The following is a 57,671-nucleotide window of genomic DNA, read 5'->3' as shown; positions in this document are numbered from 1 at the left end:
CATCGCTTGTCGAATTTGCAAAAGATATTGACCGACAGCCCGTACTTCTCGGTCGGTCGATGGAAAAATACTCTGGAGCTGCAGAACGACTTGGATTTGTTGACCTTCCAGATGATGTTGGAATGTATGGTCATCGAAAGTCTGTTGATCGGACATTTAAACGCATCATGAAAGAAGGCAAAGAGAATTATCTCCCAATCGTAACCGGTCATCAAGGTGAGCCTCGAGCAATGCTTACACGAATGGGACGTGGTGAAACGCCATTTGAGCTTGAAAATGGTGATAAGGTTATTTTCTCTGCACGAGTGATTCCTGAACCAACGAATGAAGGTCAGCGCTATCAATCTGAACGCCTTCTAAAGATGCAGGGTGCGCGAATTTATGATGAAATCCACGTCTCAGGTCATCTACGCGAGGAAGGACATTATCAGATGCTTGATGCGCTTCAGCCACAGCATATCATCCCAGCTCATCAAAATCTTGAGGGGCTGTCGCCATATGTTGACCTCGCTGAGTCACAGGGATATGCACTCGGTCGCGACCTCCATGTGACGCGTAACGGCAATATTGTTCAGCTGGTGGGGTAAAATGAGTTCGGACGCGACGGAGAAACGGGTGCTCGAGGCTGTGCGTGCACGCCGGACGCTCGTCAACGATGCCTTGGACACGGATGTCCCGATGCAGTCACCCGAACGACTCTATGAAGCAACGCGGTATTTGCTTGAGGCTGGCGGGAAGCGTCTTCGTCCGACTGTGGCATTACTGACTGCCGAATCGCTTGCTGATGTTGACCCACTGACAGCCGATTATCGGTCATTCCCTGCACTTGATGGGAGTGAAGTTGATGTCATGTCCGCAGCAACGAGTATCGAGGTCATTCAATCATTTACATTGATCCATGATGATATTATGGATGATGATGACCTCCGTCGCGGTGTTCCCGCAGTCCATCGCGAGTATGACACCGAGACGGCAATTCTTGCTGGCGATACGCTTTATGCAAAGGCATTTGAGTTGCTCTCAAATACTGGTGCAGATCCAGCAAACGGTGTTGCTGCTGTGAGTCGGCTTGCAACAACATGCACACAAATCTGTGAGGGTCAAGCACTTGATGTTGAGTTTGAACATCGTGATGCGGTTCTTCCTGAAGAGTATCTTGAAATGGTTGAACTCAAAACGGCTGTGCTGTATGGCGCTGCAACCTCAACAACAGCATTGTTATTGGATGCAGACGCGGATGTTGTCGATGCATTGTATCAATATGGTATTGATGCCGGTCGAGCATTTCAGATTCAAGATGATGTACTAGATCTTACTGTTCCCTCTGAGCAATTGGGCAAGCAACGTGGGTCAGATCTGATTGAGAATAAAGAGACACTAATTACGCTTCATGCACGCCAGCAAGGCATTGATGTTGAATCGCTACTTGAATCGACTGATATTGATGCTGTCTCGGAAGCAGCCGTTGAAAATGCCGTCGCAACACTCGATGAGGCTGGTTCAATTGAATATGCGAGTAACACCGCAACAGATCTGGTTGAGCGGGCGAAAAACCATCTTGAGGTACTTCCAGATAATGATGCGCGCTCGCTTTTATGTGATATTGCTGATTATCTAATTACACGAGGATACTAAAATCAAACCGCTCACTCGGCTTTTTGTTTCTCATCTTTTTGAATCTGCTCTTGATTGCGGCTATGACCGTCATTAGACATCATGAGTGATATCCAGATTGTAAGACACAACGTGATGTTGTCGAACACGACTTCTGACAGTTTGCGGGCTTACCGTCTTCGCCATCCTGAACTCCTCGGACTTCTGTAACGCTTTCCTCTCCTGACCGCCTTCGCTTTGACTTTGACTTTGACTTTGACTTTGCGTCCTCACCAAGCGAGCAGCACGGGCGGGGAGGGCAAGGGGAGTTTACGCACGGTACTCACTCCGTTTGTGTCCAGTTCGGCTCACACATTCATACTGATACTATCGTCTATCTCATAATCCGCGTTTGTTTTTACTGGGGAGATTCGAGTGAAATATAATGACTATTGACGACGAGTTACGCGACCGAATTAAACGGTCTGCGAAAAAGCATGCACTTCTCAATGCAGTCAAACACGAGAGCGACGCCGAAGTCGGAGCAATAATGGGTCCGCTCATGGGCGAGAATCCAGAATTCCGTCCACATGGCGATGCGATTCCTGGAATTGTTAGCGGTGTTGTCTCTCAGATTAATGATCTTTCAGTGGATGAACGCCGCAGTCGACTTGAGACAATCGCTCCAGAAGCCCTCACTGATATCGAGTCTGAGGATACCACCGACACATATGACCTTCCGTCACTTCCAGGCGTCAGCGATGACGAACCCACTCAATCGGTTCGGATGCGAGCAGCACCAAATCCAAATGGTCCATGGCATATTGGTCATGCCCGAATGCCAGCGGTCATTGGAACATACAGCAATCGATATGATGGATCATTCATCATCCGATTTGACGATACCGACCCTGAGACGAAACGCCCAGATCTTGATGCCTACGACGATATTCTTGAAGATGTCGCATATCTTGGATTCGAACCGGATGATGTTATCCGTGCATCTGACCGGCTTGAACTATATTATGCACGCGCACGAGAGTTGATTGATGCTGGCGGAGCGTACACATGTTCATGCTCAGGTGAGCACTTTTCAAAATTAAAAAATGCTGGCGAGGCATGCCCACATCGCGAGAAATCTGTTGATCAGACACAGACTGAATTTGAGGCGATGATTCATAATGAGTATTCTGCTGGTGAAATGGTATTGCGTGTTCGAACCGATATCGAACACAAAAATCCTGCACTTCGCGATTGGGTGGCGTTTCGGTTAATTGACACACCCCATCCTCGACCGCAAGCAGCCGATTACCGCTGTTGGCCGATGCTTGATTTTCAATCCGGAATTGATGATCATGAAACGGGTGTTACACACATTATTCGTGGAATTGATCTACAAGACTCCGCAAAACGACAGCGATTTGTATATGACTATTTTGACTGGGAGTATCCTGAAGTCGTTCATTGGGGACATATCAATGTTGATGAATATGATGTTTCACTGTCAACATCGACACTCACCGAGAAAATCGAGACAGGCGAATTGGACGGATGGGATGACCCGCGTGCACCAACATTACAGAGTCTTCGCTGTCGCGGGATCAAAGGAGACGCAATTGTTGAGGCGATGATAAACCTTGGAACATCGACAACAAATGTTGAGTTATCGATGAGTTCGATATATTCGAATAATCGACAACATATCGACGCCAAGGCAGACCGGTATTTCTTTGTTCGCAACGGTGAAACGTTCACACTTGAGACAGCATCAGAAGACACGATAGCCGGACATCCCCCGCTCCACCCAGATAATCCTGAACGCGGCGAACGAATGGTGCCGGTCACTGATGGAATCACAATTGAGCCCGCGGACGTTCCAGCGGATGGAGACCGTGTCTGGCTGAAGGGCTATGCCTGCGTCCGACGTGATGATAATCACTTCAGGACAACCAATGATGGGATTGAGGTGGTACGGGAGGGAGATGTCGATGTGATCCATTGGGCACCTACCCCTGAATCATCAGCATCGATTTCGGTCCGGATGCGGACGCCAGACGGTGATATCACTGGGATTGCTGAACCTGATCTGACCGATGCTGAAATTGACGATATTGTCCAGTTTGAACGCGTTGGATTTGCTCGTATCGATACCAAAGACGAGCAATCACTGGATACCGATATGACCGTCTACTGGACACACGCATGAATTTATTTCAGGTAATATACTTTATCAATGTTTCCTGATGAATCTGCAGTGATTGATCTGACACGACCGATTGAATCATCAATGCCAGTTTATCCTGCGGATCCACCGGTCGATATCACCGCACATGCAGATATTGAGACTGACGGATATCGTGTATCGACAGTTACTCTCGGGACGCACACAGGGACGCACATCGATGCACCATCACATACTGAGCCCGACGGGGAATCGATGGAGACATTTACACCACGTGAGCTCCAGTTCAGTGCTCATATCGTTGATTGTCGGTCATTCGAGGCAAACACACTAATCGATCCATCTGTCCTTCCACCGCTCACTGACTCTGCAACGACTATTGATCTCATTATCTTCCACACCGGATGGGAAGATGCATGGGGAACTTCACAAATGACTGATTATCCAGCACTCGCCCCTCAAACGGCTGAGCAATGTGCTGCAGCTGGTGTTGCTGTTGCAACCGATGCGATGAGTCCTGATCCGACTGGCGACGGTGGAGTTCCCGCCCATCATGCATTATTGGGTGCCGGTCTTCCGATCATTGAAAATATCTGTAATCTTGCCTCACTTCCCAATAAGACCGCTGAAGTGCTTGTTTGTCCACTTCGTATTGACGCCGATGGTGCACCAGCGCGTGTGATTGCGTGGTCATAATGAATTAGATTTGACAACATCTCCGCCTGAAGGGGAGAGATTCCTACGGTTCTATACCACTGGGTTTGGATGGGGACAGTTTGGAGACGCCTTGACGACGGCTACTGGTTGTGCCGAAACCGGTGCTGCTATTCCGGCACGGGATTCGGAGGTACTTCTTACTGCCTGCACCCTATTTCAATATAGAAGATGATATTTTCAAGTTAAATCGAGGAAAACTCGATATTGGCTGATTGTGAGGACAGGTTTAACATCGGTTTGACACGTCCAACGTAATTCGTGTGGGGGTTGTCGGATTTATCTCCGCGCGAAAGCGCGAGGCTCTCTCCTCGCACTTCCCTAAATCGTGTTCAGGCGACCAAATTCATACTTACGACATAAAAGATATAATCGCGTGCGGACAGCAGTAGTCCAAACTACCATAGTAATATCAGATATTGAACTTATGTGAATATGATGATCCCAAGGGTGAGAAACATGCCACCGGTCATAACAAACTGAATAACTGTTGAGGCAAGAACGCCACCTGTTGCGGCAAGGGCAGCTCGCATGCTCGCTTCGCTATCGGCAGATTGTGCGAACTCGATTATAAAAACCGTGCCTGCCAGTCCGATAAGAAATCCAGCAGGACCCGTAATAAATAACAGACCAATCCCAACGACGACCGCCATGCCAGTCGTTATTTTTGATGCACCACCTATATGTGCGGCAAGTGCCCCACCAGCAAAGTCAACGACAGCGGTGCTGACACCAACCAATAACAGTACTGCAAGAATACCTATTTGTGGCTCAGTGAACCCGCTCGCCCACCAATACGTCAAAACACCACTTATTGATATAATCGCACCAGGAATAAGCGGTATCACACTTCCGATCACGCCCACTCCGGCGAGAGTAAGCGCAATCCATCCCCAAATTGAGACCGTCACAGCTATATCTAAAATATAATTTTAATTACCCACATGTAAATAAACTGATTCAATAGTGAATTTGTCTCAGATGAGAATATAGATTAATCACACCGACCGGGTGAATAGCCCCCAGGCGCAGTGGTACAGGATTTCTGTTGCTGTTTAATTATGAGACATATTACATTACTTGGGAATATATTTATAAGCCTAATCATTCTTCAATTTTGAGAAATCATCGGCGCACGACTCAGCGCTTCTTAGACCACCGCGATGCAGCATGTGTCGGTTTCGCACGCGACACCGGCATTGAAAGCGTTTTTATGCAATCCAAGATTAAATCTGTTTACGACCTGCACGGGGTTGATGATACTCCTCGCCGTCAGGGACCGATTCGCCGGCGTGGCAGTCGAGCCCGCGAGCAGGGATGGAGAATACCAATGCCAGTTTATGTAGAATTTGATGTACCGGCTGACCTTGCAGATGATGCTCTTGAAGCACTCGAGGTCGCTCGGGACACGGGAACGGTAAAGAAAGGAACGAATGAAACAACCAAAGCTATCGAACGTGGGACTGCTGAACTTGTCCTGGTTGCTGAAGATGTCTCTCCTGAAGAAATTGTGATGCATCTTCCAGAACTCGCCGATGAAAAAGGCATTACGCTCGCCTTCGTTGAAACGCAAGACGAGATTGGACAAGCAGCAGGACTTGAAGTGGGCTCTGCTGCTGCTGCCATCATCGACGCTGGCGAGGCAGACAGTGATGTCGATGATATCACAGCAAAGATTGAGGAACTTAGATAACCGATCATGAGCGCTGAAGAGACCGCGAGTGACTCAACTTCTGCGGAGATAATCGAGATTGTTGGCAAGACTGGGATGCATGGCGAAGCAATGCAAGTTAAATGCCGCATTCGGGAAGGGTCTAATCAGGGTCGTATTATCACACGCAATGTGCTTGGACCTGTCCGTGAGGGGGATGTGCTACAACTTCGTGAAACACAGCGAGATGCTGACTCAATTGGAGGTCAATAACTGATGGTTGAAACACGAACATGCGACTTTTCTGGTGAAGAAATCGAACCTGGAACCGGGACAATGCTCGTCAAGACCGATGGGACAATTCTTCATTTCAAAGATTCAAAAGCCGAGAAGAACTATCGTCTCGGTCGCGAACCCCGTGATCTAGAGTGGACTGAGGCTGGGTCCACTGGAGACGCAAACGAATGAGCGAGGAAGCACCAGTTCATGAACGAACTTTTGTGATGGTCAAACCTGATGGTGTCCAGCGTGGACTCATCGGTGAAATCATAAGTCGCTTCGAAGACCGGGGGCTCACGCTTGTTGGTGGAAAATTCACTCGGCTTGATACTGAAGTCGCACGCGATCATTACGGTGAACACAAAGACAAGCCATTTTTTGATGATCTCGTGTCATTCATTACTGCCGGTCCAGTGTTTGCGATGGTCTGGGAAGGTGCAGACGCAACCCGACAGGTCCGGTCAATGGTCGGTGAAACAGACCCCGCTGAATCTGCGCCAGGAACAATCCGCGGTGATTATGGACTTGACCTTGGTCGGAATGTAATCCATGCATCTGATCATGAGGATGAGGGGGCAAATGAGCGCGAAATCCAACTGTTCTTTGATGAGTCAGAACTCTATACATACGAACGGATTGATGACCCGTGGCTGTATGAGTAAATAGGGAACTACCCAACTCTACTCGCTGCGTTGCTACTTAAAGAAGGAGGCTTAGCGCCCTCTCACAGCTAAACGCCAAGCAACGCGAGTTCCCAGCGCTACTATGCGTGGGGCATTTCACAAGGATAGTACAAATTGTCACCGTAATGAGATAAATTATAGATAAGTCGGAACAAAATCTACGTACTTATGCGCTAGGTTGAGTCGGCTTGCGATGCGATTGGTGGGTCCTCAACAGCTGGAATTGCGACATCGCCGGCATCAAGTTCAGCTTCAATTTCACGAGTAGCTTGCACCATATTTGCCATTTTCTCACGAGCCATTTCTCTTGGCAACAGCTTAAGCCCACAGTCTGGTGAGATCGTGAGCCGCTCAGGCGGAACGACCTCAAGTCCACGTTTGATATTCTGTTTTATTTCTGTCACAGTTTCAACGGTTGCATCATGAGCATCAACAACTCCAAGTGCAAGATCCGGTTCGAACGCAGGCTCAGTGAACACCTCAATTTGTTCATATCCATCATTACAGAGTTCGACATCAAACTCATCAATCGGGAACTCATTGATCTCAGGGTAAATCCGTGAGTAATCTCCATAACAGACATGGAGACCGATTCGAACATCAGTGCTGATATCGTCAACAATTCGCTCAAGGGATTCGCCAACAATCGCATAATCACCTGGTGTGGTTGCAAGTGCAGGTTCGTCGATCTGAATATATCTCGCACCGGCGTCGACAAGTCGGCTTACCTCTTCGTTGACGAGCTCGGCTAAATCATACGCAAGATCCTCTTCGGTATCATATGCCTCATTAAATGACCACCGAGCAAGCGTGTATGGTCCGGTAATTGGTACCTTTACCGGCCGGTTTGCTACATCCGTGGTGAAGTTGAACTCATCAACCAACCATGGCTCGTCGTATTCGACCTCAGACGTAACAGATGGCTTATTGAAATAATTATGCCCCCACACTTTCACCGGTCCATTGAATTCATACCCCGGGACTCGGTGTGCAAAGTACTCAACCATCTCTTCACGTCGCATCTCACCATCGACAACCGTGTCAAGTCCAGTATGTTCGTGCTCTTTCGTAATGAGACGCGCTGCATCATCGTGTGCCTCAGTCAAATTATCCGGATCAAACGTTGATCTGTCTTCATCAACAAGATCGTTCGCGCGGTTGAGCCACTTTGGCTTTGGATAACTTCCGACAACAGTTGTCAATAAGAAGTGATTTGAATCATGGTCATCTGGACGGAACTGCGCGCGGTTATCAGCGTTACGTGACATTATGCTTCAACCTCTGTTTCCGTTGTTGCATTTGGACTATCCGTTGTTGCGCCTGCTAATGCAGTGAGCTTTTTGCGATGTTTGTTTACAGGTAAATAAAACGGCTCAGCACTGGTGGTGAGATAAACAGTATCAAACTCAGTTGATGGGACCTGATTTTGGAACCAACTCGCACGTTCAGCCAGTGTTTCTGAGGACTGAACAAGTGTATTCTGCCCATCGGCGACCCCAAGAGCGATATCCGTGGTAACGCCATATTCAGTGACGTTGTATAGCGTCTGTTCTCGCTCACCCGCGACGATATCAAACCCAAGTGCCGATACTGATGCATCCATAAGATACGCGTATGTCTTCTCATCCAACGCGCCGAAGTAAGTGTATACAATAACCTCCGATTCGGTCGCATCTGCGATGTTTGAGATTGTCTCTGAGACAAGCGGTGCAATGTCGTCATTTGGAGCAGCAGTTACAAGCGATGGCTCAAGTAAAAACAAGGTTTCATGCGACGGCAATGCTGCAGCCTCTTTTGTAAGCAATTCCCCTATTGCTGAGAGGAATGTTGCCTCATCTGGATAATAATTGTTCGTAGCAAGATCGGCTAATGAGTATGGACCGGGGAGAACCGCCTGAAGCGCAGTGTCACCTCCAGGAGAATCAGAGTTGGATTCATTATTTGCGTTAATCTCTGTCAGCGTCTCCGCGGTTGCTGCTAATTCATCTGCAATATCTCCTGTTGGGGTGAGCTCACCAGTCACCCGTGGATCACGATAGAAATTATTGTTATCGTAATATCGAATAATACCACCAGTCTCAACATTATCATGAATTGTCAGCGGATGTGCAAGCATATCATCCCATCTGTGCTGACCGCCGACAATACGGTCAAATCCCATCTCAAATTGTGTTTCGATTGCCTCTGTTCGCGATGTATCATAGACTCCGCGGACTTCTGATGACTCATCGCCTGTGATTAAATCCTCTTTTTGATGACCCTTCAGATCCGATAACTCTGATTTCGCCCAGTCAGGAAGTGGAAACAATCCAGGCGATGTCGCTACATATTCGCTCATCATCCCAGATTATGTAATGACAGCGCTTAATATTTGCTAAAGCAATATATTCTCATGAGTTATATTATTGCTGTCTTAGTGTAAGGACTGAGAGTGTCTCAAACGGATATGATTCTTCAATCACGACTGAGTGTTCAAATCCAGCTGTCTCAATATATTGTGTTACCTCTTCATATCCAGCTAAGGAGCTGACAAGGACTAATCCAATGCCATCAGGCGCGAGAACGCGATTAAGTGAGTCGATAAATGGCTCAATTACCTCTCGTCCAGATGGTCCACCGGAAAGCGCATGCTCCATCCAGTCATCCCATTCGACATCTGGATCTGTCGGAAGATACGGTGGGTTGAACGCAACTGTTTCAAAACTGTTTGCATCGAATGGGGTGAGAAGATCTCCCTGAATAACTGAGACCGGCGTTGTAGTGTCATCAGACGATGCTGCTCGCTGCGCAGCGGCGTGACATGCGTGTGGATTTAAATCACTCGCAACGATCTCTGTGACTGCATCAACGTCCGCTGCAGTTGTGGTTGCGACCCATCCAGAGCCGGTCCCAACTTCAAGAAGGCGTCCTCGACCCTGTTCATGAATTGCGTCAGCAAGAAGTGCTGAGTCTTCGGCGGGCTGATATACTGTTGTTTCAATCTTACGTCGTTCAGCAAGTGTTGAATCAATTGTATCGCTGTGAGCCTCTTCGTTCGTCATTTTCCTTTTTCAGCAGCAATTGTTGCTAGTTCAGCAAACTCGCTTGGTGTCAGATCACCTGCTCGTTGAGACAGTAATGCCTCATCAGCGGCATTGACGACTGCGTCAGGAGTATCAAGCATCGAGATATGCGCCGTATTTCGGATTGCGTTTCGAACTGTCTTCCGCCGCTGTGTAAACACTGCCTTCACAAATCGAAGAAAGAATGTCTCATCTGTAACCGTGTAATCGGGGTCTCGTGGCTCTGCACGGATGAGTGCACTGTCAACTGCTGGTTCAGGTGCAAACGCAGTCGGTGGGACCGTTTCAACTACTTCAACAGTGGCATAATGCTGTGCACTCACTGAGAGCCGACCATATGCGTCTGTTCCAGGATCAGCAGCCATTCGCTCACCAAACTCGCGTTGAACCATGACAATGAGCGGACAGTCAGCTGGAAGAAGCTCGAATAAAATCTCTGAAGAAATGCCGTACGGCAGGTTTGAAATGCATGTCGTGAATGCCGGAAGTGTCACTTCCAATGCGTCGCCTTCGATAATATTGAGTCGCCCGTCATCAATCATAACGGCGAACTCCTCACGAAGGAATGCAGCAAGTGTTGCATCGCGTTCGATAACAGTGACAGTATCACCAACAGCCAATAACCGATCAGTGAGTGCACCTGTTCCGGCTCCAATTTCGAGAATGTGTGTTGTATCTGTGCTATCTAATAGATATGTTGGGATGCGATCTAAAACCCGATCGTCAATCAGAAAATGTTGATCAAAGTTTGGGTCGCCTGACACACCAGCCCGGCGACGAAGAGCATCAGGATCTCGAAAATCCTCCCCGGTTAAATCTACGGGGGTAGTTGAGTCGGGGTCGGACCCAGAGGTCGCATCTGTCATTGGATACTATTCCTTGTTGGAGATGCTAAACTTTCTTGTTCCCTCTTGACTTCAGACTAGTACCGATGAGAATACTCAGATATATATAATTTTACTCAGCCATTATTTTCTCATTATCGGTGTAATTGGTTAATACACAACATATAGCATTACATAGACGACATTTCCCAGCACAAATGAAATAAGCCACAATGAAGCGGCAACTCGTCCAACGATTTTATGTCGAGATTCATAGATTGCTTCAATTGGTCGTGAAAGTGCAATAAGTGCTACATAATATAGTAAGGGGATACAAACTATTGCCAGAAGAATATGCACCGCAAGCGTTGGCATATAAATATATTGATAGATAACGTCAGGTCCAAGAAACTCTGCTGGACCCTTGAGAATGACTTTATATAAATATAAAATAAGAAACATAATGAATAATCCAACCGAGGTCAACATCATCGCACGATGTCGACGCACATTCCCATGACGAATAAATCGGACCCCAAGTAGAATCGTCATGACTGCGATGGTGCTGATGATTGCATTTATATGTGGAATTAATTCAATGAGTGGTTCTGGGGCTCTTGGGAGTGAAGACTGAGGAATCACTCCAAGGACAGCAGCAAAAACAGCAGCAAGTGAAAGGATCGTCAACGCCGCAGTAAGTCCTGGTATATGATTACGGATACGCAAAGCCATATTCAGTCGAATGGTCGTCCGTGATTAAACAATATTGGCTGTGACTCAATGACGCTGCCCCGACCGAAAGGAAACTACTATAAATTACCATAAATAAATTTCGTCTGCGTAAGACGTGATATTACAAGCGTGGGTAGCCAAGCCAGGCCAACGGCGCAGCGTTGAGGGCGCTGTCCTGTAGAGGTCCGCCGGTTCAAATCCGGTCCCACGCATACCTATTTTACCACCGTGTTCAATTTTTCAGGACCGATAGGAAAGACTACTGATGGACCTACCAATCGATCTGAAACGCTGTGACATTAGCTTAAACGGCGATTTGGACCCTGGACGGAACATCCCAGTGGTGCCAAAATCGCACGAAGGCGTATTGACCGAGAGAGAACTGGTAGACCACAAAGACCAGCGAGTGAAGTTCTCGTCATGGCTGTTGAACTTCGGGAAGTCCCCAGACAAGGACAAAGGCTACTCCGAGTACACAGTCTACTCCGATGCATATCGAATGGCAAAGTTCGACAAGTGGGTCTGGATAGAGGGTGACGGCTACCGATACCCCCCAGATGAAGTCAGTAATGTCAGAGAGTCATGGATTGATACCGATAATGCAGTCCTACGAATCCCGAAGCAGGAATCGTCAAAGAACGTCGGAAACTGGACCGTGAGCCTAACCGAGCGGACGGCAACAGCGGTGGAACGGTGGAAAGACGAACACCAGCTGTACGGCCGATACACGAATAGTCATCTGCTCTGGTTGACCAGTCAGGGAAATCCCTATAGATCAAAGAGTCTCCGGTGGCTCCTACATCAGCTCTGCGACGAGGCTGGGGTCGAGACGGGCAATCGGTCTATGTCGTGGTACACGATCAGACACTCAGTTGGGACACTCATGACAAAGGAGAGGGACCTTGCGGTCACGAAATCCCAGCTTCGTCACAAAGCCCCGAAGACGACGATGAAATACAATCAAGTGCCTGTAGAAGATCATCGAGATGCGCTGGATAAGATGGGCTAAAGTCGGACTCGCTCTCGTATCGTCTCGCTCTATCTCTTTTTGTCTGGATGCCCGTTGGGGTTTGTTGGTTCACGACAGATCGTGACCACAATTCGGGCAGAAACTCTCGTCGCCGTCCAGCAGATTGAGACACTTGACACAGATACGATTGCTTGGGGAGATGGCGATGTCTTCGAGAAAGTCCATCGCAGTCTGTGACTCAGCACCTGGTCCATAACCATCGGCGTAGCCCGGAAGCGTTGACGCCCACCGGACGGTTCCCTCGTTATCGACGACCGCAACGTTCCCCGCAATGTCGAGCTTGCCGTAGCGTTTGAATCCCTCTGAGGGAATCGGCTCGATGGACTCGTTCAGGGCATGGTTACGCTTGAGGTCGCGCTTGTAGACCTCTTCGCGTGTCGAAGCCTGCACCTCGCCGGGGAAGTCTGTGATAGGTCCGTGCTGTTCGTTGATCCGGTCGGTCTCAACCGGGATGTCGTGGTTGTCGTGGACCTTCTCCAACAGCCGTAGCACGTGGTTGTGCAACTCTCGAATGTCCGAGTCTGCGTAGTAACGTAACTTCATGACTGTACCCAGACAGGAACTCTCTTGTGGCTCACTCGAATCCCGCTTCGTACAGATACTGATAGTCCGCAACAATAATTTTGATGTCCTCTTCGGACAGATCGTATTCTCGGTACTCGACAATCGCCGTCACAGCTTTCTTGAATTTTGTTGTGTTTTCGAATCGTATGACAGTATTCCAGCCGTACGCTTCCTCATAAGCAAGGACAGTCAACACGCTCTCGGTCACGATCAGCAAGTCCCGCACGTCCGAGACCTCATCGCCGTCAAACATGCTATCGGGTGTCGCTGGGAGCAATAGGAACTCGTCTCTGCTCCGTGACGTACTCACAGCTTCAGCAGGTGTGAGCGGTCGATCCGGGCTCAACCATTGTTACTCTTCCTCACCGGCGGCTATACGATCTGAAAGACTCTCAGCAAGCCACTCGTTGGCAATCCCGCTGGCGTGGTCTACCATTTCGTCGTGAGTCATGTCCTCGGTATTGAACGAGTTATAAACACGCCACTGCTCCTCGGTCGGATCGAATACGACCACGTGAGTTTTTGATTCCATCGCCAGCAGAAACACCTCGATAGTGCCCGGTGTCGAGCCAGGAAAGCCCATCGCTCCGCGAATTTTCGGACTATCGCTTTCACCGATCTGCTTCACGATGTTATCCGTAATCGGTTGGCTCGGAAGCGACGAGAGAAATTTCGGTGATGTGTTTGAGTCATTGGTCATACGATACGGTACTCGGAGAGTGTTCTTGAATCTAGGGACTCTTGATTCCCTTTACTCACGGAGATCTCAAAAAGTGGCTGACGGTACCGCCGCCGCTGTTGTCCGTAGTCCACTCCCGACCGATAGTCATCAATGGGTTTACAATATATCAAAACAATTACTATTCAACAATTCAGGGATATGACACCAGCATCAACAGCGGCCCGTGAACAACCCCGACCACAAGGGCTGTCTCTTACCCACAACTCGAGTCAAGATTTTAGCGGAACGGGATCGGGATCGGCGAGCACGACTGAAATCCTCGGTATCTACAGTTTCAACACCTCTTTGGAACAAGTGTAGTGGAGTTGATTACCGGCGTTCTGTAACTCCCACAGCCGATATCACTATCTGAATCGCTTCTCGCCTCGATTTTTTGCGTTCAAAATACCTCTGAGAGCGTTTGAAACGTCTGGTTACGACTCCACGGACTTGTGGGTAAAAGACAGGGCTGGACCCGCAGGTATTCTCCTTGATCCTGTATAACACAGTATTGGCGAATATTGCGGGGGAGTGCTGAATTCCATTCATCATTAGAGTAACTTAGTTATCATGAATAACTGATACATATATCTTTGAGTTCAACTGAGGTTTATATAAATAGAGTTAGTATGTGGTCGTATGCCAAAATACTCCACCGGGAGCGGAGGTGGTAGCGGTGACGGCGACAGTTGTGAACTCTGTGGGCAATCAACAGCCACGCTTACGCAGGCAAACGTCGCTGGCGCCGAATTACTCATCTGTGAAGAATGTACACCACACGATGATGCGGGGGCTGGTCCTGGTAGCAGTAATAATGAGGAACGAAGTGATGATGAGCCATCACGACAGAAACGGGCTGTGCAGCAGCATGCACGCATGCATGATCAAGCAACTAGCGATTCACGTCATTGGGAGCGTGAGGGAACGAATTACGAACAGGACCAACTTCCATATCTTGTCTCCGAATATGGTGAGATTGCAGCGTCCGCTCGCCAAGCTGCTGGATTTACGATTGATGAGTTAGCGACTGAATTAGAGGTCGAATCAGGAGACATACTCGCAGTTGAACAGGGTCGAGCAACAAGAGCAGGTGTTGGGGGGTCACTCATTCGCGAACTTGAATCAACGCTTGATATCACACTCGTTGATGAGTAGGTGTATTATTCGCATCATAGTTCATGTATATTCCCGTGGGACGACGACTCTGACATGACCTCTATTTATATTGATAACATCCATTTTGACTCGGTACTTTGATATCGCGAAGTTGATTTGATCCTGGCTAAATTGTCACATATGCAAACCCGCGCTCCGAATGACCCAACTGTGCGTGAGTTTACTGCGACCGTCACGGGAATTGACGGACAAGTAGTGACATTAGACCATACATACTTTTATGCTGAGAGTGGTGGACAACCACCGGATATCGGGACGCTTAGTGACATCTCAGTGACTGACGTGCAGTCAGCGGATGGTGTTGTTAAACATACGCTTGCATCGACGCCCACATTTGATATCGGTGATGACATAATCGGTATCATTGACGATGAATTCCGCAATTATTGCATGCGGGCACACACTGCAAGTCATATTATCTATGGCGCTGGTCGTCAGATTCTTGATAATCTTGGCTATGGTGGATTTGGGATTAATTCTGAGAAAATTCGTGTTGACTTCACGACAACGACACCGATTGATGATGAAACACTCATCAAATTAGAGCAATTGACAAACCGCACCGTCTGGGAAAGTCGGGACGTAACGTGGGAGACCGTCCCGACAGCTGAGGCAGCAGCGCGTGAGGATGTTGCATTCAACACTAAAACCGAAGAGGGCGTCATGAGTGATGCCGATTCTGTTCGACTTGTTGATATCGACGGATGGGATGTAGCCGCATGTGGCGGGACGCATGTTGGGAACACCAGTGCGGTTGGTCCGGTGACAGTTCTTGAGCGATCAAATCCAGGTGAAGGAATGACACGAATTGAGTTTGCTGTCGGACCAACAGGAATTGATCGACGAGCAACACAACATCGTGCGCTTCGTGAAACAGCAATAGCGTTGGAAACAAATATTATTAATTTGAGTGATCGGGCGACTGCACTTCGTGATGAACGTGATGAGCTTGAATCACGGGTGAATGACTTAGAGGCGAAGATACTTGATTCAGCAATTGCTGATTTCGAATCGACACAGACCGACACGGCAGTCTGGCGTATTGGATCGATCACAGAGATATCTGTTGGGGTAAATGACGCTGGAGAGGCTGCAAAGCGGGCTCTCAAGTCACCATCCAATATTGATCATGAAGGAGTACCTCATGGTTCGGTTATTGCTATTGTTGGTACTGGTGAGCGTCCATTTGTCGTTATCGCTGCTGATGATGCGAGCGAGGTCAATGCTGGCACAGTGATTGATGAACTCACGGATACATATGGTGGTGGAGGTGGTGGCGGACCATCATTTGCACAAGGTGGTGGACTTGCTGCGTCACCCTCGACGGTTCGGTCGACACTTCGCGAGTGGGATCAATAATCGCACAGAGTATTGTATCACGTTCACTATACACACTCTCAAAAATGTAATTATATTATATCTTATATCTGATATCGGATGACTGCATCAACAATTCCGATTGTTTGACCGACTCCGACAAGTGCGAGTCCAGCAAATATTAAAACCATTTCACTACCGCTGATAAAGTAAAGCACCGTTCCAGCAACCGAGATAACAGCAGCCCCAAACGTTGTTAATGGTACTGCACCTGACCGGCGACCGGTGTCAATAAATCCGATTGCAGGAAGAAGCATCCACCCACTAAGTGAAACGCGAAGGAGACCTCGATTCAGTGGCGTCGAGAGTAACCCAATCAACCCACTAAGTGTAATAACAAACCCAATCGCAACAATAATCCACCATGTCCGAAGAGCGCCAGAACGCATATCACTCCAGGAGAGCAGAACAAATCCAGCTAATATGACAGCCATTACACCATGAGCGATTGTCAGTGCTTCTAACGACACATACTCCGCATGTGCGGCACCGACAACAATCCATGCGAGCGGAACAAGAAGAGCCGGACCATTCGCACGAAAACGCTGAAGCATAATCGATACTACACAGAGGGGTTGCAAGAATCTTGACCTCTATTCAACCATCAGATGATGTTAAAACTGCACTGAACAGTACTGGAATGTCTGATTGCGTACTTCGTCTCACATGAAATCATATTTCCAATAATTCTTACAGTGACCGCGTGAGCATCTCACCCCATCGATCACACCCATGACGATCATAAAATGCCCGAGCACGGTCATTTTTCGGATCAACATCTAATACAAGCCGATTTACTGGTAAGGTCTGCTCGCGGGCAATTGTAAGTATAGCTTCAAATAATGCATCGGCGACTCCCTCACCACGGTATGATGGAGCGACATACAATTCATTGAGCACAGCTGCATCCCAGATGAACCCGAATAACTCTGGGAGCAAAAATGCGTAACCGACGAGTGTATTTGTCTTAGCTGTCTTTGTGCCGTTCCTATCGTTATTCAATTTATTAATATTATTGACCGTAGGGTGGTCACACACCTCTGTATGATCGTCGATCATAGCAACGGCGATACATCCCGGATCGATTCCGACGCAGTGACTAACCCACGCCAGCCACCGATCATGATATGTTGCTGTTAACTTTGATTGATATAAATCGGACTTTTCAGCATCTCCGGTCTTAGCGCCAAGTTCACGCTCGAATGCTTGCTTACACTTCCACAGAGCCTTTTCATCACTGAGTTGTTCGTATGGACGGATTGTGATCTCTGGCGGGCAACTCATCGGTGCTGGTTATTCATTTTAGCTCGACTCATGAAGTACGATTTGATCATTTGAGAGTATAGTGAACCTATGAACAAGTATTGGTGAAACCTTCATATCTCATTATTCTGTCATATTTGTGATCGTATCACGCTCTGCGTGTTCATGTCGGCTACGGTACAATCGGAGTGACGTCACGATTGCTGCGAGTGGAAGGAGCCACCCTCGAAATCCCGTCATTGCAACTGGAAAAATCCGCTCAACCTGTGGTTGCTCTGATTCGACACCTCCTGAGTCAGTGTCTGCTCCAAGTGTTGGTTCTGCATCGATTACAGTCCGAAACTCAAAGTTTTGTGTTGTCCGTGACTGTGTTGCATCTGGTGACGCTGATGGTTCTATGAACGTTTGCACCCATCCACGATCTGTTGAGTATAATAATCGTCCATCGACTGTCATAAATGCGTCATGAAACGGATAAAACACATTCACTCCTCCCACAACGAGATCAGGAACAATTCCGGCTGCGAACATGCAACCGACAGCGACAAACGACATCTCAACGCCAGAGTCTCCATATCGCTGTCGGAGTATTGATTGTTGCCGCCACCGTGTTTCCCAGATTAATCCAATTATGAGTAAGGTTGGCAGGACAAATGTGTGTCCAACGGCGCGATGAGCGCCAGAAAACATCACTTCAAATGCAACATCAAGATCCGGCAGTGCTGTCGCTCCAGCAACAATTAATACGTGTCGTCCAGTGAAACGATCTCCAAGAATCCCAACCGCAAGTAATAGCCCAAGCGAAATATGAACGAGTGTTGATGGCACACCTATTTTTCTGACATACAGAAGCTTGAGCGTTCGTCTGGTATCAAAAATAAAATTGATACTCACCCTCATGTGTCATGAACTAATGATATAAATAATATACTCTGATCCGAATATTCTCTATTGGTTCTAGATTCACAGTTTCTGAAGTATCTTCATTATATATCGAATGAATGGTTGATACGCTTTTTAGTAGCCAACGGCAATAATGAATAGATATACGTGAACAACTCACAAAAGGAGCTATTTGGATGACGACCGCTGCTCCGCGAGATGATCTAGCTCGTCGAATCGCCGGTGAGGTCACACTCAGCAATGACCCTGGTGCAACACTCCGAAAATGGCGTACGGATTTTGATATTTCACAGACGACGCTTGCTGATCAGCTCGATGTGTCCTCATCAGTAATCTCAGATTATGAAAGCGGACGACGCGAGAGCCCAGGAATCGGTGTTGTTCGACGGATGGTTGAAGCGTTATTAGATATTGATGAAGCGCGTGGTGGTGGTCGCATTCGACAATACGCGCGTGTTATTTCGGCTGGATTTGAGAGTGATATCGTTCAAGATCTGCGAGAATATCCAACAGCAATCCCACTTGAGACATTATATGAGGCGATGGGTGCAACTGAAATCGTCCGTGGTGATCATGACCGCATCAGTGGACACACAATCATCAATAGTATTGAAGCGATAACTCGCCTTTCGTCTGAGGAGTTTTATCGGCTATATGGACAGTCCACATCGCGTGCACTTGTCTTTACAGGCATCACGCGTGGTGAATCCCCACTCGTCGCAATGCGCGTCGTCAATCCAACCCCAAATGCAGTTGTACTTCATGGGGTTACTGAGGCAGAGCTTTGGGAACACGCCCCAGCACTGGCAACGATTGATGGGTTTTCACTTGCGCTCTCGAATCAAGATTTAGAAACAATGATTGATGATGTCCGTCGATTAGTATGAATCACTCTGGAGTCACATCTGAGCCCCGATATCACACCAATTCATCTGAGCGCCTGGAAAATCGGGCGATTGGATGCAGATGAACATAATTTCTCTTGCATTCCTCTGAACGGCGATGAGCTGAAATATCATCTGAATCACCCACTTTACTCATGAAAATTGCTCAATCTGTCTGTATTTTGTATTACTTGTCTCACATATATAGAGTAGTAATCGCAGACTGTGAGATATCTCCTGTCACAACATCACTACCGCAATTTGAGGAAGGGGACTCCACCGCAAAGAAATTGAAATCACGGACTGCTTTCTAGATCATAACTGAGCGCTGACTTGGCTAACTAGTGCTAACTCAATATCGATTTACTCAACATATTCATATCGTCGCTCGCTCATCCGTCCCCATCCAGTAAAGACAAATTCTGATTCAGGCGTGGTGAATGCCTCAATCTCAGTATCTTTTTCATGATTGTGTACGTCATGGACACGCTCGTATTCATCAAATGAAAGATCATATCGAGCTTCAAGTTGTGTATCAACATTAATTGGTGCAATTGCTTCACGCCATCCCGGCTGTACAGTTTCAGCGTGAATCTCTGCTTGTGCACCTGATCCATATGATGCAACAAGGAGTTTCTCGCCGGCAAGGTCACGATCTGCATCTACGGCAGACATAAGTGTTGAAAGCCGTGCAATATGTACTGACCCGGTGTACCAATTTCCAACCATCCGGGCTATATTGACCGTTGGATCAATTGCGGTTTCATACCACTCACGATATGTGTCCGTTTCTTTGAGCTCATCCATATATCCACGAATTGCTTCCTCATACGCCTCTCGTGATACATATTCTGATTCTCGTGGCTGGCTTCCAATTTCACTTGCGAGTGCTGATTCGACGTCAGTCCCTCGCGAGATATGTCTAAATCCAAGGAGTGCTGCTTTTCGCACCATCCCTGGAAATGGCGTGTGGAACGGAATATACGCGAAGTCATCAGAATGAGTGTCGTCAGCGATTGATTCATAATCTTCAAGCGCCTCTCGCATTCGCGCGAGATACACCTGCATGGATCGTTTTCCATCAACACTTGGGAACTGTTGGTTCGGCTTGAGGAAATCCGTCTCATCAGCGCTCCCAAACCCTTGCTCAGTCGATAGCGCAACAATATCTGGGTCTGAATCAATGAGCATCGCTATTGCGCCTGCACCCTGTGTTGCTTCACCAGGGTCACCTCGCTCGTATAATGCGGTATCCGTTGCAATAACTAATGCAGCGCGACCGCGATTACGCCCCGCTCGGATCCAGTTGTATGCATCATCGATACTTTGCGTGCCTGAAACGCAAGCAAACTTCCGCTCTCCTTTGTTTGCATGATGAAAGTCATCTTCATACACTTCTTCGAGACAACCTGCAATATAAGTCGACACTGGCTTAGAGTTGTCAAATGCCGATTCTGTGGCAACGTCAATTCGACCGATATCATCCGGCGTTAGCCCCTTTCGGTCTAATAGCTGTTTTGCGGCGTTTGCTCCCATTGTTACGATATCTTCATACACATCAGGAAGGGAGGAATGCTCGACTCCCAACCCTTTGGTGTATTTTTCTGGGTCTTCATCTTTGACAGGTGCAAATGTGTTTGGAAGATCAAGCCGTAGCTTTCCACTCCATAATTCAATTCCATCAATACCAACAGGTGTCTGTGACATATCTCTAATATCAATGGGCCGGTATTTGGATTTGTCGATGATAGATACGTTGTTTGTCGAAAGCATATCGACTCGTACGCGTGATAGTATATACTGAGCAGACGCAGTGCCACACAGTGCCATACAGTCCTCAGACGTGGATACGCGTCGTCACTCTCGATAGCAGTTCCACTCACCGAGATTGTGAGTATCTATCTCAGATTCGCACTGGTTGGATGCTCTGGAGAGGTATTTCTGGAGTGCTGGATTCTGGAAGGTCGAATAGTATGTGGGGACGACAGAAGCGATGTCGGAAAGTGGTGAACGGTATATCGAGAAGACGTAGCATTAGGCCGAGTGTCGGGCTTCACCCCCGCCGGCGGGTTCGGGGAACTTGCCCTCACAGGTTGTTAAACAATCACTGAGCGTCCACGAAGCAGAGAATAATTGATCAGCCGAGACTGAGCACGACTCTAGTAATTAGTCTTCTTCAACAACCTCGGGATCACTCATTGCACTTTGCAGGCTATCAAGCCCATTGACCCATTCAGAGACAAGCCCATATTCGATTTCATCGACAACGGTCACATCAAGTTCATCGCCTGCAATAATTCGTGTTCCCGCTTGAACCAAATATCCGAGGGCGGCATCAACATCTTCGTCTGCCTCAGCGTCTGCGGCAGCCTCAACATACTCAGTCAATGGTGCTGACTCTGCGGTTCCTCCGAGAATGTACTCCTCAGCAGCATAAAAAACACAAATTAGACTGGTTTGAACACCATCGACAAGCATTATCTTATCCTCAGAACCTCCTTGTGCCTCAAATTCCGGCTCCGCCAACACGATTTCGCGAACTCGCTCTAGTTCATCAAGTGCTACTGATTGATCAAGATCATCCTCTTCAAATGCTGATACGATCTTTGCAATGGCAATTGCGGCATCATCTTGTAAATTCAACAACAACCGTGCAGAGTCCTCATTCTCTGGGTCTAATTCTTCTTCTTCGACGCGTGAAAGCCAGTTCTGCCACCGTTCTTCGGTATAGTATGTCTCCTCAGCCTCGGTCATATCTTCATAATTCCGGTCAGTACTCAAAGACCTTTCTTGTCGTATGCAGACAATGACATCACATTCTATGCACTGTGTCGTCAAAATCTCTCATATGCTGGGGTATGATACGCTGTATTCTCATAGTAAAGAGACGTCTCGTATCGCTCACAGATATCATTTGTAATAATATCCTCTCATAGTGATTAGTGCAAGTCTTTACCGCCGTGATTATCCGTGTCGGTGATGTGAGCCGCTGAACCCGCGTCATTCGACACCGTCGGTAAAACTATTCGAACTAATCACTATCAATGGATGGGTCTATTGGAAAATATAAGATGATTCTCACACCGCTGAATTGTCTGCATTTAAATGACTGTGTCAATCGAATCATCAACATGAATCCGGATAATATCAAGAGTGTGACGCACCTCAGGGTCAAGCCTGTAACGATCGTCTTGACAGCGTATAAAAGCACTCGATCTATTATAGATTCAAGATTTGGGATTCATGAATTCGACGCAAGCGTTGATTCTGTATCAATCTCGTAGATCATTTTCGGTGTTTCAATGTGTGCTTGCTCAATCGCAGTCTCATATCCATTTTGTTGTAACCACCTAACACGTCGAGGCACAGTTTTTGGTCCAAGGACTGCCCCGGGTCGATCAGGGTCATCAATAAAATCTGTCTCCATCAAAAATGGCTCATCCTCAATTGCCGCAGTCTCTAATCGATCTTTCTGCGACATGACGCTTGGCGTTGGTCCGGCGAGTGTTCCCCCGGCGTAATGTTTGACAACTCGCTGTGCAGGGACGCCTCGGTCCTCAGCCCACATTGCAATATCGGTAAGATCGTCTGTTGCTTCAGTGTGTAATTGAACAGCACAATCAACTTTACCACCGAGACGAAAGGCATGTTTCATCACACGATTTGACGCTTTCCATACTGACTCAGAGACATCATAATGCGGTCGTCCAGATTTCAATGCAAGTGCGGTGTCATTTTGGACATATGACGCTGCACGGTCGAGTCCGGCACACATCAACTCTGCTGCTGTCTCGGGGTCATATGACCGCTCATCCACGAGTCGAGAAATCAGTCCAGGGTGAACACCTAATACCGGCCATGCCCGTCCTGGAAGAATCTCTGATGCGGTCTCGACAATATCAATTGTTGTCTCGAAAACCGAATCGAAATCTGAACCGGATGTCGGATTGATGCCAAGATGCCAGGACGGTTTATTGACAACGAGAAGGTGAGTTCCGCCCATCTGAGTAAAGTCCTTGACGGCATCAATCCCTTGACCATGCTCTGGGTCAAGATGAAGATGATTATCAAGAATTGGCGTTTTTAGTGAGTCCATACAGATTAGTGTCTATCCATACACTTAATTATCATATCCAACGAACGTCGGAGCATCCCCTGCTGTCTCGGAGTTTGAATTCGAGTTTGGGTCTGTGTCCGTATCTGTATCTGCGTCTACATTTGCATCGACATTGGCGTGTGATTTTATTTTTTCATTGATAGTTTGATTTTCTTGATGAGCCATTACATTCGCCGTCACGCCGTGCGCATCCTTGCTCTGATTTTTTTCCTGGTTATCTTCGCCAAGGGTTATCTGAGTATCTGCTGCGTTCCGGAGGGCATCAGAACGTCCATTCACTCCTGGTGCAATGACGACTGTTCGTCGGTCATGACTGTTTGCAGCCTCAATCGCAGGCTTAAAATCGGCGTCTCGGGAGACAATTGCGATGATATCGGCTGTATCTGTTACAGCGGCTTTGGTAAGATCAACACTTAGTCGAACATCGACATCGGTACTTGTGACAATAACCTCAAACCCTCGTGACTCTGCTGCTTGAATCAATCCTGACGGTGCATGCTCATCAAGATATAGTCGTCTTATAGCAGGACGCCCGAATTGCTCTGCTGCTGTCCGCACATCGTCAAGATCGACGTCGAACTCCTCACGAAGAACGTTCGGTCCATCAACAAATAAGCCAACAGACCGATTTGACTGTTCATACAACCGTCTGAGGATACTCATATGCTCTACTTATACCGGTAGTTGCATAATATCGCTGGTATATAGTTATAAACAATACTAGCATCCTACAAACACCGAGGGATACGGACTACCAGCGACGTCATCTACTTCAATACATCATCTCATCACTGATATGTCCTCAACGATTACCTCATCTTGATATAACTTTTCGATAGTTGCGATAGTGTATACGATTAATGAAGTTGCCTGCCGTGATACGCCTTGTCGATCTGACCGTCAGAATGATCCAGCATTAATCGTTACTGCGAGCGGTCTCCCTGGTGTGGGAGTCTATTATTTCCAAATGGAATGTAGCGGGAGTTCCCCGCGGTGGTAATGTATACGTGTGAATCATCCACCTCATTCGCTCTTAGTTATCTATACTATTATATACAATAAAACTCAGTCGCTATGATTCAGTATCGGTGAGTGGCACAACAGCAGCTGGTCGGTCTGTTTGTAGTAAGATAGATTGTGCAGTTGATCCAAAAACAACCTTAGCTGTCGGCGTTCGTTTTTGAACCCCAATGACAAGTTCATCTGCATCAACGTCTGCAGCGTGTGTGAGAATGTCGACTGCAGGGTCATTCCCTTTGACAAGTTGATGTGTCTCAACCGTGACCCTCCCACCAAGTCGTGATCTAATCACCGACAGTGCCTCTTTACCATCTCGTATCTCTTGGGACTCCGTTTTATCACTTCCATGCAGTGAATTAACCGCATGGACGGTATCAGAGCCTTCGAGACGGGTAATGAGGTAATCACATAATCGTGCACTCGTATCGACATGGTCTGTTGCAAGGACGTATATCGTCATCTCATATTGTAGTTTTCCTCGTCATAAAAAGTGATTTGTATTCTATCCAAATTGACAATTGACACTAATTTATATCAATCATACAGCATGAAGGACGCAAGGGAAAATCTTCATTCAAGGGCAAAAAATGTTAAATATATATTATATAGGTCAACCTTTCACACTCAGTAATAAAAGAGGGATAATCGACTTTAGCATATAAAATAATAAAAATGACAATATCTGTCGATAATATAATATACAGACGAAGCAAGATTAGTGATATTCTATGAGTATTGTTTATTTCTTATCACATATAGACATTTCTGGATAGTCAGTCGTTTTATTGCTCTGACGCTCTTAGCATTATATATGAATACAGTCTCGGACCTCAGTGATGTCGATGGGTCATCTGTCGTCGTCATTGGCGGTGGGTTTGGCGGGCTTTCGACAGCTTGCTATCTCTCCGATGCAGGTGCGGATGTCACGGTCCTTGAAAAAAACGAGCAACTTGGGGGGCGTGCAAGTCGACTTGAAGTTGATGGGTTCAAGTTCGATATGGGTCCATCGTGGTATCTGATGCCCGATGTCTTTGAGCGATTCTTCAATTATTTTGACCGAGAACCGAGTGAGTACTATGAACTTACTCGCCTTGACCCGCACTATCGGATCTTCTTCAAAGATGGCGACCGTGTTGAGATGGTTCCTGACCGTGAGCAAAATCGAGAGGTATTTGAATCGTATGAGCCCGGCGCTGGTGACCGTTTTGATGAGTATCTTGCAAAGTCAAAGAAAAATTACGAGGTTGGAATGGAACACTTCGTGTATGAAGACCGAGCCGAATTGTCCGATTATGCTGATTGGGACGTCATGAAAAATGCCCGCGGACTATCATTAATCGGGTCGATGCAGGATCATGTTGAGCAGTATTTTGATCATCCAAAACTCCAGCAAATTATGCAATACACGCTTGTGTTTCTTGGCGGTGCCCCGACAAACACGCCAGCATTGTATAATTTAATGAGTCATGTTGATTTCAATATGGGCGTCTATTATCCTGAGAATGGAGTTGGTGGCGTTGTAGACGGTATTGTCGAACTTGCAGACGAATTGGGAGTGACATTCCATACAAATGCACCTGTCTCAGAGATTCGTGGTCGAGAGGGAGCGTTCGTCACCCGAACAGAAACTGACGCAGAATTCTACTCTGAGTCTGTCGTGAGCAATGCGGATTACCGACATACGGAAATGGAACTTCTTCCGCCAGAAAAAAGACAATATGACCCTGATTATTGGGATTCACGAACATATGCACCGTCAGCATTTCTCCTCTATCTTGGTGTTGAAGGTGATGTCGGTGACCTTGCTCATCACTCTCTCGTGCTTCCAACGGATTGGGATGATCATTTCGAACAAATTTTTGATGACCCAGCTTGGCCTGCGGATCCAGCATACTATCTCTGTGTTCCGTCACAAACTGATGATGATGTTGCGCCTGATGATCACTCAAATCTCTTTGCGCTTGTCCCGATTGCGGCTGGACTTGATGACTCTGAAGAACACCGTCAACGCTATCGCAATCTCATCTTAGATGATATTGCTGAGCATACTGGTGTTGACCTTCGAGATCGGATTGTTGTTGAGCGCTCATTCTGTGTTGATGACTTTGCAGACCGATATAATAGCACCGCTGGGACAGCACTTGGACTTGCTCACACTCTCGAACAAACGGCACTTCTTCGTCCTGGGCATCATTCCTCGGCTGTCGATGGACTGTACTTTACTGGATCATTTACAACGCCAGGCATTGGCGTTCCAATGTGTCTCATTAGTGGGCAATTGACTGCTGAGAAAATGGCAGATCGGGCAACGTAATGGACTGAATTAATCGTGCAGACAGATATTGACACAGACACACCCAATCGCGACGTACTTGGACGCGTCTGGTATTTACTAACTCTCTCGCGACCTCGATTCTGGCTATATCTCGCTGGACCAATCGTCGTTGCTGTCGCTTTTGGAGCAACATCTGTCTCAGAACTGTTTTTACCAGAAAATATTGTATTTTTTGCATACTTTCTGTTTCCTGCGAATGTCTTTCTCTATGGGGTCAATGATGTATTTGACGCCGATGTTGATGTTGTCAATCCAAAAAAAGAGGGACGAGAGACTCGTTGGCAAGGCGACCCGGTTGTAGCAGCGAGTGTTGTTATAACGACAGCTCTCGGTATCGTGATATTTGCTATTTCTCCACAAGCAGCATGGCCATATCTACTTGGATTTTTTATTCTTGGATTTCAATATTCAGCGCCACCGTTGCGATTTAAGACAACGCCGATATTTGATTCACTTTCGAATGGACTCTATATACTTCCGGGTGCAGCTGCATATGCAACTGTAACCGGGAGCCAACCTCCACTTGCGGCCGTCGCTGGTGGATGGTTTTGGACAATGGGTATGCATACCTTCTCAGCGATTCCAGATATCGAACCTGATCGCGCGGCTGGTATTCAGACAACAGCGACATTTCTCGGAGAACCTCGTGTTTACACATATTGTCTTTGTTGTTGGCTTGCGGCTGCGGTCTCTTTTGCATTCTTAGATAACCGCATTGCGCTGCTTTTACTTGCATATCCCGTGATTGTGTTTGCAATTTATTGGTCTGATATCGCTGTCGATCGGGCATATTGGTGGTATCCAGCGGTGAATACGATTGTTGGAATGCTTCTTACGATGGGTGCTCTCTGGAGGCTTCTCTATGGGTGAGCGGTCTCAACTCCTTGATCAGATACCACGCAGTCGGCTTGACTGGGAAGCCCGACTTGACCGACTTGTTCGGGAGAATCGATTCACGATTTCTGTGTTTTTCCCACTCAATGGTATTGTCCTCCTTCTTGCAAGCGCTGAAGGATGGCTCCCAGAACCGCTTGCATTCAATGGACTGTTGATTCTATTTGGAACGATTGTCATGCGGTCACCGCTCTTGACCGCAGCACTTCCATTGACAGACCGACGTGCAGCAGCGTCCGTCGTCACATTGACAGCCTATGCGTATGCAATCGAATACGCTGGCGTGCATACAGGATTCCCATATGGTGAATTCTTCTATGGTGTTGATCTTGGTCCCATCATTGCTGGTATTCCGCTGGGGCTTCCGGTATTTTTCGTTCCACTCGTTATGAATGCATATCTTCTTTGTATTCTACTTCTTGGGTCACGAGCTGAACATACACCCACCCGACTTCTGACCGTTATTATTACTGTATTACTGATGGATATTATTCTTGACCCAGGCGCTGTTGCACTCGGATTTTGGGTCTATCCAGACGGTGGTATCTTCTATGATGTCCCAGTGTCAAACTACGTTGGATGGGTTCTCTCTGCGACAATTGCCGTGGTTGCACTTGACTTTGGGTATGACCGTCATGCCCTGCTTCAACGCGTCAATGAATGTGCATTCATGCTTGATGACCTTGTCTCATTCATCATTCTCTGGGGTGGTATCAACGCGTGGTTTGGTAACTACATCCCGACTGTATTTGCGATTATCTTTGCGATTGGTCTTCTCCGAGCAGAGCGATTTGATACAGATCTTTTGAGCCCGTGATAAATACATAAATTATACATTAAAAACAATATATTATATTCAATGTCATGATAATGCGAATATACAATGACAATAGATCTACTCTCACTATTGATTTCCGCCCACAACTGAGGGTATAGCCACCGGATGGAACCGACCAGATGTTACGATCCTCTGTTTGTTCTATCATATCAGCATATCTGGTCATTTTCTGTTTCAGTGACACTAGAAAAGTCACATATCAACATCTGTCGACGGATATGTAATCATAGCTAATCTTCATGATTGATGATTATGATATGATAATTAAATCCACTATCTATATTTTATCATCACTCACCGCGTGTGAAATGTCGAACAAGATTCGAGAAACGTTGAGTGACAAATTCCGTCCCAATTGACCATCCACGATTAGGTTCACGATCATGACGTGCATCTGAGTCTGTCTCATCAACGTCGTCGTACTCATCAGGATACGGCACCACGCTCACCCGTCGAAACACAGTGACAGGATCAGGCGTCAGTGTCCAATACATCCGTGTCTTCAATAATAACCAAAGTTTGCGTGGCGTTGATAATGATGGTGTTCTTGAGAGTACATCATAATCAACACGCTCAATGGCACGATGATGGTCTGCGTATAAGACTGCAGCCAGTAATACAGCAAGCTGACAGTCTTCTGGGAGGTATTGAATTCCTTTCACCCCTTCGCGATAGAGCGCCTCTGTCCGCTGTTGTTCATGTTGTATTACTGCTCGGACATTCTCGTCGAATTCAAGATTTAGAATCTGTGCTGTCGAGACATCATATTGACGTAAGGTCTCTTGTGGTAGGTAGACTCGATCCCGCTCTTTGACGTCTTCACCAACATCTCGAAGAAAGTTCGACATTTGGAATGCCTCACCAAGTGCTGTAGCGTGTGGAAGTGCTGTCTCAGCGTTCTCAGTATCCATGATTGCCGTCATCATCCGCCCGACGGCGGCAGCAGAGCCATCCATGTAGGTCTCAAGATCGTCATAAGTCTCATATTGATCTGTATCGACGTCTGCCAACATCGCATCAATAAATACATTCACGTCCTCATTTGGGATCTCATAACTCTCACACAGTTCAGCAAACGCTGAGAGCACTGGATCATCCGTCGACTCTTTGCCAAGTGCCTGCCGTCGAAGCTCTGCTAAGCGTTCGCGTTGTTGTGGTGGAGGAGCAGCATCGGTGGCGTCGACCACCTCATCTGCAACGCGAAAGAACGCGTACAGAACGTATGTGGCATGTCGAACGCGCTCTGGGAGCACCCGTGTCGCGAGGTGAAATGTCTTTCCCGTGCGCTTTTGAATCGCCTTGCTCCGTTCGATTTGTTCGTGTCTGACCATTATTACGGGTCACGCAATTGCATATCTCGACAGGTCATCCGACCACTCATTCGTCGTTGTACCTAGGGACCCAAGCGACATAACAGTTAGTGCCGAGTCAAAATCAAATCATATATATCTATGAAAAACCGTATCGAAAGTTAATTTATTATCCAATAGGTCAATTGCTGTCATAACATAGTTCAATAATGCAATAATTACTGATTGGATACGTATCAGTGATAGAACACACAAGCACGGATAGCATTCTTACCAGAACGTATCGCTACAATCATACACGACACCATGCTCAGGACAGACGTACTTACAGTGTCGATGAATCATTGCTGTCTCACAGAACGGACATGGTCGTCCTCGTTGTGAGGGTATATTCTCCGCATTGCCAGATGACATACACTTATTTCGAGGGTGTACCGCAAGAAGATATCGACGCAGATGAGCTTATTTTGCTATCTAAAATTGAGGGCAGGATCTCTTCCTCAATAAGTGAGTAAAATGAACGAGTATGGAGGGGACACGCCCGATAATCATAACGATTATATTGTAGTCTGACATGTCTGTGTAGTCCAACGGTGAAATTATTCAAACCGCTAGAGCAGACGGCAACAACATCTGTTCTTTTCGTTTCGCCACAGTTTGGACAGGTAAGCTCGATCTCTCAAGCAAGACATTTGAGAAAGAAAGTTTAGAGTGGGCTTTGGATACCCCGCAGCGAATAAGCCTCTCCAACTCAGAATGCAATCAGAATTTGAAGAATAGTTACTGGAAGCCCCGTCCTCAACGGAAGCTATCTGTGATAGCTGAGTAGATCTGAGTAGTTCACCTCTGAGGATCGACTCGCTGGCAGAAGAGATCCAGACGACAAATCGAAACGCGAGTATAATGTTCTCTATGAATAGTCGTGGTTCACCGTAATCAAGGCTCTTGTACGCTTCTCAAATGTACGCCAGAGCTTCCTATTCAGCGAGCACGTGCGATGAGGATAGGCAGTTCAAATCCTCAAATCGATGAGTGAGTGAATTCGCCCTATGAGGGTATTATCTCATTCCAGTGACCGGTATCATGAGATTCCTGTGTGTTCATGCGGGAAGATCCATATCAAGGGATATGACTGAATTCAACACTCAGACCACCCACATGATTCACACGTCTTACACCCTTCGGAGTAATACAATGACATGCTTCCACACTCAGGACACTCGGGACTCTCACCGGCAGCCACGAGACTGTCCACATCGTCAGTATCATTATTTTCATCATTAGCGGATGGCAGTGACCCGTTATTACGATTTGTTGATACAGTATCGTCCGTCACTGCTGCACCACCATCTGTTTCATGTCCAGGTGCTTTTGCATCTGACCCTGACCCCGATTCGACACGTGGTTCAGACCCTGTATCGGTCCCGACCTCAGTGAGATTCTGTTGTTGTGGATATCCTTTCTCAATTTCACCATCAAGATATCGACGCATCGCAGTTCCAACCGCGTCTGGAATCGAGTTAATCTGCTCACCCTTATCCCAGGCAACTTTCGGACTTCGGATACCTTGCAGCTCACTTGCGATTTCACGTGGATCGACGCCTGATCGTAGTGCTGTTGAGACAGTCTTGGCGAGTGCCTCGGTGAATGATGCGGTGAACCCACCAGAGTTTCCGATGTTTGCAAAGAGCTCGAACGGACGTCCAGCATCGTCTTCGTTGATGTTCACATACAGCTTTCCATATCCAGTGTCGATTCGCTGTGTGACCCCATGAAGAACGTCTGGTCGTGGGCGCTTTTTACCTAATTCAACGTTTCCATCTGCAGCCGCGAGAACGCGATCAATCTCATCATCTACTGTGGCGCGAACGGTATCATTATCTAAGAAGCTATCAACACCCCCGAATACATCTTCAATTTGCTCAACGAGCGTCTCCGCAGCTTCACCTTCATCCGCAAATTCGGTGTTCTGCGCTCGGGTTGTTAATACCTGCTTCGAGCGTGTTCCATCGCGATAGACGGTGACTCCTTTGCCGCCATTCTGATAGATATAGCGATACACTTCGTCCATATCTTCTTTTGTTGCGGAGCTTGGGAAATTACACGTCTTTGAGATTGCAGAGTCGATACCTTCTTGACAGGCACACTGGACGCCAGCGTGGTCTTTACCAGAGAGATCAGATGTGACAACAAATAGCTCCCCGATAGCCTTTGGAACGGTATCAAGCCCATCAACGCCGTCAAAGTCGTTATTAGCCATCTGCTCTTGAGCTTCTTGTTTGACGGCTTCAACATCAATGTCATTTTGCTCTAGAACACGAAGGAAGTAATCATCAAACTCTACAAGCATCTCATCACCCTGTACGTCATCGGAGACGTTCTTGTAGTACGCAACATTGTATATCGGTTCACACCCACCAGTCGTGTTACCGATCATTGAGGTGGTGTTGTGGGTGACGAATCCGTCTGCAATATACGTGTTATTTGATGGAACGCTAATATCCTTGGTATATGCGGTATCTTCTGTGACTGATTCTACAGTTGCAGCGTAGAATCCAGTCAGTTCACGATCCGCAATAGTAACAGTCTCCGCAGTTTCTGCCTCGATATCTTTGATTAATTTCCGCGAGACAGTCCCATCAACTTGTGATTGATCTATCCGACTTTTGAGCGACTCACTGACTGAGTCATATCCATCAAGTGTCTGTACATGGTCAATGACAGATGACGGGTATGTATCGTTCTTATCTGCTCGTGTGCTTAGATTGAGTTCATCTGGTTCTATCAATGAGCCAATCTCATTCATGAATCGCTCATCTTCACGCCGAGTAGCCCCACAAAGGCGCTGTCGTGACTGATCATCATGATAATTGTTTGTCTCGATCAATTTTGTCGTGTCTCTGGTGAAAACATGACCAAGTGACAATAGTAGACTCTGAAGTTGGTCAGCAAGGGTTGTCGATGTTGTGAGAATTTCAATCTTCTCTGAGACTGTGCCGATAGCCTCGAATACTCCCCGGAGGAATCCATTAACAACCTGCTCGTCACCTTCGAGGATCTGTTCAGGGACAAACGCAGCTGATGCATCTCCGCTATGACCCGTATCGGTCTTCTTCCAACCATTGTCCTCAAAATACCGTGAGAGATGACAGTCACGGAATGACAGTACCTGACTCATTTCTTGACTCTCAACAGCGGGTGTAATCCTGAACAATTGCTCCCCAAGGTTACTGAGATAGCTGTTGAGCTCGGTCGCATCCGAGTCAACGACAAGATCCACACTCGCATGGGTCTCATCAGAAATGTATCCACTACCCATGAAGTAGCCAAGGAATTCAGCAAGCTCAGATGTCATCCTTCCCGGCAACTCAGGACCCTCGGTGGTGTCCTGTGCATCATCCGCCCGCTCATTCGCCTCAAGCGAGACACGAGAGCCAGCGTCAAACGTATTGCGTTGAAGAATGACACGATCGCCAGATTCGAACTTACCTGCTTCCTTCCATGTATACGTGCCATCACTAGAGAGTGTCCGGAAACGGTGATTAGGCGTTGCAGCAATATTGAATCCGCTCTCTGTCTGAATCTGCCGGACATTAGCAAATCCATTATCATAAACCGCAGTCGCCGTCTTTGTCCCTCCATCAGTGGTAACGCCGACGTCAATCTCATCCCACTGCTCAAATTCTGCTGTTGTGTTATCGAGATCTTTGATCGGTCGAAGACCCTCATCAGTGGAGACAAGTGAGTTTTCTTCGACACACCCTGTTGGTGCGATTGTTGTTGTGTTATGATTACGGATTAAGAATCCATCTTCCCATTCGCTTGCGTCAAGCCCGGTGTGATGTTCGAACCATTCACGATATTCCGTCGGATCAGCGTATTTTGATTCTGTCCAATCATTAAATGTCCCACGATCCTTTGCAAGTTCATGAGATGCCCACTTTGACTCATGATTGATGTGGGTCATCAACTGCTCGGCGATGGCATTAGCCTCTTCAGAACCATATCGAACGCCAATCTGGATATACAGTTGAGCAAGTCCCATAATCCCGAGACCAATCTTCCGCATATCACGAACGGTTGCCTCAATCTCATCAACCGGGAAGTCTGACATCGTCACCACGTTCTCAAGGAATCGAGTACCTGATTCAATTCGACGATTAAACGCATTCATATCGATAGCCTCGTAAATAAACGCCTCAGCGGCGTCATCGAGATTATTGTATGCGTCGCCATTATTGTCATACCAGACTCGCCAGTCAGGGGCGTCTTTATCGGCTAATGTTGAGAGGTTAATGTGCCCAAGATTACATGCCTCGTACTCTTCAAGTGGCTGTTCACCACATGGATTTGTTGCCAATATTTCATGCTCGGAATGTTTCTCCACGTCGAACGAGTGCTCTTTGTTGACACGCTCAAGATAAATTACGCCTGGTTCACCATTCTCATGCGCCCCGCTGACGATATGATCCCACAACTCCTCTGCAGGGACTGAGAGTTCTTCTCCAACCTCGACATGCTCGCCAAGATCATGGAGTTCATATAATTCCTTTGTCTCTGGTGTGGCAATATGTGGCTCTTCAGTGCGCGGGTTCGTGAACGTGAACTCTTCATCCGCAAATAGTGCCTCCATGAACTCATCGGTAACACCGACTGAAATGTTGAAATTCGAGAGATGACCTTCAACGGCATTCCGGAGATGTTCAGGGACACGCCCTTCTTCATCAATCAGTTCACGGGCTTCTTCAAGCGCGTCGGCAAATGAAGTGTGAGTGAAATCATCAGGGTCGTTCAGTCGTAATGAATGTGCGAGTGACACATCCTTATTTTTTGCATGGATGAACTGGATGACATCAGGGTGTGAGATTCGCATAACTCCCATCTGTGCGCCACGTCTGGCACCACCCTGTGCAATCGTCTCGCACATCTGATCGTATGTGCGCATGAATGTAATCGGTCCGGAAGCAATGCCACCTGTCGATCCAACTGAATCACCGTATGGGCGAAGCTTCCAGAAAGCATAGCCCATTCCACCACCGCTGTTATGCGAGACGATTCCATCTGTGACATATTCGTGATTGTCTGCAACGGTAATGTCATAGACGGTTGCGGGCGGAGATTCAACGACGGACTCGACTTCGATTTTATGTGTATTATCGAGAGCACGAGAGCCACTCGATTCAATATTTGAGAGACCAATCTCACGTCGTTCATCAATGAATCCGACATCATGGAGAAACGCACTTAATCCGTCATCAGTCGCTGGCATCACGCTGTAATATGGCTCACCGTCCGCATTTCGAATAACGGACTTTTCAACTGGGTAGCCAAGACCCATCATCAAGACTGCAATGTCGTCAATACTATTCTCTGAGGAAGTACAGAGCCTCGGTCGCATGTCCTTACGAAGCCCCCCTTCAGCGGTAAAGCACCCCCGAAGGAATGCTTCAATCACATTTGTAGGTGCCTCTTTGATCATCTGCGGAACATAACTCGATTGTGTTCCATCTGGCTTCCCCCCGAAGTTTGCCTTCCACCATTCTTTGAGCTTGTGATCGGTGATATCAACCGTATACGTCCCGTCGGCATCTGATATTGCTGCCGGCGTATCGAACAGTTGCTGTGAGAGCTGATCGATATATTCAGCAATATTCTCACGCTCAACGTTGAATTGAACCCCACTTTGATGCCACAATCCAGTATCAATCCATAGCCCAAGGAGTTCGGCGAGTTCCTCACTCAATTGATCTGGACGTCGAGTGTGTTCGGGTCTGGATACAACTTCGTCTGAAATCAATTGCGCTTGAGTGCGGGATTGTTTGACAGCAACAGCCGAGTTATGTCGATTACCTGTATCAGCGTTTTCACTCTCGCACAGCTCTATTGGTTCCGAGCTATCAGGCGATATCGAATCCGCTGTCTGATTGACGGTGGTATGAGACTGAGGATGAAGTTTAGGTGGGCTTTGGCTTGTCTCTCGTAACCAACCAAGCGTATAGTGGACTTCTTGACCGGGTTGAATTTCATCAATCCGAGTCCACTCATCATCAACCATGAGACGATGATTGGGTGTCCCACGAATACTGCATCCGTTGGTGAGCGTGACTGTGAGTGTCTCCGCGTTCTCATACGCATGAGTTTCCTCTACCGGTTTATATTGGAATCCAGTGTCGGATCGCTGTGCGATTTGGTCCCCAGTTTCGACTTCTGAAACACTGACCATCCCTTTTTCTTTCAGCATCACAGTCGAGTCTGCGGTAAGACACTGGAAAACCTCAGCAGCTTCTTTTGCTGTCTGGTGGATATCCGAGATATCATCACTCGGTGAATCAACAAAACAGGCTGACAACTGTTGAAGTTCATCGCCAGCATTCATTAGCGTTGGCGAGTTTGGCATAAACGACAATCGACTCATCAGGTCCTCGAACTCATCAGCAACACTCTTTACATGATGTTGGACCTCATCGGGAAGTTCGGGGACAATTGTCTCATATGCGAATTTATTGACATTATATACGGATAGGGTCGTTGTTACAGTATCAGCTGCATCCGCACCAGCACCAAATACTTCCTCCGCGAGTTCATCCCGACGCGGATGGTCAGGCTTGAGTTGGTCTGGTGTAACTGTGATTTCAGCATCCTGCTTATCAGCCTCAAAGACAGCCTCTGCGAGAGCAACGTTTTGAGCAACGCGCTCAAAGATTTCTTCTTGACTCTCAGCAAGGTCACCGTTTGCATCCTTCCGGAGGTATCGTGCTGGAAGAATATTATGATACGCGTTATCTGTTAACCGCTGTTCAATCGTCTCACCAGTGGTGCGTTTGATTGGTAATTCTAGCTCGTCTGCATCAACGTCGTGTGTGTCCATCTACAATTCCTCCTGCTCAGCAACAGTGTGCCGGGCAGATACGATTCGATTGCATGACTCATTTCGGATCATTTGTGTCGATGATAGTTGCGGTGGGCCTGAGGGATAACAGTTCTGTCTCCGACCTGTGCGCTGAAATGAAGCTTCTTCCCCTTTATTCTCGAAGGTTTCAATGCAACCCAACAGGACCCGACTGCTCGCAACGAAGCATTCAATGTAATGTGAGAGTTGAATATGAATCTGTTGAGAGCGGAGTGAAAGTGGTATACAATTCTCATAACCTACATGCTATCGCCCATTTATCCAAACGAAGCAAGGGGGAACAGACGTATCGGTGCAGTCACGTCGGTGAGACGAATCCCCATTGACTCAGCATCCATCGGAGATGAACGGGATTTATACACACTCCCCTCAGTCACTGAGACGATGCGCTTACACGAATACCAGGCAAAAGAACTCTTTGCCGATGCCGGAATCCCGGTGCCTGACTCACAACGTGCAACATCATCTGATGAGGTTTTGACAGCAGTCGAAGACATTGGATACCCAGCAGCAATTAAAGCACAAGTGCATGTTGGTGGTCGCGGAAAAGCCGGCGGCATTAAAATTGCGAGTAACAAGCAGGAGGCGAAAGCGTACGCCGAAGAGATTCTTGGGATGGAGATTAAGGGCTATACAGTCAATAGCGTTCTTGTCGAAGCTGGTGTTGATTTTGAAAATGAATTATACATCGGCATTACGATGGATCGCAGCAGTGGCAAACCCGTTGCGATGGTCTCAACTGAAGGTGGGGTAGATATTGAGTCGGTTGCTGCGGAGACACCAGATGCAATCGCCCGCGAACATATTGATCCTGTATTTGGTCTTCATCCGTATCAGGCTCGACGTGCTGTCTATGATGCCGGTGTCCCCAGTGATGTTGCCTCAGATGTCGCTCACATCCTTTCAACATTGTATACACAATATGAATCCGCAGATGCGTCTGAGATCGAGATTAATCCAGTCATGATCACAACTGACCGAGACGTGGTTGCGGCTGATGCAGTAATGAATATTGATGAAGATGCGCTCTTCAGACAACCGGAACTTGCCAGCATGGAGGATACCGCCGCCGGTGATGATCTTGAAATAAAAGCAGACGAATATGGATTTGACTATGTCCGACTTGATGGGGATGTTGGAATCATCGGAAATGGGGCTGGACTTGTCATGACGACGCTTGACTTGGTTGACTATTATGGCGGATCTCCGGCAAACTTCCTTGATATTGGTGGTGGTGCAAAGGCTGAACGCGTTGCAAATGCGCTTGATATGGTGTTTACCGATGATAATGTGGATGCTATTGTGTTCAACATTTTTGGAGGAATCACACGGGGTGACGAAGTTGCAACAGGTATCAATGAAGCACTTGAAAAGTTCGATACAATTCCAAAAGATGTCGTCGTCCGACTCGCTGGAACAAACGCTGAAGAAGGTATGGAGATTCTGAATACTGACCGTGTTGAGGTTGAGGCGACACTCGAAGATGCGGTTGAACAAGCAGTGATCAATGCACAGGAGGTTCATCAATGAGCATCTTTGTTGACGATGAGACACGCGTTGTTGTACAGGGAATAACCGGTGGGGAAGGGAAATTCCACACCAGTGAAATGATTACATATGGGACAAACGTGGTTGCTGGTGCAGTCCCGGGTAGAGGTGGCGATGAAATCAATGGTGTCCCTGTCTATAATACGGTTGATGCAGCTGTCAGAACTGAAGATGCGAATGCGGCAGTTGTCTTTGTCCCTCCAAGATTCGCAAGCGATGCTATTTTTGAGGCACTTGACGCTGATCTTGAGCTTGTTGTTGCCATCACAGAGGGAATTCCAACCCAAGATATGACGAAGGTGCACCAACGACTCTCTGAAGTTGACACCCGACTTATTGGACCAAACTGTCCTGGAATTATTACGCCTGGTCAAACAAAGCTCGGTATTCTCCCTGGTAATATCTTTGAACCAGGAAGTGTCGGATTAGTCTCTCGATCAGGAACATTGACATATCAGGTTGTCTCGAACCTCACCGATCGAGATATTGGGCAGACAACAGCAATTGGCATTGGCGGTGACCCAATTGTTGGCACATCATTTATCGACACACTTGATGCATTTGAATCGGACCCCCACACGGAGGCTGTTGTAATGTGTGGTGAAATCGGTGGTGAAGATGAAGAACAAGCTGCTGCATTCATTACTGAACAGATGGATACACCAGTCGCAGGATTTATCGCTGGACGGACTGCCCCACCAGGAAAACGAATGGGTCATGCAGGAGCAATCGTCTCAGGTTCGGGGACCGGAACGGCTGAGTCAAAAATCAATGCACTCACCGACGCCGATGTTCCAGTTGGCAACACTCCTGATGAGGTTGCAGAATATATTGAGTCATTTTTGTAGGCTCTCGGCTACTTGTCAGTATTTTGTACTTTCCCAACACACATACATCTCAGTTATGACTCATTAGCTTGTACATGTCACACGATTCTGTTCTATATGCCATCTCGATACACATCGCCTGACAGCGCTCTGAGGCATGATCTGTGTCTGTGATCGAGACAATGTTCAACAGAAAATGATATTTCATTGAGAATGCAATCAAGAAGATAGTCATAGACACATATCATAACATCAGACAGATTGTGCACTTTATTATTCTCTCGCTCGGGAATTTGAGGAGGTTGTATTCACTCTGTTGAAATATAAGAAGGTGTATAGTCAAACTGCTGGAATATAGATTGAATACGTATATACTACCTCATTTTAGCTCAATTTCAGCTTAATTTTTGATTCAACTTTCGGAAAGATAATTCGGCTTCCCGTAGTAATTCAATTAGAGAACAATGCCATCATCATTATCAGCTACTCGGCGTGGACTACTCGCAAGTACTGCGTCGTTAGCGTTGGCAAGTTCTGCTGGATGTCTTCAGCAAATTGGTTTTGAGAGGAAGTCAGCATGGCGAGACCCACCATTAGTGTCAGACCGTCCGGATGGTGTATATATTCCCGCAATTACTGAAGGCATGAATATGTACGGTCGAACAACTGCTGGTCGCTATGGTGTTGCGTTGATGTATTCATATCCACATCGATTTTGGACACTTGCGGGTCAGAAAAAGCAAAAAACACCAGTTAAGCCAGATGATGACATTCATCTAATGGCTTCCCTTTGGGATACAAAGACCAAACAGCCACTCCCCATAGATTCTGGTGTCACGATTAGTATTCGACGTGATGGTGAGTTGATCACTCAGGAAGTTGCCTATCCTATGATTTCACAACAGATGGGACTCCATTATGGATCAAATTACAGTCTGGATGGAGAAGGTGAGTATAGTGCAGATGTCACTATTGGGGGGATGTCACTTCGTCGGACCGGTTCATTCACAAATGCGTTTGGATCGGTCAAAACAGCGACGTTCCCGTTCACGTTTCGGACTGATGAAATATATGATATATCGATTGGACAGCCGAAAAACGGGGGAACATCTGGCGCAATCGACCCGGTGTCAATGAATGGTGTCCCTACCGGACGGACCTCACTTATCGATACAATCCCGGATCATCATATAGGAACGCGCGTTGCTGATGATGCACACTTCGACGTGTTCATAATGACTGATACTGAGATCAACAGACAATCTAATAATAACCCTGATACTCCGTATCTGGCTGTCTCTGCTCGGACCCCATATAATAATATCATACTTCCAATGATGCAAATAGACACAACGATATCACAGCATGATGAGTCAATTGCGACAAAAACGCTTACACGAACGCTTGACCCAACTCTTGGGTATCACTACGGGACATCAATTCCTGCTTTTATTCACCAGTCGAATACCATGTCAAATGAATTTACGCTTGAAATCACAACAGCAATACCACCTCAGATAGCCAGACACGATGGATATGAAACTGCATTTATGAATATGAATCCCGTTTCACTCACGTTCCAAATGCGCTAATTATGTCGCCGGAGACACCAAACTCAGAATATCGCTGTGGTATCTGTGGACGACGCTTCTATACACCGGACCATCACATCCTCCATTGTGGCGTTCGACATCCAGAAGCAATGACGAAAGACGAACGAGATGCATATCGCGAGGCATATGCCGCTGAATCAGCCGCAATTCGTTCATTCCGTATTCGTGCATTAGGGGTGTTGGTCGTGTTATATTTTGGATTCCTATTTTTATACGTCATCTATGCGTCCTAGTAACGATCAAATCAGAATCAGGGCTAGTACACCCGATTTATGCGAATTAAAAGACGTTTCGGAAAATCAACTAATAGCTCCTATTACAGACACGTCTGATTATCGCTATGTGTTTCAGTGCCCCTCATCAAATAATATCGACTCTTCGCTACCGTGTATCAGCGACCCATCGACCGATCTGGGTCAGCTTGATTCTAGCTCAAATCAAAATCGTACTGATGAAACTCACAGCATAACATTGAGACAGTATATTGACATTTCTAGGGTAGGATACTCAACATTAGTATGCTTTCGAAGCTATCTCATTGTTGCGTTAATAAGTATAATCTCACTCATCGGTATGTTCAGCGGGGAGACAGCGGCGAGTAACGCCGCAGTCGGATTATCGGAGGCATCTGAAAATGCACTTTCAATCCCACGGTGGCTGTATGTTGCTACCGGTGGGGCTGCGATTGGTGCCTCTGCGCTTCTTGCTGGGTTTATTACGGACCGACGGTTGCTTAATCGAATCCATACGTGGGGAAGTACGCTTTCGTCATGGCATCCTCTCTATCACTGGGGACGTCACTTTGGAGCAGCTATCGGTATCCTTCTTGCGACGATTATTATTGTCCGTGGGCTGACTGGACCGCAGATTCCAACGGTAAATGTCGCTATTATCATTGTATTTGCTGGATTCCGTGCAGGAATTACTATCGTGACATATGCGTTTGGAAATGTCTGGACGGTACTTAATCCAGCACGCAGCATTACTAGAGCGGTTCCAACTATACCTCGTTCAATTCAAATTCCATACCCCTCACGCTTTGGTCGATGGCCGGCGCTTTGCGGGCTCTTTGGACTAATCTGGATTGAGACGACAACTGGTGTTACTGCCCGTCCAACGTTACTAGCGCTGGTCGTTTTCGGATATCTCCTCGTAAGTATCATCGGTGCTATGATCTTTCAGGAAGCGTGGTTTCGAAATATCGATCCAGTGTCGGTATTTTTTAGATTCTACTCCCGTGCGGCACCACTCAAATGGACCAACGGGCAACTTCGAGTGAGTATTCCTGCGATGACTCTCGTCGGTAACAGCCGTGTTGATCCAACAGTCACAAACGAAACCCAGCACGTATCATCAGAAACAATCGCCGACGGTGGGGCTAATCAGGTAGATACGGCTGAGACGACAACGCACTCACAATCACAATCGGAGTATACCGACAGCGCAGCGTCGTCATCGAGTGAGTGTCTTAGGGAGTCCCCACCACTCATTGAAGATCGCTCGGATGTTGCAGTTGCCATTATGCTCGTGTGGGAACTTACCTTCAGTGGGTTTGTAACAACGACACAAGGTGGTGCGATAATCCGGACCATTGTCGCGGGTGGTATCCCGCCGGTGATTACATATCTGAGTCTGTTCATTGGCGGATTCATCACATTTTACGCTGCATTTGTGCTTGCTGGTCGCATCGCATCGAACCGGTTACTCACAACGTGGTCAGCAGATGACCTCACTGTTGCATTCGCCCCATCACTCATTGCAATTGCTGTTGGATATCATCTCGCACACTATGTTGGGTTCTTTCTATCACTGTCACCATCGCTATTTGACGCAGTTGTCTCGCCGTTTACACCACCATCAAATCCGATTATACTGACGCTTCCAGCCTGGATTTCAGCTTTTAATATTGTTTTTGTTCTTGTCGGACATCTCATTGCAATTTGGGTCGCACACTCAACGGCGTATCAACTCTTTCCAAGTCGATTACAGGCAATTCGCAGCCAGTACCCTTTCATCTTCGTGATGATGGGATATACAATCGTCAGCCTTTGGCTTATTTCACTTCCAACAGCCACACCACCGTTTGTTGGATAGTTGGAAATTATATCTTAACGCGACATTATATCAATTGACTCAAACTCGGTATTATAGGACGATTTCCTCCTCTCCCTACTCGTTCGTCTTACTCACTTCTTGAGGAAGGGGACTCCACTTCGAACATGGTAAAAATATCTAATATACTCTCATCTCTGTCCGAATATACAAATCAGCGCTCATCAAATAATTAAATATGGAGGAACAAACATTCATTACTCGCCTCGACGACCGACTTGACACGGCAGCATACGCTGATGTTGATGCCAGTATGAATGGACTTCAGGTTGGCACAACTAACGGTCATATTAATACTGTTGCTGTTGCTGTTGATGCTGCGATGGCAACGATTGATATCGCTATCGAACGAGACGTTGATTTACTCCTTACCCACCATGGTCTCAGTTGGGGCGGAATCGACCGTGTAACCGGACGTGAGTATGCACAGATTGAGTCGCTCATGAGTGCTGATATTGATCTATATGTCTCACATCTCCCGCTCGATGGGCATTGTCAACTCGGAAATGCAGCCGGTCTTGCCGATTATATTGATTTGAATCCTGATTCGCGAACCGCCTTTGGTGAACTTGGGTCAGTAACAATCGGATGTCGCGGATATCTTGATGATTCAGTAGCAACTGAAACAATACAATCACGACTTGAAACGCTTCATACCGACGATCAATCGGTACAAGTGCTTCCATTTGGTCCCGATTCAATTGAGAGTATTGCTATTGTTACTGGTTCAGGGGCTGACTGGCTCGATGAAGCTGCAGCAACTGATGTTGACGCGTTCATTACAGGTGAAGGAAAGCAGAAAATATATCATGAGGCGCGGGAACTGGGAGTCACTGTATTCCTTGCTGGACACTACGCAACTGAGACGTTTGGCGTCAGACATGTTGGCGAAATAATTGAATCATGGGGAGTTGAGACGACATTTATTGACCATCCAACAGGGTTGTGAATCGCTCAACAAGGCTAGTGAAGTACCCCGCCCTGCCGGCCTGACGGCTTCGCTGAGGGCGGGGTTGGGCTTCCTGCTTCTACGACGTTGTCAGACTGCGTCTGACAGCCCACCAGACGGAGTCTGGTGAACGCACTTTGCAGATACAGATGTATCCACAGGGAGTGCAGTCTCCACAGGCGTTGACGAATCGCGGGGCGATTCGTTCGCACACCAGAACCAGAACTCGGAGATTTCTGGGGACGTTTCTTCGGAGTGTCCCACTCCTAGTTGCTCGACGGGGTGATTCCGTGGGACAACGCACGCTTCTTGTCGCGTTCAAACGCGATCCCTGTCCGTCAGCCTCGCACGGATCAACTCGTTCCGAATGGAACGACGAGCGAATCGAAGCCGACAGATCGGAACAGCTATTTTATTGTTTCGTCCGGCGTCCGACAATGTAACTGCTTACATAGGCGAGTCTGCCGACGCACAGTGTATAACTAGATGCACCCGTTATCGCTTTAGGTCCAGATGACCGTTCAGGTCGGTAGCTTGGAGCGTCTACGGTGCTGCTGAAGTGTGGAACGCGACTTACGCAGGTCAAAATCAGCAAAACACTCCGGGTCTCGGTGGAGGAGTGAAACACCGTCGGAGAGCTGTGTGACCAAGAGTGTAGCCACTCACTGCGGCATTACCCGGCCCGGCTGACGCGTTCAGCCGGGCCGGATTGTCGCCAATTCTCCGGCCTTCGTGAGGTTTGGATCAACGGTCCCGTACGCCACTCGCTCCGTGAGCGCGTGGCGGTTCACATTTCGATCAATAGCACTCTTGACGATCGTTTCCCCCGGTTCCCCCGAGTATCCAAACTGCTCGGCCAGCATCCTCAGAATATCCGTTCCAAACGCCCGAAGACGCTTCGAGAACGACATCGGCTGTGTCTCAGTCTCTTCCTCAACGGAGCTATCGCGGGCAGATCCGAGCCCTGCTCGAATCTGCCGCAACAAGTACCGGCTGAGCAGTACCATCACCATCGACGCCAGCATGAAACACTCGATCGATTCCGTCGTCCGGACCGAGATTTCGTCAAGGCCGAACACGGATTTCGCTTCCTGAATGAGCGTTTCAATGCTCCATCTCGCAGAGTACAACGCTGCGACTTCCCGGGGCGAGAACCACTCTTTCGGGAGATTCGTCACGTACAGGTGATACTCGTGATCGGCGTCAGGTGCGTCTTCTTCATCAGCCGCCTCGTCGGACTCCGTCACGACGAGGCGGAACTCACAGGGGAGAAGTTCGCTGTCTGAACTTGGTGTATCGAACTGCGCGAGTGCGTCGATTTCGCTGCGGTAGAGGTCTGGAAGGACATCTTGGATGTGGGTGCCTTCCAGAGAGATGGCACCTGTGGGCCATCTCTCGAGTTCTTCGGTAATCGGGCCGTTTGAGTTGACTTTCAGCCGATTCACGAACCAGCCACCAAGCTCGTCAATCCGTGCAATCTTGCCGTAGTCGTGGTAGCCAAGATCGTCCAACAGCAGTGAATCAGCAACCCAGTCACCGATCTGGAGTTGGCTCAACTCGTCAGTACGAACGTCGGTGATTGAGGCGAAAAACGGTGCACGCGAAGCGAGTGATTCGATCATGTGGAGCTGTGCTCCAGCATGATCGTCGCTGTAGCCGGGAAAATCCTCGAAGGAAGCTGCTGAGAGCGTGCAGTCAGTCGCATCTGTGATGAAGACATCACGGAAGCGATCAAACCGCCCGCCGAGAGAAGATTCTGTTGCGCCGAGTTCGATGTTGAGGTGAGCAAACGTCTCGCTGAGCAGTTGCTTGAGTTCGGGCGTGATCCACTGCTGGATCGACGAATAGGCGGCGTCGTGATCAGTGAACGCCTCGTAGAAGTTCCGTACCTTGGTTACAGAGCCGTCTGACTGTGTCGTTCCAAAGAGGAACGACCAGAGAAACGGCACTGATCCGATTTCTCGACCTCGTTGAACGAGGTCCGTGGCGCGAGCAGTTCGCGCCACGGCCTCTTCTGGAAGTGCTGTCCGAAGTGACTGGACAATTCGGTAAAGCCACCGCTTCATGTCTCAATAGACCGGAAAGACGGAAAGAAGTCTACCGTTTGGAGAGACGAGGTAGGAAAAGACCAATTTGGGATGGGTGCGAACTCACAGTTGAGAGTGACCAATGGCCCACACATGCGACGCGTGCGGTGAGACGTTCCAGACGTTGACGAAGCTTCGGCTCCACGATTGTCCTGGTCCTGCTCTTGACGCACCAGATCACCTCAAGAAAATCGTCGAAGAGATGGGAGAAATTACACAGGGAGACGTGCTCTCAACGTTTCCTGATGAGTCACTCCCGGTTGAGACGGTTGAAGCAGTGGCAAACGCCGAGAAGATACGAACTGCGTTGCCGTTGATGAGCGGCAGTCCCGGAACGGGACTGACCGAACGCATCGCGTTACAGACGGAGACGGGTGGCGCCGTGATCGAATATTTCCCTCAACGAGGCTGGATCGCAGTTCGAACGGTGGATGTTGGGGACAAAACAGAAGACCAAGTCTACGAAGAACTCATGGACCAAGTCAAAGACTGGCAGTCAGTAGTCACAGACCTTGCTCTCGGTCACGCATCCGGCGATATTGACGCGAAAAAGGAGCTTCGACGAGAACTGGGATTGTAGAAAGGAGCTTCACAGACAGTCGCGGTCCTGATAGCATTGATCATGCTGATGGCTATCCTGCTAAAGCGATAACGGGTGATAACTAGATGATGACGACGCTATATTCCCTCCCCTCCCTACTGTGCTCTTTGTCCGCTCACGCGGACTGCGGTGCTCCTTGAGGGATGGGGGTCAGCGCCTGTATTCAGCTAAATCGCCGAAGCTAACCGCTCAGGTTACTTGTTCAGATATATGAGCAACCCAAATAATGATCCGGACGAAAACGAATCCAACATTGACAAAACAGAGGAGACAACGCACACTCGTGATGAATTTCAATCAAATCCAATTCAACATGCCCGGGTAAATGCGGGAATGACGGTTGGCGAACTCGCAAGCGAATATGAACACGCAGGGATTGGCGCCGCTTCGATGGATACCGCGGTTGATATTTATACGAAAATGCTTGCTCGCGATGATATTGATATTTTCTTTGGGCTCGCAGGGGCGATGGTTCCGGCTGGGATGAGACAGATTATCGTTGATCTCATCCGCGATGGACATATTGATGCACTTGTCACAACAGGAGCGAATCTTACACATGATGCAATCGAAGCTATTGGTGGGAAACACCACCATGGGCAAGCCCACTCATCAAATGCTAGCTCGCATGATGGGACTGATGATGCTTCTGAGCAGACACACACTCAAACCGATGGAACACGTGCGCATGATGAGCGACTACGTGAGGAGGGTGTTGACCGGATTTATAATGTATATCTCCCACAAGAACACTTTGCGCTCTTAGAGACGCATCTCCGTGAAAATGTCTTCCCTGCTGTAGAACGTCAGATCTCAATTCAGGAACTTACCGCTGAACTTGGCCGAGCAAACGCTGAAAAAAACACTCAAGATGATATCGATGAAGATCCGGGTATTGCCGCAGCAGCATACAACCACGATGTTCCGATATATTGTCCTGCAATTCAGGATTCAGTTCTGGGAATTCAGGCCTGGGTATACTCACAGACTTCTTCATTCAGTCTTGACGCACTAGACGATATGACGCATCTCTCTGACCGTGCGTTTGACGCTGAGCGTGCTGGTGCTGTGGTCGTCGGTGGGGGTGTGCCAAAGAATTATGTACTTCAGACAATGCTCACAATTCCTGGCGCGTATGACTATGGTGTGCAGTTAACGATGGACCCAGATGCCACCGGTGGACTTTCAGGGGCAACACTTGATGAAGCACGCTCGTGGGGGAAATTAGAGCCATCAGCAGCGAACGCGACTGTGCTGGGGGATGCAACAATTACACTCCCATTACTTGTTGCTGCCGCTCGTGAACGGAGTGCTGAATCTCCTGTTGATGCATGATACCTCGACACATTACACAATAAATCATTAAAGTTTATTATACACCCCATCATCATAGAATATATGAAGATTGTACGCGTGCATCAGTAATCCATCTCCCATCGTATGCACCACTACGCGGTTATTCTTCGCCGATACCGTCTAACGTAACGCTATGTCACACAATCAAAATCAAAGTCAAAATCAATCATGAGCACGAATCCACGCACAACAACACAGAATCAAGCCGAATCATCAACACACGCCACTGCTGAGGCCTCATCTGCAGCATATCCACAGTCGCTTGCAAGCTACCCAACAACAGATACATCATGGACGCAGCGATGCCAACGACAATTTGAGACGCAATCAACAGATCAGCTTCATAATCTTGTTGATAAATCAAACCTTGTTATTGTCTCACCGGAGACTAATCATTGACATCCTCCTCCAACTGAAGGCGAGAGGAATCCCACGGCACCGCATCGCTTCGCTTGGTTGGGAGCGTCAGTTTTGGGTTTGAGTTTGGGTTTGCAGACTACTAATATCAAGCCAGTCCACCGTTGGAATCTGTGTGGCCGGTCACTACGCAATCTCTAGGGAGTGTCAAGCCCCCAGTACTCCTCCCCCGAAGTGAACTCCCTATGTTGTTTTTTCCACAGGAGCTTCGGTCAATGTCACCGTCACTGGACTCGGAGTTACTTGTATTGGTAACGAGAGCCCGATACTCGTTGTTTGATTCCCACATGGGGCACCCTGTTTCCAGCGTGGGCGGACACTCACATTCGAACCGTCACCTTTCGGGCACTCGACTATATCGGGGGCATAACCGATGCGCTGTTTTCCAGCAAAATCGTTTGAAAACCACAGTATGACGCCGCGTATCCACGCCATGAACAGGCGTGGGATTGCGCCCGTACCATGTATAAAAATTAACAAGGCGGCAGTGCCAGAGAAATCCATCCGTATGCCTGACAACATTTATGACACAACGGATATACGCGCGCATGTGCTCACGTCAGTATGGACTATACTGAATCTCTTAATCGAGCACTTGATGAATTACCAGAGCGTCGTGATGAAGAGTCACGTCTTTCAATCCCAGATCCAGTGGGGGAAACTGATGGTGCATTCACCCGATTGACAAACATTGGAGAGATTGCCGATGCACTTGGTCGTCCGGCTGAACATGTTCATCGGAATGTTCAGGGCGAATTGGGGACAAACGGGCAACTTGAGGATGAGCGTGCACGGTACAACGGCTCATTTTCGGTTGCAGATTTTGAAGCGGCGATTGATGAATACGTTATTGAATATGTCACATGTACCGAGTGTGGACTCCCTGACACCCGACTTACCACAGAAAATGGCGTTGATATGCTCCGATGTGAGGCTTGTGGAGCATTTCGTCCGGTTCAAAAGCAAACAACAACACAGCAACAATCACAATCCGGTCCAGCTGTTGAAGAGGGAGCAACGTATGAAGTTGAGATTACCGGAACCGGACGCAAAGGTGATGGCGTTGCAGAAAAAGGAAAATTCACGATTTTTGTTTCCGGTGCCGAAGAAGGGCAGACCGTTCGTGTGCAAATTGAACGAACAAGTGGGACGCTTGCATTCGCTCAGGTTATTTAGACATATATCGTTTTGAGTGACTGTCTGCAGAACGTGCAGTTATCGAATACAACCACACCCGGGATTCTGTTGGCACAATGTTCTTTTGATTGGTGATGAATGATATAATTGGCTGATGACGATGATACCGTTCTGAGTTGGAGTGGCATCCATCAATGATGAACCCTATGAGTGCCGAGGCCAGCCTTCTATCCATACATTTCGGGAAAGAAGTGAACGAACGTCAGAGAATCGTATCTGCTACACTCTAATAGAGGACAGTTGAAAATTAGTAATTAAACAGAGGTCACTCCAGCGGGTCTAGCAGCCGAACGGAATCGTGCTGAGCGTTGTACCTGTTTACGTGTTCCTGTACGTTTTCATCCTCGAGGTCGTAGAGGTCAAACACCGCCTGACCGATTTTTTGCCCACGTTCGTCAATATCACTCTTGTTCCGTGCTGAGATAGATTAATCGAGAGCTTCCCACGAGATAGCCTCGTCAGATTGGCTACTCGATGTAAACTCGATGGTCGAGGACTCATGCACACGGAGGAAATCGCAGTCTTTGTCGCTGCTGGTTGCTGACTCGGTCCATTCGACCAAGTGAATGTTGTCAAAATTGGCGACGCGTTTCTCTCCGTCATCGGGAGGATAGAGCCGGAAATAAAAGCGGACGTGGGTAGCTTCCTCGGGTGTCGACAGCGACCGTTCGAGACTTTCCCAGCCAGTCGTTCGGTCGAGGTCGATCAACATTGAATCGAGTGCCGAACCACTGGTCGACTCGTACCATCGCACGAGCAGTTCCAGTCGGGTGTCCGTCTCGTGGCGGTACTGGCCGAGAAGGGTCGTCGGTCCGACCATTGGTACACGCTCGGTCGTCGTCAAAACCGACCGTTCGGTGTTATCCGCGGTTCGAGAGAGTTGAATCCCGCCACTCCCGTCGTATCCGAACTCCGGACCGTTGGAGTCCGCTCCACGACTGAACCGCCACAACGGACCTTCGTGCCGATCGTCGTCGATATCAGGGTCGTCGAACGTTCCAGTCGGAAGCAGGTCACGGCCCAGTTCGACAGACTCCGCCCCGTCTATGACTCGGTTGACCCATCCCGAGTTCCGCGTGTAAATCGTCCCATTTCCGTCCAGCGTTCGGGTTGCTGTCCGGGCCGGTGTCTCGTCTTTTGCGATGTATTCCAGCCTGTCGTGGTCAAGTGAGAACTCATCCGACGACAACGCGGCAGTTTCTCGGAGTTGCCACGTCCTCGGTTTGTCGACCACCCCTTTCGGAACGTATCCTTCAATTAATAGCGGGTCAACGTACGCTCTGGGAATTCCATCAGCAGTGACGTGGACCGTCAAGAGATACGACGGAAACGTCGACCAGAACTCTTGGTCGAACACGAGGTTTCCAAGCGTCCACGCGACCAGTGTCTCATCCTGCAGTTCCACTCCACCGGTTACGTGTGGATGGTGATTGACGACAACGTCTGCACCCGCTGTCTTTGCCGTTTCGGTCAGGCGTCTGATTTTGTCGGTCGGTTCCTGTTGATACTCGGAGCCGCCGTGAATCTGGACGACGGTTACGTCCGCGTTCGCATCGACCTCCGATACCGTCCGAGATATTCGGTCGCGAGTCGCCGCTGCGACCCCGACACTCCCGGAGAACGTCAGTTGCTCAGTGTCGGGTATCCCGGTCACGTTGTCTCCCGATACTGAGTATGTCTCGGACTGGTTGTCGTCGGCTGACCAGTCGATATTGTACTGGTCGCCCGTAACGGTAGTACAGGAGACCAAGCCGATGGTAAGTCCCCGCCGTTCGAAGTACGTCGGTTCCCACGCTTCTGTGCTGGACTTGCCAGCACCAGACTGTTCGATCCCGGCCGCAGAAAGTGCCTGTAAGGTCTCATCCAATCCCGGTGTCAATGCGTCCAGCGTGTGGTTGTTCCCCAGTGCGACGTAGTCGACCCCGGCATCGGCCATCGCGGGTGCGGCGTCCGGGTGCGATACGAAGTGGTACCGTTTGGAGGGGTGTCTCCATGCCGTCGTCGTCAGCGGTGTTTCGAGATTCACTGACGTGAGATCGGCGTCCTGTAACAGGGGGGAGATGTACTGTAGTATCGTCTGGTGTGATTCCATCCGGTCATCAGGTCGAATCTGGAAGTGCGGTTCGAGAGGGTGGTCGTCCTCGTAGAACCGACGACCAAACATTACGTCGCCGCCGAAACTGAGCGCGACTGTTCCCTCACGAGGTGAGAGTCTGATACGAGGACTTGTTCCCGGAGCCACAGCGACAGTCCGTCCGATAAAATCCGTTTTCGTTGCGCGAAGCCATATAGATTCGTCGACCTCCACTACTTCAAATTGACCTTGCTCATCAGTGGTTGTCTCGGCTACGGATCCTCTCCCAGGGACGATCGCTTTCAGCTTCGCATCGGTGATCTCCCCACCCTCTATATCGAGAACTCGCCCCGATATGGGCTCGGAGCTACGTGCGGGCTTTTGACTGGTCCGTCCCGTCTCCGAATCGGTTTTGATCGACCCGGACGGCGAAAGAGCGTTACACCCGGCAATTCCCGCTCCTGCTCCGACCGTTGCAATCCGAACGAATTCACGGCGGGACCAGTTATTCATCGATCTGATGAAAGACTCCTTGATATAAAAAACGGATTGGCTTTGTTGAAATACTTTGCAGTTGACACAAACGGCTTGCTGAATACAGAGGTTTCAGCACACTATTGTGATTGCCACAACAAATTCAGTCATTCGACGATGACAGAGTACTGCTTGGGTCTGATGGATTCTTTGGTTTCTTTGGTTTCTTATGCCTGGGTGCTTACTGCCTGCTCAAAGTCACGAATGAACTTACCGAGAGAATAATCCTCACCCCGGAAGCAACCGACAAGGTCCGGTCACAGGTCGAATCTGATTTGGACGATGCTGGCGTTGATATTCCAATAGTCGAATCACGATTGTATTCGACTGACCCGCCCAGTAGAGGGTATGTGGCCAGGCTGGCAGGTGCCGATAATTACGGAGGGCGAGAAGATTACCTCGAAGAGATACTCGAACATTTTGTGGAGGAGACGAGAGAACAGTTAGAGGAAGAACCGACCGACTAGATTCTATAGATTACGGAACGAACGAGCTCTATAGATTCGCTAAACACATTTACTATGCTCGGCTCTGCACGTTTAAATAGGGGCGTGATGTAGGCAGCATTGAAACTTGATGCTGCCGATTACGGATTTCCTCTCGTGCACCGACGTGCTGGATGAATTCGACTCGCTATCATATCATCAAACGACTCACGCCAAAACGTACGTGACAGGTCTTGCTGCGGGCCGCAGCAAGACTGTAACCGGAATTGCACGAGAGGTCCTTCCTGCCGGAAGTGACCGAGCACTCAACAAGTTCATCACCGAATACGATTGGGATGAGGATCAGCTCAATCACGAGCGGTTAGAGGAACTGCAAAAACACGGAGAGACACGCTGGTCACAAAACGGCTATATCGTTATTGACGATTCAGTCATCCAGCGAACCGGGAAGTCCCTTCCCGGTGCTGGAGAGTTCTACGATCACTCTGAGGGTGAGCCTGTTTGGGGACAGAACCTCGTCTACGCGTTCTATACCGATGATAAAACGTCCTATCCACTTGCTTTTCGCCAGTACGAGAAGGTCGACGACGAGGACGAGGAAGACGAACAGGAGACAAAATACGACCTCGCACGAGAGATAATCACGGAATTAGAAGAAGAGGTAGGTGTGCCTGCGGGCACCTACCTCTTCGATGCATGGTTTGCTCATGACTCCGGTCTGATCGAACACGTCGAATCACACGGCAAGGACTGGATTGGACCACTACGGGGCAACCGACAGGTGACCTACGCGAACAAAGAGAGACGCGTCGATGCGCTCGAAGAGTGCATCGACAAGGAAGAGCGAGAAGTTGACGGTGAAACGTACAAAATTTGGACTAAGACAGTCCCTGTCTCGAAATTAGGTGAAGTTCGGCTGGTAATCACAGAGAAGGTTACCGATGAGGACAAAGAGAATCCAGTAAAGTATCTTGCGACGAGCAAGATTGACGCGCCTTCGGCACACATTATTCGGAGCTATTCGTACAGATGGCGAGTAGAGACATTCTTCGAGGACTCGAAAGAGGATCTTGGCTTAGGAGACTGCGAGGTTCGTGATTCTGACGGTGCCAGTCGTCACTGGCACCTTCAGATGCTGGCCTACAGCCTTCTTCGGCTTGGTCCGGAATCGAGCGCCTCGGAGCGACTTGTCTCGAAAGCCTCGTCGCTCCGATCACAACTCGAACACGGTCTCAAGGAGACGATCTACAACATGTTTTCCTGGGTGCGCGATCAACCAGACCGCGATCTCGATGGACTGATGGAAGACATTGACCACCTCTTTCTCCATTCTGAGGGTAGTTTATAAACGTGCAGAGTCGAGTACTATGGATAGATTGTGAGTCGTGAGTGCTGAAGCCAACCTTCTGTCCATACATTTTGGCGGAGAGGTGAATGAACGTCATAGAATCGCGCCTGCTACCTTCTGAGAGAACAGTTGGGAGTGATTGACATCCTCCTCCGCGTATAGTAGTTCACAGAAGAATTGGGTGCTTAAATAGACATGCATCAGTCAGAATAGTTCTCTCGCATCGAATGAGTGAATCAGTTCACCCAGAAGTTTGTTGAATCACTAAACGCCGTGGTATTGCGCCTGCTCAGCATATAATCAAACAGAGATCACTCCGGCTGACCTGGCAACCGAACGAAATCGTGCTGACTATTACTTCTGACGGAGGACATTCTCAAATGGGAAAATCGTCGCATATGCATCTACAGTTAAATTGTTCCGATTGACTCTTGTGTGAGTCAAGTGATGGTAAGAAAATTAAGAAGTCACGGACTCATCTGACTCTCTAGACGGGATAAACGCATTTGTATTTGCATTCAAATATCATATACACAATTATGTAACATAGTCTATCATGAATCCACACACAATACTGCCCGTATGGTTAGTCTCATAATGCTTCAAATGTACATTGTTAATTGTGAGTAAACAGGATTCTGCGGACGTCCATGGTGAGCAGTTTGGAGTCAAGCATATTCGTCGCGTTTATCGTGAGGGAATGTTTGAGGATAAGACACCAGATTTCCCCGTTTCTTTCAGCGACCTTCGTGAAGAAGCATTTGAAGAGATGTCATGGAAGGCAAAGGCATACGTTCACGGTGGGGCTGGAACAGAGGAGACATTTGAACGGAATAAAGACTTCTCGCGGTGGCGGATTATTCCGCGAATGCTTCGAGGTGTTGCTGACCGCGACCTCTCGACGACCGTGCTCGGTAATGAGCATTCATATCCACTGATGATTACTCCACTTGGCGTCCAAAGTCTGCTACATGATGATGGTGAAATCGCAACAGCGCGTGCCTGTGCAGAGATGGACGTCCCGTTTGTGCTTTCATCACTCTCCTCTGCGACAATGGAGGATGTCGCTGAGGCACTTGGTGACACACCAAAGTGGTTCCAGTATTATTGGGCATCCGACCGTGATGTTGCAACGTCATTCCTCGACCGAGCAGAAACAGCAGGATATGATGCAATCGTTGTTACAGTCGACGCACCAACGCTTGGCTGGCGAGATCGTCTTCTTGAGAAAGGATACTATCCATTTTTAGAGGGAGAAGGGATTGGAAATTACTTCTCGGATCCAGCATTTCGTGATTCACTGGCTCGTCCTCCAGAGGAAGATCCTGAGGCAGCTGTTGACCGTTTCCTCTCAATCTTTGGAGATGCATCACTTACTTGGGATGACCTCGCATTTGTTCGTGAACAGACTGACCTCCCAATCATCATCAAAGGTGTCCTCCACCCTGATGATGCTCGCCGTGCTGTTGAGGCAGGCGCTGATGCTGTGCAGGTATCGACTCATGGTGGTCGACAAGTTGATGGATCAATCGCCGCAATAGAGGCACTTCCTGAGATTGCTGAGGCTGTCGGTGACGAAACAACGGTTCTGTTTGACTCTGGAATCAGACGAGGTGCTCAGGCATTCAAGGCTCTCGCTCTTGGAGCTGATACGGTTCTACTCGGACGCCCATTTGCATATGGACTTGCACATTCCGGACAGGAAGGCGTTGAGCAAGTGCTTGAAAACACACTTTCACAAATCGATCTTACAATGGGACTGGCAGGAATTGATGATGTTGATGATATTGATCGGTCAGCCGTACGAGACGAAGCGTCGCTATAGCCCTCGCTGAACACATACAGGACTACAGAAACGATATTGAATGTATATCCTGTAATTGATCTCAGGGATATCACTACGTGCTCAAGATTGAAGATACAGTTTGATTACACATATGATTTTCTTAATTCCCTCTTTTGATATTATCTATACGTCGGCAATGTCATCTCATTTTCATTAGATATACCGATATATCCTTTGTCTGAATACTTACGTAAAACTGAAAATAAAGCCTCGTATGTCAGCGCGGCGATGAATCCAACAAACTCTTCAACAACCGACATTATCAAGAAACCCGTCGTTATGTTATGTCATAAGACAACTCGTGTGAATCTTCAATCGGAAGATTCAGAATCGCTTCCCGCTGATGCAGACGGTCCGACGCCCCACGAAGGAATCCTCGCGCTTCAGCGCCAGGAGGATGTTAATAATGAACAAAGATATGATTGTACCGTACAGGTTAGTATATGGAGGAGTTCGAATAAGTGAAAGCATCATTTGCGACGACAGATGAACTGATTGATCTACTTACATACGTTGTTGAAGATGTTAGCCGACGATTTGATAACTGGGACAGTCAGTACGTCCGCGGACCAAGTTTATACTTCGTCGTTGCAGCCGGTGCTCGTTTTGGCGGGTATGCTGATCCGCTTGGAGTAAATCGATGGCCAATCGACACAGCTCATGTTGTGAGTCGCGATCTTGATCCTGTTATTGCAGCCGCTGAGGAGATCGCATTTGATTGCGATGGAGCAGTCATTGTCACCACCGATGGAACATTTCAGGAGCGAATGGTCAGAATCCGTCCTGCAGATGGACTTGACATCGGGGACATTGAGTATCCCGATTGGATGAGCGCCAAACATCTCAGCGCACTCGAGGTATCTTCACTTGATGCGATTCTTGCTGCTGTCACTCTTAGCGAGGAGAATGGCCGGGTGAGTGTGTTTAAAGACGGTGAATTCAAAGACTACAAACGAGAAGAACTTGGCGGGCGATGGCGAGTGAAATAACATATGTCAAGCGATGATCCACTACAGGCGACGCACGCGACTGTTGATGAGATTCGGCATCGAGTGATGGCTGTTGCTGAGAGTTTAAGCCTCTCTTTTGACCGATGGGATGAACAATATGTTAGCGGTCCAAGTCTTTATTTCATCGTCCTTGCTGATGTTAATTTTGGGGCGTACGCTGACCCACTTGGAGCGAATGTCTGGCCGGTTGAGACGTGTCGAGTGGCAACGAACTCGATTGAGTCATTCGTCACAGCCGCTCGTAATGTTGCTTTTAAGCGCGACGGTGCGATTGTCATCACCGCTGATGGGACAATTCAAGAGCAGATGGTTCGCATCCGAAGCCCAAGTGCTGCAGAAGTCGAGCGTCGTGATGAGATTGCATATGCAGATTGGATGGGGACAAAACATCTTAGCGCTGTTGAGGTATCAACCCGTACTGGTGTCTTATTTGCGGTGACTGTGAGCGAGGAAAATGGCCGTGTGAGCATCTTCAAGAATGGGCAATTCAACGATTATCAGCGCAACGAAATCGGAAGTCCATGGCGACCCACATCTTGATACCGCAGACATCAATTCAGATATTAATTATGCGTCGTTTTATATACAGATTCGATGGCTGGGTTTGTGATATTCACTATCGACGCTCAGTCGGGCTGTCACAT

Annotated in this window: 53 protein-coding genes, 1 tRNA gene and 6 pseudogenes (2 of these 60 only partly in view); 32 read left to right on the top strand and 28 right to left on the bottom strand. The window is 48.0% G+C overall.

The window, feature by feature from the left end:
* The 4 genes from HQRW_RS10220 to HQRW_RS10205 all read left to right on the top strand — a co-directional run.
* Positions 1–587, top strand: the 3' end of a protein-coding gene (locus HQRW_RS10220) for a ribonuclease J (RefSeq protein WP_011572108.1). 766 nt of this gene lie to the left of the window's left edge; 587 of the gene's 1,353 nt are visible here — the last part of the coding sequence; the start codon falls outside the window, past its left edge; the stop codon is at positions 585–587.
* A gap of 1 nt (position 588) precedes the next feature.
* Positions 589–1,635, top strand: coding sequence for a geranylfarnesyl diphosphate synthase (idsA3, locus tag HQRW_RS10215; protein ID WP_014556522.1), 1,047 nt, complete (start codon positions 589–591; stop codon positions 1,633–1,635).
* A gap of 409 nt (positions 1,636–2,044) precedes the next feature.
* Positions 2,045–3,799, top strand: a complete 1,755-nt coding sequence (locus HQRW_RS10210; protein ID WP_049892304.1) for a glutamate--tRNA ligase — start codon at positions 2,045–2,047, stop codon at positions 3,797–3,799.
* 27 nt (positions 3,800–3,826) lie between these two features.
* A complete protein-coding gene (locus HQRW_RS10205) occupies positions 3,827–4,471 on the top strand; it encodes a cyclase family protein (protein WP_014556520.1) in 645 nt (214 codons plus the stop codon).
* A gap of 443 nt (positions 4,472–4,914) precedes the next feature.
* On the opposite strand, the gene HQRW_RS10200 is transcribed toward HQRW_RS10205, so the two are convergent.
* On the bottom strand, positions 4,915–5,400 hold the full coding sequence (locus HQRW_RS10200; RefSeq protein WP_011572104.1) for a DUF456 domain-containing protein: 486 nt from the start codon (positions 5,398–5,400) through the stop codon (positions 4,915–4,917).
* A 419-nt stretch (positions 5,401–5,819) separates the two neighbouring features.
* On the opposite strand from HQRW_RS10200, the gene rpl7ae reads away from it, so the two are divergent.
* Genes rpl7ae through ndk form a run of 4 tightly spaced genes read left to right on the top strand, consistent with a single transcriptional unit; the run spans position 5,820 to position 7,081 of the window.
* Positions 5,820–6,182, top strand: a complete 363-nt coding sequence (gene rpl7ae, locus HQRW_RS10195) for a 50S ribosomal protein L7Ae (RefSeq protein WP_011572103.1) — start codon at positions 5,820–5,822, stop codon at positions 6,180–6,182.
* Positions 6,183–6,188: 6 nt separating this feature from the next.
* On the top strand, positions 6,189–6,413 hold the full coding sequence (locus tag HQRW_RS10190) for a 30S ribosomal protein S28e (RefSeq protein WP_011572102.1): 225 nt from the start codon (positions 6,189–6,191) through the stop codon (positions 6,411–6,413).
* Between the two features lie 3 nt (positions 6,414–6,416).
* Positions 6,417–6,608, top strand: a complete 192-nt coding sequence (locus tag HQRW_RS10185; protein WP_011572101.1) for a 50S ribosomal protein L24e — start codon at positions 6,417–6,419, stop codon at positions 6,606–6,608.
* Positions 6,605–7,081 (top strand): nucleoside-diphosphate kinase, encoded by a 477-nt coding sequence (gene ndk / locus HQRW_RS10180; RefSeq protein ID WP_011572100.1) that lies wholly within the window; start codon positions 6,605–6,607, stop codon positions 7,079–7,081. Before HQRW_RS10185 ends, ndk begins: the two co-directional genes overlap by 4 nt.
* 194 nt (positions 7,082–7,275) lie before the next feature.
* Here the strand turns inward: ndk and HQRW_RS10175 are convergent, their stop codons facing one another.
* The 5 genes from HQRW_RS10175 to HQRW_RS10155 all read right to left on the bottom strand — a co-directional run bounded on the left by HQRW_RS10175 (position 7,276) and on the right by HQRW_RS10155 (position 11,720).
* Positions 7,276–8,370 carry a methionine synthase gene (locus HQRW_RS10175; protein WP_014556519.1) on the bottom strand — a complete coding sequence of 365 codons (1,095 nt, stop codon included), beginning with the start codon at positions 8,368–8,370 and terminating at the stop codon, positions 7,276–7,278.
* Complete coding sequence (locus HQRW_RS10170) at positions 8,370–9,440, bottom strand: 5-methyltetrahydropteroyltriglutamate--homocysteine methyltransferase (protein ID WP_049892302.1); 1,071 nt, start codon at positions 9,438–9,440, stop codon at positions 8,370–8,372. The genes HQRW_RS10175 and HQRW_RS10170 overlap by 1 nt, the downstream gene beginning before the upstream one ends.
* 64 nt (positions 9,441–9,504) lie before the next feature.
* Positions 9,505–10,143 carry a HemK2/MTQ2 family protein methyltransferase gene (locus HQRW_RS10165; protein ID WP_014556517.1) on the bottom strand — a complete coding sequence of 213 codons (639 nt, stop codon included), beginning with the start codon at positions 10,141–10,143 and terminating at the stop codon, positions 9,505–9,507.
* A complete protein-coding gene (locus HQRW_RS10160; RefSeq protein ID WP_011572096.1) occupies positions 10,140–11,030 on the bottom strand; it encodes a 16S ribosomal RNA methyltransferase A in 891 nt (296 codons plus the stop codon). The genes HQRW_RS10165 and HQRW_RS10160 overlap by 4 nt, the downstream gene beginning before the upstream one ends.
* A gap of 129 nt (positions 11,031–11,159) precedes the next feature.
* Positions 11,160–11,720, bottom strand: coding sequence for a DUF420 domain-containing protein (locus HQRW_RS10155; protein WP_014556516.1), 561 nt, complete (start codon positions 11,718–11,720; stop codon positions 11,160–11,162).
* A 127-nt stretch (positions 11,721–11,847) separates the two neighbouring features.
* Between HQRW_RS10155 and HQRW_RS10150 the strand changes: the two genes are divergently transcribed.
* Both HQRW_RS10150 and HQRW_RS10145 read left to right on the top strand, forming a co-directional pair.
* A tRNA-Leu gene (locus HQRW_RS10150) sits at positions 11,848–11,932 on the top strand.
* Between the two features lie 50 nt (positions 11,933–11,982).
* Positions 11,983–12,729, top strand: coding sequence for a tyrosine-type recombinase/integrase (locus HQRW_RS10145; protein WP_065757389.1), 747 nt, complete (start codon positions 11,983–11,985; stop codon positions 12,727–12,729).
* Positions 12,730–12,798: 69 nt separating this feature from the next.
* On the opposite strand, the gene HQRW_RS10140 is transcribed toward HQRW_RS10145, so the two are convergent.
* The 3 genes from HQRW_RS10140 to HQRW_RS10130 are packed head-to-tail and all read right to left on the bottom strand — an operon-like array spanning position 12,799 to position 14,014.
* On the bottom strand, positions 12,799–13,293 hold the full coding sequence (locus HQRW_RS10140) for a zinc ribbon domain-containing protein (RefSeq protein ID WP_014556514.1): 495 nt from the start codon (positions 13,291–13,293) through the stop codon (positions 12,799–12,801).
* A gap of 31 nt (positions 13,294–13,324) precedes the next feature.
* Positions 13,325–13,624, bottom strand: a complete 300-nt coding sequence (locus HQRW_RS10135) for a hypothetical protein (protein WP_149031549.1) — start codon at positions 13,622–13,624, stop codon at positions 13,325–13,327.
* Between the two features lie 42 nt (positions 13,625–13,666).
* Complete coding sequence (locus HQRW_RS10130) at positions 13,667–14,014, bottom strand: hypothetical protein (protein WP_014556512.1); 348 nt, start codon at positions 14,012–14,014, stop codon at positions 13,667–13,669.
* A 660-nt stretch (positions 14,015–14,674) separates the two neighbouring features.
* On the opposite strand from HQRW_RS10130, the gene HQRW_RS10125 reads away from it, so the two are divergent.
* Both HQRW_RS10125 and HQRW_RS10120 read left to right on the top strand, forming a co-directional pair.
* Complete coding sequence (locus HQRW_RS10125; RefSeq protein WP_011572093.1) at positions 14,675–15,190, top strand: helix-turn-helix domain-containing protein; 516 nt, start codon at positions 14,675–14,677, stop codon at positions 15,188–15,190.
* Between the two features lie 141 nt (positions 15,191–15,331).
* A complete protein-coding gene (locus tag HQRW_RS10120) occupies positions 15,332–16,570 on the top strand; it encodes an alanine--tRNA ligase-related protein (protein ID WP_014556511.1) in 1,239 nt (412 codons plus the stop codon).
* A gap of 62 nt (positions 16,571–16,632) precedes the next feature.
* Here the strand turns inward: HQRW_RS10120 and HQRW_RS10115 are convergent, their stop codons facing one another.
* The 3 genes from HQRW_RS10115 to HQRW_RS10105 form a co-directional block, all read right to left on the bottom strand.
* Positions 16,633–17,142: a hypothetical protein gene (locus tag HQRW_RS10115; protein WP_014556510.1), complete on the bottom strand. Its 510-nt coding sequence runs from the start codon at positions 17,140–17,142 to the stop codon at positions 16,633–16,635.
* A 136-nt stretch (positions 17,143–17,278) separates the two neighbouring features.
* Positions 17,279–17,872, bottom strand: coding sequence for a GNAT family N-acetyltransferase (locus tag HQRW_RS10110; RefSeq protein WP_014556509.1), 594 nt, complete (start codon positions 17,870–17,872; stop codon positions 17,279–17,281).
* Between the two features lie 102 nt (positions 17,873–17,974).
* A complete protein-coding gene (locus HQRW_RS10105) occupies positions 17,975–18,679 on the bottom strand; it encodes a metal-dependent hydrolase (protein ID WP_014556508.1) in 705 nt (234 codons plus the stop codon).
* A gap of 251 nt (positions 18,680–18,930) precedes the next feature.
* Here HQRW_RS10105 and HQRW_RS10100 point away from each other — a divergent pair, with 251 nt between their 5' ends.
* On the top strand, positions 18,931–19,641 hold the full coding sequence (locus tag HQRW_RS10100) for a helix-turn-helix domain-containing protein (protein WP_011572088.1): 711 nt from the start codon (positions 18,931–18,933) through the stop codon (positions 19,639–19,641).
* 360 nt (positions 19,642–20,001) lie between these two features.
* Here HQRW_RS10100 and hmgB read toward each other — a convergent pair whose 3' ends face one another.
* From hmgB to HQRW_RS10075, 5 genes and pseudogenes are all read right to left on the bottom strand, one after another.
* Positions 20,002–21,345, bottom strand: coding sequence for a hydroxymethylglutaryl-CoA synthase (hmgB, locus tag HQRW_RS10095; RefSeq protein ID WP_048067054.1), 1,344 nt, complete (start codon positions 21,343–21,345; stop codon positions 20,002–20,004).
* 459 nt (positions 21,346–21,804) lie between these two features.
* Positions 21,805–22,392 carry a DUF2150 family protein gene (locus HQRW_RS10090; protein ID WP_014556506.1) on the bottom strand — a complete coding sequence of 196 codons (588 nt, stop codon included), beginning with the start codon at positions 22,390–22,392 and terminating at the stop codon, positions 21,805–21,807.
* A 487-nt stretch (positions 22,393–22,879) separates the two neighbouring features.
* Entirely contained in the window at positions 22,880–23,734 is an 855-nt protein-coding gene (locus HQRW_RS10085) for a TatD family hydrolase (RefSeq protein ID WP_014556505.1), read from the bottom strand.
* A 231-nt stretch (positions 23,735–23,965) separates the two neighbouring features.
* Positions 23,966–24,418, bottom strand: a pseudogene (locus HQRW_RS10080) (NYN domain-containing protein); the annotation flags it as partial.
* Between the two features lie 409 nt (positions 24,419–24,827).
* The gene (locus tag HQRW_RS10075) at positions 24,828–25,235 is read right to left on the bottom strand and encodes a universal stress protein (RefSeq protein WP_014556503.1); all 408 of its coding nucleotides are present in this window, start codon (positions 25,233–25,235) and stop codon (positions 24,828–24,830) included.
* Between the two features lie 351 nt (positions 25,236–25,586).
* Here HQRW_RS10075 and HQRW_RS10070 point away from each other — a divergent pair, with 351 nt between their 5' ends.
* Genes HQRW_RS10070 through cruF form a run of 3 tightly spaced genes read left to right on the top strand, consistent with a single transcriptional unit; the run spans position 25,587 to position 28,821 of the window.
* Positions 25,587–27,089, top strand: coding sequence for a phytoene desaturase family protein (locus tag HQRW_RS10070; protein ID WP_014556502.1), 1,503 nt, complete (start codon positions 25,587–25,589; stop codon positions 27,087–27,089).
* A gap of 15 nt (positions 27,090–27,104) precedes the next feature.
* Positions 27,105–27,980, top strand: a complete 876-nt coding sequence (locus tag HQRW_RS10065) for a prenyltransferase (protein WP_014556501.1) — start codon at positions 27,105–27,107, stop codon at positions 27,978–27,980.
* Positions 27,973–28,821: a bisanhydrobacterioruberin hydratase gene (gene cruF / locus HQRW_RS10060; RefSeq protein ID WP_014556500.1), complete on the top strand. Its 849-nt coding sequence runs from the start codon at positions 27,973–27,975 to the stop codon at positions 28,819–28,821. The genes HQRW_RS10065 and cruF overlap by 8 nt, the downstream gene beginning before the upstream one ends.
* Positions 28,822–29,132: 311 nt before the next feature.
* Here cruF and HQRW_RS10055 read toward each other — a convergent pair whose 3' ends face one another.
* From HQRW_RS10055 to HQRW_RS16975, 7 genes and pseudogenes are all read right to left on the bottom strand, one after another.
* Entirely contained in the window at positions 29,133–30,173 is a 1,041-nt protein-coding gene (locus HQRW_RS10055; protein ID WP_011572079.1) for a phytoene/squalene synthase family protein, read from the bottom strand.
* Positions 30,174–30,422: 249 nt separating this feature from the next.
* Positions 30,423–30,566 carry an HVO_2523 family zinc finger protein gene (locus tag HQRW_RS16145; RefSeq protein ID WP_014556499.1) on the bottom strand — a complete coding sequence of 48 codons (144 nt, stop codon included), beginning with the start codon at positions 30,564–30,566 and terminating at the stop codon, positions 30,423–30,425.
* Positions 30,567–31,290: 724 nt separating this feature from the next.
* Positions 31,291–31,947: pseudogene (locus HQRW_RS16985) on the bottom strand (TSCPD domain-containing protein); the annotation flags it as partial.
* A gap of 77 nt (positions 31,948–32,024) precedes the next feature.
* A pseudogene (locus tag HQRW_RS16980) lies at positions 32,025–32,598 on the bottom strand (adenosylcobalamin-dependent ribonucleoside-diphosphate reductase); the annotation flags it as partial.
* Between the two features lie 24 nt (positions 32,599–32,622).
* A pseudogene (locus tag HQRW_RS16795) lies at positions 32,623–33,615 on the bottom strand (LAGLIDADG family homing endonuclease); the annotation flags it as partial.
* Between the two features lie 75 nt (positions 33,616–33,690).
* Positions 33,691–36,375, bottom strand: a pseudogene (locus HQRW_RS16790) (adenosylcobalamin-dependent ribonucleoside-diphosphate reductase); the annotation flags it as partial.
* Between the two features lie 42 nt (positions 36,376–36,417).
* Positions 36,418–37,020: pseudogene (locus tag HQRW_RS16975) on the bottom strand (ribonucleotide reductase N-terminal alpha domain-containing protein); the annotation flags it as partial.
* Positions 37,021–37,446: 426 nt separating this feature from the next.
* Between HQRW_RS16975 and sucC the strand changes: the two are divergent.
* From sucC to HQRW_RS10020, 6 genes are all read left to right on the top strand, one after another.
* Positions 37,447–38,592, top strand: coding sequence for an ADP-forming succinate--CoA ligase subunit beta (gene sucC / locus HQRW_RS10045; RefSeq protein ID WP_014556497.1), 1,146 nt, complete (start codon positions 37,447–37,449; stop codon positions 38,590–38,592).
* Complete coding sequence (sucD, locus tag HQRW_RS10040) at positions 38,589–39,458, top strand: succinate--CoA ligase subunit alpha (RefSeq protein WP_011572076.1); 870 nt, start codon at positions 38,589–38,591, stop codon at positions 39,456–39,458. Before sucC ends, sucD begins: the two co-directional genes overlap by 4 nt.
* Positions 39,459–39,901: 443 nt before the next feature.
* Positions 39,902–41,029 carry a DUF7350 domain-containing protein gene (locus tag HQRW_RS10035; RefSeq protein ID WP_014556496.1) on the top strand — a complete coding sequence of 376 codons (1,128 nt, stop codon included), beginning with the start codon at positions 39,902–39,904 and terminating at the stop codon, positions 41,027–41,029.
* A gap of 2 nt (positions 41,030–41,031) precedes the next feature.
* Complete coding sequence (locus tag HQRW_RS10030; RefSeq protein WP_014556495.1) at positions 41,032–41,283, top strand: hypothetical protein; 252 nt, start codon at positions 41,032–41,034, stop codon at positions 41,281–41,283.
* Between the two features lie 109 nt (positions 41,284–41,392).
* Positions 41,393–43,144, top strand: coding sequence for a hypothetical protein (locus HQRW_RS10025; RefSeq protein ID WP_014556494.1), 1,752 nt, complete (start codon positions 41,393–41,395; stop codon positions 43,142–43,144).
* Positions 43,145–43,340: 196 nt separating this feature from the next.
* Positions 43,341–44,111, top strand: coding sequence for a Nif3-like dinuclear metal center hexameric protein (locus tag HQRW_RS10020; protein ID WP_014556493.1), 771 nt, complete (start codon positions 43,341–43,343; stop codon positions 44,109–44,111).
* Between the two features lie 695 nt (positions 44,112–44,806).
* On the opposite strand, the gene HQRW_RS10015 is transcribed toward HQRW_RS10020, so the two are convergent.
* Entirely contained in the window at positions 44,807–46,177 is a 1,371-nt protein-coding gene (locus HQRW_RS10015) for an IS4-like element ISHwa5 family transposase (protein WP_014556492.1), read from the bottom strand.
* A gap of 103 nt (positions 46,178–46,280) precedes the next feature.
* On the opposite strand from HQRW_RS10015, the gene HQRW_RS10010 reads away from it, so the two are divergent.
* The 3 genes from HQRW_RS10010 (at position 46,281) to HQRW_RS10000 (ending at position 48,554) form a co-directional block, all read left to right on the top strand.
* A complete protein-coding gene (locus HQRW_RS10010; RefSeq protein WP_049891965.1) occupies positions 46,281–46,778 on the top strand; it encodes a hypothetical protein in 498 nt (165 codons plus the stop codon).
* 231 nt (positions 46,779–47,009) lie between these two features.
* The gene (locus HQRW_RS10005; protein WP_014556491.1) at positions 47,010–48,134 is read left to right on the top strand and encodes a deoxyhypusine synthase; all 1,125 of its coding nucleotides are present in this window, start codon (positions 47,010–47,012) and stop codon (positions 48,132–48,134) included.
* A gap of 189 nt (positions 48,135–48,323) precedes the next feature.
* Positions 48,324–48,554 (top strand): hypothetical protein, encoded by a 231-nt coding sequence (locus tag HQRW_RS10000; RefSeq protein ID WP_011572070.1) that lies wholly within the window; start codon positions 48,324–48,326, stop codon positions 48,552–48,554.
* A 201-nt stretch (positions 48,555–48,755) separates the two neighbouring features.
* On the opposite strand, the gene HQRW_RS09995 is transcribed toward HQRW_RS10000, so the two are convergent.
* On the bottom strand, positions 48,756–49,007 hold the full coding sequence (locus HQRW_RS09995) for a hypothetical protein (protein WP_149031548.1): 252 nt from the start codon (positions 49,005–49,007) through the stop codon (positions 48,756–48,758).
* Positions 49,008–49,136: 129 nt separating this feature from the next.
* Here HQRW_RS09995 and HQRW_RS09990 point away from each other — a divergent pair, with 129 nt between their 5' ends.
* Positions 49,137–49,748, top strand: coding sequence for a translation initiation factor IF-2 subunit beta (locus HQRW_RS09990; protein WP_011572069.1), 612 nt, complete (start codon positions 49,137–49,139; stop codon positions 49,746–49,748).
* A 448-nt stretch (positions 49,749–50,196) separates the two neighbouring features.
* On the opposite strand, the gene HQRW_RS09985 is transcribed toward HQRW_RS09990, so the two are convergent.
* Positions 50,197–52,356 carry a CapA family protein gene (locus HQRW_RS09985; protein WP_014556490.1) on the bottom strand — a complete coding sequence of 720 codons (2,160 nt, stop codon included), beginning with the start codon at positions 52,354–52,356 and terminating at the stop codon, positions 50,197–50,199.
* A 110-nt stretch (positions 52,357–52,466) separates the two neighbouring features.
* On the opposite strand from HQRW_RS09985, the gene HQRW_RS09980 reads away from it, so the two are divergent.
* The 6 genes from HQRW_RS09980 to HQRW_RS09955 all read left to right on the top strand — a co-directional run bounded on the left by HQRW_RS09980 (position 52,467) and on the right by HQRW_RS09955 (position 57,567).
* Complete coding sequence (locus HQRW_RS09980; protein ID WP_049891961.1) at positions 52,467–52,844, top strand: hypothetical protein; 378 nt, start codon at positions 52,467–52,469, stop codon at positions 52,842–52,844.
* A 109-nt stretch (positions 52,845–52,953) separates the two neighbouring features.
* Complete coding sequence (locus HQRW_RS09975; RefSeq protein WP_014555765.1) at positions 52,954–54,171, top strand: IS701-like element ISHwa4 family transposase; 1,218 nt, start codon at positions 52,954–52,956, stop codon at positions 54,169–54,171.
* 622 nt (positions 54,172–54,793) lie between these two features.
* On the top strand, positions 54,794–55,996 hold the full coding sequence (locus HQRW_RS09970) for a lactate 2-monooxygenase (RefSeq protein WP_011572067.1): 1,203 nt from the start codon (positions 54,794–54,796) through the stop codon (positions 55,994–55,996).
* Positions 55,997–56,245: 249 nt separating this feature from the next.
* Positions 56,246–56,482, top strand: a complete 237-nt coding sequence (locus HQRW_RS09965; protein WP_049891959.1) for a hypothetical protein — start codon at positions 56,246–56,248, stop codon at positions 56,480–56,482.
* Positions 56,479–57,006 carry a diadenylate cyclase gene (locus HQRW_RS09960; RefSeq protein WP_011572066.1) on the top strand — a complete coding sequence of 176 codons (528 nt, stop codon included), beginning with the start codon at positions 56,479–56,481 and terminating at the stop codon, positions 57,004–57,006. The genes HQRW_RS09965 and HQRW_RS09960 overlap by 4 nt, the downstream gene beginning before the upstream one ends.
* A 3-nt stretch (positions 57,007–57,009) precedes the next feature.
* The gene (locus HQRW_RS09955; RefSeq protein WP_011572065.1) at positions 57,010–57,567 is read left to right on the top strand and encodes a diadenylate cyclase; all 558 of its coding nucleotides are present in this window, start codon (positions 57,010–57,012) and stop codon (positions 57,565–57,567) included.
* A 76-nt stretch (positions 57,568–57,643) separates the two neighbouring features.
* On the opposite strand, the gene HQRW_RS09950 is transcribed toward HQRW_RS09955, so the two are convergent.
* Positions 57,644–57,671 carry the final stretch of a hypothetical protein gene (locus HQRW_RS09950; protein ID WP_014556489.1) on the bottom strand. The gene runs 719 nt beyond the window's last position, so the window shows 28 of its 747 coding nt (coding positions 720–747); its start codon lies off the right edge, out of view — the gene reads right to left on this strand; its stop codon occupies positions 57,644–57,646.

Origin of the sequence: Haloquadratum walsbyi C23 (assembly GCF_000237865.1) — an archaeon.
GTDB classification, from domain to species: Archaea; Halobacteriota; Halobacteria; order Halobacteriales; family Haloferacaceae; genus Haloquadratum; species Haloquadratum walsbyi.
Note: the sequence above shows the minus strand (reverse complement) of the source record. Positions and strands in the feature narration are given on the sequence as shown.

Coding starts and splice junctions, on each gene's coding strand:
- HQRW_RS09985 (WP_014556490.1), bottom strand. CDS start 52,356: ATGAATAACTGGTCCCGCCGTGAATTCGTTCGGATTGCAACGGTCGGA.
- HQRW_RS10070 (WP_014556502.1), top strand. CDS start 25,587: ATGAATACAGTCTCGGACCTCAGTGATGTCGATGGGTCATCTGTCGTC.
- HQRW_RS10115 (WP_014556510.1), bottom strand. CDS start 17,142: ATGCTTCAGCGTTTTCGTGCGAATGGTCCGGCTCTTCTTGTTCCGCTC.
- HQRW_RS10190 (WP_011572102.1), top strand. CDS start 6,189: ATGAGCGCTGAAGAGACCGCGAGTGACTCAACTTCTGCGGAGATAATC.
- HQRW_RS10090 (WP_014556506.1), bottom strand. CDS start 22,392: ATGACCGAGGCTGAGGAGACATACTATACCGAAGAACGGTGGCAGAAC.
- HQRW_RS10160 (WP_011572096.1), bottom strand. CDS start 11,030: ATGACAGATGCGACCTCTGGGTCCGACCCCGACTCAACTACCCCCGTA.
- HQRW_RS10140 (WP_014556514.1), bottom strand. CDS start 13,293: ATGAAGTTACGTTACTACGCAGACTCGGACATTCGAGAGTTGCACAAC.
- rpl7ae (WP_011572103.1), top strand. CDS start 5,820: ATGCCAGTTTATGTAGAATTTGATGTACCGGCTGACCTTGCAGATGAT.
- HQRW_RS10030 (WP_014556495.1), top strand. CDS start 41,032: ATGTCGCCGGAGACACCAAACTCAGAATATCGCTGTGGTATCTGTGGA.
- HQRW_RS09990 (WP_011572069.1), top strand. CDS start 49,137: ATGGACTATACTGAATCTCTTAATCGAGCACTTGATGAATTACCAGAG.
- HQRW_RS10005 (WP_014556491.1), top strand. CDS start 47,010: ATGAGCAACCCAAATAATGATCCGGACGAAAACGAATCCAACATTGAC.
- cruF (WP_014556500.1), top strand. CDS start 27,973: ATGGGTGAGCGGTCTCAACTCCTTGATCAGATACCACGCAGTCGGCTT.
- HQRW_RS10085 (WP_014556505.1), bottom strand. CDS start 23,734: ATGGACTCACTAAAAACGCCAATTCTTGATAATCATCTTCATCTTGAC.
- HQRW_RS10055 (WP_011572079.1), bottom strand. CDS start 30,173: ATGGTCAGACACGAACAAATCGAACGGAGCAAGGCGATTCAAAAGCGC.
- sucD (WP_011572076.1), top strand. CDS start 38,589: ATGAGCATCTTTGTTGACGATGAGACACGCGTTGTTGTACAGGGAATA.
- HQRW_RS09995 (WP_149031548.1), bottom strand. CDS start 49,007: ATGGCGTGGATACGCGGCGTCATACTGTGGTTTTCAAACGATTTTGCT.
- HQRW_RS09975 (WP_014555765.1), top strand. CDS start 52,954: ATGCTGCCGATTACGGATTTCCTCTCGTGCACCGACGTGCTGGATGAA.
- HQRW_RS10110 (WP_014556509.1), bottom strand. CDS start 17,872: ATGAGTTGCCCGCCAGAGATCACAATCCGTCCATACGAACAACTCAGT.
- HQRW_RS10185 (WP_011572101.1), top strand. CDS start 6,417: ATGGTTGAAACACGAACATGCGACTTTTCTGGTGAAGAAATCGAACCT.
- idsA3 (WP_014556522.1), top strand. CDS start 589: ATGAGTTCGGACGCGACGGAGAAACGGGTGCTCGAGGCTGTGCGTGCA.
- HQRW_RS10015 (WP_014556492.1), bottom strand. CDS start 46,177: ATGAAGCGGTGGCTTTACCGAATTGTCCAGTCACTTCGGACAGCACTT.
- HQRW_RS10075 (WP_014556503.1), bottom strand. CDS start 25,235: ATGACGATATACGTCCTTGCAACAGACCATGTCGATACGAGTGCACGA.
- HQRW_RS09955 (WP_011572065.1), top strand. CDS start 57,010: ATGTCAAGCGATGATCCACTACAGGCGACGCACGCGACTGTTGATGAG.
- sucC (WP_014556497.1), top strand. CDS start 37,447: ATGCGCTTACACGAATACCAGGCAAAAGAACTCTTTGCCGATGCCGGA.
- HQRW_RS10170 (WP_049892302.1), bottom strand. CDS start 9,440: ATGAGCGAATATGTAGCGACATCGCCTGGATTGTTTCCACTTCCTGAC.
- HQRW_RS10120 (WP_014556511.1), top strand. CDS start 15,332: ATGCAAACCCGCGCTCCGAATGACCCAACTGTGCGTGAGTTTACTGCG.
- HQRW_RS09965 (WP_049891959.1), top strand. CDS start 56,246: ATGAATCCAACAAACTCTTCAACAACCGACATTATCAAGAAACCCGTC.
- HQRW_RS10130 (WP_014556512.1), bottom strand. CDS start 14,014: ATGACCAATGACTCAAACACATCACCGAAATTTCTCTCGTCGCTTCCG.
- HQRW_RS10000 (WP_011572070.1), top strand. CDS start 48,324: ATGAGCACGAATCCACGCACAACAACACAGAATCAAGCCGAATCATCA.
- HQRW_RS10010 (WP_049891965.1), top strand. CDS start 46,281: ATGGCCCACACATGCGACGCGTGCGGTGAGACGTTCCAGACGTTGACG.
- HQRW_RS10035 (WP_014556496.1), top strand. CDS start 39,902: ATGCCATCATCATTATCAGCTACTCGGCGTGGACTACTCGCAAGTACT.
- HQRW_RS10205 (WP_014556520.1), top strand. CDS start 3,827: ATGTTTCCTGATGAATCTGCAGTGATTGATCTGACACGACCGATTGAA.
- HQRW_RS10020 (WP_014556493.1), top strand. CDS start 43,341: ATGGAGGAACAAACATTCATTACTCGCCTCGACGACCGACTTGACACG.
- HQRW_RS10165 (WP_014556517.1), bottom strand. CDS start 10,143: ATGACGAACGAAGAGGCTCACAGCGATACAATTGATTCAACACTTGCT.
- HQRW_RS10175 (WP_014556519.1), bottom strand. CDS start 8,370: ATGTCACGTAACGCTGATAACCGCGCGCAGTTCCGTCCAGATGACCAT.
- HQRW_RS16145 (WP_014556499.1), bottom strand. CDS start 30,566: ATGTCATCTGGCAATGCGGAGAATATACCCTCACAACGAGGACGACCA.
- hmgB (WP_048067054.1), bottom strand. CDS start 21,345: ATGTCACAGACACCTGTTGGTATTGATGGAATTGAATTATGGAGTGGA.
- HQRW_RS10100 (WP_011572088.1), top strand. CDS start 18,931: ATGACGACCGCTGCTCCGCGAGATGATCTAGCTCGTCGAATCGCCGGT.
- HQRW_RS10125 (WP_011572093.1), top strand. CDS start 14,675: ATGCCAAAATACTCCACCGGGAGCGGAGGTGGTAGCGGTGACGGCGAC.
- ndk (WP_011572100.1), top strand. CDS start 6,605: ATGAGCGAGGAAGCACCAGTTCATGAACGAACTTTTGTGATGGTCAAA.
- HQRW_RS10155 (WP_014556516.1), bottom strand. CDS start 11,720: ATGGCTTTGCGTATCCGTAATCATATACCAGGACTTACTGCGGCGTTG.